At 62.3% G+C, this 55720-nt stretch carries 57 protein-coding genes and 1 pseudogene (1 of these 58 cut by a window edge); 38 read left to right on the forward strand and 20 right to left on the reverse strand.

Features of this window, described 5'->3' with window-relative positions:
• Both groL and groES read right to left on the reverse strand, forming a co-directional pair.
• Positions 1 to 1064, reverse strand: a 1064-nt coding sequence (gene groL, locus GQ59_RS27855) for a chaperonin GroEL (protein WP_037087615.1), incomplete at its 3' end; no start/stop codon positions are given.
• A 59-nt stretch (positions 1065 to 1123) separates the two neighbouring features.
• Positions 1124 to 1420 (reverse strand): co-chaperone GroES, encoded by a 297-nt coding sequence (gene groES, locus GQ59_RS27860; RefSeq protein ID WP_007752582.1) that lies wholly within the window; start codon positions 1418 to 1420, stop codon positions 1124 to 1126.
• Between the two features lie 434 nt (positions 1421 to 1854).
• Between groES and GQ59_RS27865 the strand changes: the two genes are divergently transcribed.
• Both GQ59_RS27865 and GQ59_RS27870 read left to right on the forward strand, forming a co-directional pair.
• Positions 1855 to 2703: a TIGR01459 family HAD-type hydrolase gene (locus tag GQ59_RS27865; RefSeq protein WP_037087617.1), complete on the forward strand. Its 849-nt coding sequence runs from the start codon at positions 1855 to 1857 to the stop codon at positions 2701 to 2703.
• 38 nt (positions 2704 to 2741) lie between these two features.
• Positions 2742 to 3722, forward strand: coding sequence for a bifunctional riboflavin kinase/FAD synthetase (locus GQ59_RS27870; protein WP_037087632.1), 981 nt, complete (start codon positions 2742 to 2744; stop codon positions 3720 to 3722).
• Positions 3723 to 3726: 4 nt separating this feature from the next.
• Here the strand turns inward: GQ59_RS27870 and GQ59_RS27875 are convergent, their stop codons facing one another.
• Both GQ59_RS27875 and GQ59_RS27880 read right to left on the reverse strand, forming a co-directional pair.
• Positions 3727 to 4185 carry a type II toxin-antitoxin system VapC family toxin gene (locus GQ59_RS27875; RefSeq protein WP_037087646.1) on the reverse strand — a complete coding sequence of 153 codons (459 nt, stop codon included), beginning with the start codon at positions 4183 to 4185 and terminating at the stop codon, positions 3727 to 3729.
• On the reverse strand, positions 4182 to 4454 hold the full coding sequence (locus GQ59_RS27880) for a type II toxin-antitoxin system Phd/YefM family antitoxin (RefSeq protein WP_037087660.1): 273 nt from the start codon (positions 4452 to 4454) through the stop codon (positions 4182 to 4184). The genes GQ59_RS27875 and GQ59_RS27880 overlap by 4 nt, the downstream gene beginning before the upstream one ends.
• Before the next feature lie 280 nt (positions 4455 to 4734).
• Here GQ59_RS27880 and ileS point away from each other — a divergent pair, with 280 nt between their 5' ends.
• Both ileS and GQ59_RS27890 read left to right on the forward strand, forming a co-directional pair.
• Positions 4735 to 7650 (forward strand): isoleucine--tRNA ligase, encoded by a 2916-nt coding sequence (ileS, locus tag GQ59_RS27885; RefSeq protein ID WP_037087675.1) that lies wholly within the window; start codon positions 4735 to 4737, stop codon positions 7648 to 7650.
• Positions 7651 to 7784: 134 nt separating this feature from the next.
• Positions 7785 to 8414 carry a hypothetical protein gene (locus GQ59_RS27890; protein WP_037087676.1) on the forward strand — a complete coding sequence of 210 codons (630 nt, stop codon included), beginning with the start codon at positions 7785 to 7787 and terminating at the stop codon, positions 8412 to 8414.
• Between the two features lie 7 nt (positions 8415 to 8421).
• Here GQ59_RS27890 and GQ59_RS27895 read toward each other — a convergent pair whose 3' ends face one another.
• Positions 8422 to 8877, reverse strand: coding sequence for a nucleoside deaminase (locus GQ59_RS27895; RefSeq protein ID WP_037087678.1), 456 nt, complete (start codon positions 8875 to 8877; stop codon positions 8422 to 8424).
• Between the two features lie 147 nt (positions 8878 to 9024).
• On the opposite strand from GQ59_RS27895, the gene GQ59_RS27900 reads away from it, so the two are divergent.
• The 4 genes and pseudogenes from GQ59_RS27900 to GQ59_RS27915 form a co-directional block, all read left to right on the forward strand.
• Positions 9025 to 11196 carry a pseudouridine synthase gene (locus GQ59_RS27900; RefSeq protein WP_051904243.1) on the forward strand — a complete coding sequence of 724 codons (2172 nt, stop codon included), beginning with the start codon at positions 9025 to 9027 and terminating at the stop codon, positions 11194 to 11196.
• A gap of 6 nt (positions 11197 to 11202) precedes the next feature.
• The gene (gene rsmD, locus GQ59_RS27905) at positions 11203 to 11763 is read left to right on the forward strand and encodes a 16S rRNA (guanine(966)-N(2))-methyltransferase RsmD (RefSeq protein WP_037087680.1); all 561 of its coding nucleotides are present in this window, start codon (positions 11203 to 11205) and stop codon (positions 11761 to 11763) included.
• Between the two features lie 10 nt (positions 11764 to 11773).
• Positions 11774 to 12655 carry a patatin-like phospholipase family protein gene (locus tag GQ59_RS27910; protein WP_037087681.1) on the forward strand — a complete coding sequence of 294 codons (882 nt, stop codon included), beginning with the start codon at positions 11774 to 11776 and terminating at the stop codon, positions 12653 to 12655.
• A gap of 98 nt (positions 12656 to 12753) precedes the next feature.
• Positions 12754 to 12936, forward strand: a pseudogene (locus GQ59_RS27915) (TetR/AcrR family transcriptional regulator); the annotation flags it as partial.
• Here the strand turns inward: GQ59_RS27915 and GQ59_RS27920 are convergent.
• The gene (locus tag GQ59_RS27920) at positions 12933 to 14747 is read right to left on the reverse strand and encodes a monovalent cation:proton antiporter-2 (CPA2) family protein (protein ID WP_037087684.1); all 1815 of its coding nucleotides are present in this window, start codon (positions 14745 to 14747) and stop codon (positions 12933 to 12935) included. The pseudogene GQ59_RS27915 and the gene GQ59_RS27920 sit on opposite strands and share 4 nt — an antisense overlap.
• Before the next feature lie 104 nt (positions 14748 to 14851).
• Here GQ59_RS27920 and GQ59_RS27925 point away from each other — a divergent pair, with 104 nt between their 5' ends.
• The 6 genes from GQ59_RS27925 (at position 14852) to lpxK (ending at position 20664) form a co-directional block, all read left to right on the forward strand.
• Entirely contained in the window at positions 14852 to 16198 is a 1347-nt protein-coding gene (locus tag GQ59_RS27925; protein WP_037087733.1) for a TldD/PmbA family protein, read from the forward strand.
• A 5-nt stretch (positions 16199 to 16203) separates the two neighbouring features.
• Positions 16204 to 17007 (forward strand): 3'(2'),5'-bisphosphate nucleotidase CysQ, encoded by an 804-nt coding sequence (locus tag GQ59_RS27930; RefSeq protein ID WP_037087686.1) that lies wholly within the window; start codon positions 16204 to 16206, stop codon positions 17005 to 17007.
• Between the two features lie 63 nt (positions 17008 to 17070).
• On the forward strand, positions 17071 to 17313 hold the full coding sequence (locus GQ59_RS27935) for a DUF4170 domain-containing protein (protein ID WP_037087688.1): 243 nt from the start codon (positions 17071 to 17073) through the stop codon (positions 17311 to 17313).
• 169 nt (positions 17314 to 17482) lie between these two features.
• On the forward strand, positions 17483 to 18802 hold the full coding sequence (gene waaA / locus GQ59_RS27940; protein WP_037087690.1) for a lipid IV(A) 3-deoxy-D-manno-octulosonic acid transferase: 1320 nt from the start codon (positions 17483 to 17485) through the stop codon (positions 18800 to 18802).
• Positions 18799 to 19527, forward strand: coding sequence for an HAD family hydrolase (locus GQ59_RS27945; RefSeq protein ID WP_037087691.1), 729 nt, complete (start codon positions 18799 to 18801; stop codon positions 19525 to 19527). Before waaA ends, GQ59_RS27945 begins: the two co-directional genes overlap by 4 nt.
• 90 nt (positions 19528 to 19617) lie before the next feature.
• Positions 19618 to 20664: a tetraacyldisaccharide 4'-kinase gene (lpxK, locus tag GQ59_RS27950; RefSeq protein ID WP_037087693.1), complete on the forward strand. Its 1047-nt coding sequence runs from the start codon at positions 19618 to 19620 to the stop codon at positions 20662 to 20664.
• Here lpxK and GQ59_RS27955 read toward each other — a convergent pair.
• On the reverse strand, positions 20661 to 20894 hold the full coding sequence (locus GQ59_RS27955) for a DUF2093 domain-containing protein (RefSeq protein ID WP_037087694.1): 234 nt from the start codon (positions 20892 to 20894) through the stop codon (positions 20661 to 20663). The genes lpxK and GQ59_RS27955 overlap by 4 nt on opposite strands.
• A gap of 66 nt (positions 20895 to 20960) precedes the next feature.
• Complete coding sequence (gene mutL / locus GQ59_RS27960; protein WP_037087695.1) at positions 20961 to 22775, reverse strand: DNA mismatch repair endonuclease MutL; 1815 nt, start codon at positions 22773 to 22775, stop codon at positions 20961 to 20963.
• A 362-nt stretch (positions 22776 to 23137) separates the two neighbouring features.
• Between mutL and GQ59_RS27965 the strand changes: the two genes are divergently transcribed.
• On the forward strand, positions 23138 to 24811 hold the full coding sequence (locus GQ59_RS27965; RefSeq protein ID WP_051904244.1) for a response regulator: 1674 nt from the start codon (positions 23138 to 23140) through the stop codon (positions 24809 to 24811).
• 100 nt (positions 24812 to 24911) lie between these two features.
• Entirely contained in the window at positions 24912 to 26267 is a 1356-nt protein-coding gene (locus tag GQ59_RS27970) for a putative bifunctional diguanylate cyclase/phosphodiesterase (RefSeq protein WP_037087696.1), read from the forward strand.
• A gap of 12 nt (positions 26268 to 26279) precedes the next feature.
• Here GQ59_RS27970 and GQ59_RS27975 read toward each other — a convergent pair whose 3' ends face one another.
• From GQ59_RS27975 to GQ59_RS27985, 3 genes are all read right to left on the reverse strand, one after another.
• Positions 26280 to 27176, reverse strand: a complete 897-nt coding sequence (locus GQ59_RS27975; RefSeq protein ID WP_037087697.1) for a thermonuclease family protein — start codon at positions 27174 to 27176, stop codon at positions 26280 to 26282.
• 222 nt (positions 27177 to 27398) lie between these two features.
• Positions 27399 to 28016 carry a PRC-barrel domain-containing protein gene (locus GQ59_RS27980; protein WP_037087698.1) on the reverse strand — a complete coding sequence of 206 codons (618 nt, stop codon included), beginning with the start codon at positions 28014 to 28016 and terminating at the stop codon, positions 27399 to 27401.
• Positions 28017 to 28208: 192 nt separating this feature from the next.
• A complete protein-coding gene (locus tag GQ59_RS27985) occupies positions 28209 to 29090 on the reverse strand; it encodes an SMP-30/gluconolactonase/LRE family protein (protein WP_037087699.1) in 882 nt (293 codons plus the stop codon).
• Between the two features lie 409 nt (positions 29091 to 29499).
• Between GQ59_RS27985 and GQ59_RS27990 the strand changes: the two genes are divergently transcribed.
• From GQ59_RS27990 to GQ59_RS28040, 11 genes are all read left to right on the forward strand, one after another.
• The gene (locus GQ59_RS27990) at positions 29500 to 30231 is read left to right on the forward strand and encodes a helix-turn-helix transcriptional regulator (protein WP_152564484.1); all 732 of its coding nucleotides are present in this window, start codon (positions 29500 to 29502) and stop codon (positions 30229 to 30231) included.
• A 376-nt stretch (positions 30232 to 30607) separates the two neighbouring features.
• Entirely contained in the window at positions 30608 to 31816 is a 1209-nt protein-coding gene (apbC, locus tag GQ59_RS27995; protein ID WP_037087701.1) for an iron-sulfur cluster carrier protein ApbC, read from the forward strand.
• 308 nt (positions 31817 to 32124) lie between these two features.
• Positions 32125 to 33096, forward strand: coding sequence for a magnesium transporter CorA family protein (locus GQ59_RS28000; protein WP_152564481.1), 972 nt, complete (start codon positions 32125 to 32127; stop codon positions 33094 to 33096).
• Positions 33097 to 33110: 14 nt separating this feature from the next.
• On the forward strand, positions 33111 to 35012 hold the full coding sequence (locus GQ59_RS28005; protein ID WP_037087702.1) for a potassium transporter Kup: 1902 nt from the start codon (positions 33111 to 33113) through the stop codon (positions 35010 to 35012).
• Between the two features lie 150 nt (positions 35013 to 35162).
• Positions 35163 to 36335, forward strand: a complete 1173-nt coding sequence (locus tag GQ59_RS28010) for a cell wall hydrolase (RefSeq protein ID WP_152564482.1) — start codon at positions 35163 to 35165, stop codon at positions 36333 to 36335.
• A gap of 267 nt (positions 36336 to 36602) precedes the next feature.
• Complete coding sequence (locus tag GQ59_RS28015) at positions 36603 to 36965, forward strand: AtpZ/AtpI family protein (protein WP_037087704.1); 363 nt, start codon at positions 36603 to 36605, stop codon at positions 36963 to 36965.
• A gap of 61 nt (positions 36966 to 37026) precedes the next feature.
• A complete protein-coding gene (locus GQ59_RS28020; RefSeq protein ID WP_037087705.1) occupies positions 37027 to 37779 on the forward strand; it encodes a F0F1 ATP synthase subunit A in 753 nt (250 codons plus the stop codon).
• Between the two features lie 66 nt (positions 37780 to 37845).
• Complete coding sequence (locus GQ59_RS28025; protein ID WP_037087706.1) at positions 37846 to 38073, forward strand: F0F1 ATP synthase subunit C; 228 nt, start codon at positions 37846 to 37848, stop codon at positions 38071 to 38073.
• An 82-nt stretch (positions 38074 to 38155) separates the two neighbouring features.
• Complete coding sequence (locus GQ59_RS28030; protein WP_084683319.1) at positions 38156 to 38764, forward strand: F0F1 ATP synthase subunit B; 609 nt, start codon at positions 38156 to 38158, stop codon at positions 38762 to 38764.
• A gap of 4 nt (positions 38765 to 38768) precedes the next feature.
• Complete coding sequence (locus GQ59_RS28035) at positions 38769 to 39254, forward strand: F0F1 ATP synthase subunit B (protein WP_037087708.1); 486 nt, start codon at positions 38769 to 38771, stop codon at positions 39252 to 39254.
• 86 nt (positions 39255 to 39340) lie between these two features.
• Positions 39341 to 39979: a glutathione S-transferase family protein gene (locus GQ59_RS28040; protein WP_037087709.1), complete on the forward strand. Its 639-nt coding sequence runs from the start codon at positions 39341 to 39343 to the stop codon at positions 39977 to 39979.
• A 35-nt stretch (positions 39980 to 40014) separates the two neighbouring features.
• On the opposite strand, the gene rnhB is transcribed toward GQ59_RS28040, so the two are convergent.
• Both rnhB and GQ59_RS28050 read right to left on the reverse strand, forming a co-directional pair.
• Complete coding sequence (gene rnhB / locus GQ59_RS28045; RefSeq protein WP_037087710.1) at positions 40015 to 40683, reverse strand: ribonuclease HII; 669 nt, start codon at positions 40681 to 40683, stop codon at positions 40015 to 40017.
• Positions 40684 to 40849: 166 nt separating this feature from the next.
• A complete protein-coding gene (locus GQ59_RS28050) occupies positions 40850 to 42007 on the reverse strand; it encodes a PA0069 family radical SAM protein (protein ID WP_037087711.1) in 1158 nt (385 codons plus the stop codon).
• 133 nt (positions 42008 to 42140) lie between these two features.
• Between GQ59_RS28050 and GQ59_RS28055 the strand changes: the two genes are divergently transcribed.
• Entirely contained in the window at positions 42141 to 42659 is a 519-nt protein-coding gene (locus GQ59_RS28055; protein ID WP_037087712.1) for a glycosyl transferase, read from the forward strand.
• Between the two features lie 3 nt (positions 42660 to 42662).
• Here the strand turns inward: GQ59_RS28055 and moaB are convergent, their stop codons facing one another.
• The 4 genes from moaB to GQ59_RS28075 form a co-directional block, all read right to left on the reverse strand.
• The gene (gene moaB, locus GQ59_RS28060; protein WP_037087713.1) at positions 42663 to 43211 is read right to left on the reverse strand and encodes a molybdenum cofactor biosynthesis protein B; all 549 of its coding nucleotides are present in this window, start codon (positions 43209 to 43211) and stop codon (positions 42663 to 42665) included.
• The gene (locus tag GQ59_RS28065) at positions 43208 to 44137 is read right to left on the reverse strand and encodes a 4-(cytidine 5'-diphospho)-2-C-methyl-D-erythritol kinase (protein WP_037087714.1); all 930 of its coding nucleotides are present in this window, start codon (positions 44135 to 44137) and stop codon (positions 43208 to 43210) included. Before GQ59_RS28065 ends, moaB begins: the two co-directional genes overlap by 4 nt.
• A 5-nt stretch (positions 44138 to 44142) precedes the next feature.
• Positions 44143 to 45978 (reverse strand): tetratricopeptide repeat protein, encoded by a 1836-nt coding sequence (locus tag GQ59_RS28070; protein WP_051904245.1) that lies wholly within the window; start codon positions 45976 to 45978, stop codon positions 44143 to 44145.
• 164 nt (positions 45979 to 46142) lie between these two features.
• Positions 46143 to 47159: a polyprenyl synthetase family protein gene (locus GQ59_RS28075; protein ID WP_037087716.1), complete on the reverse strand. Its 1017-nt coding sequence runs from the start codon at positions 47157 to 47159 to the stop codon at positions 46143 to 46145.
• 107 nt (positions 47160 to 47266) lie between these two features.
• On the opposite strand from GQ59_RS28075, the gene GQ59_RS28080 reads away from it, so the two are divergent.
• Positions 47267 to 47488, forward strand: a complete 222-nt coding sequence (locus GQ59_RS28080) for a putative signal transducing protein (RefSeq protein ID WP_037087717.1) — start codon at positions 47267 to 47269, stop codon at positions 47486 to 47488.
• Between the two features lie 84 nt (positions 47489 to 47572).
• Positions 47573 to 48373: a tRNA1(Val) (adenine(37)-N6)-methyltransferase gene (locus tag GQ59_RS28085; protein WP_037087738.1), complete on the forward strand. Its 801-nt coding sequence runs from the start codon at positions 47573 to 47575 to the stop codon at positions 48371 to 48373.
• Here the strand turns inward: GQ59_RS28085 and GQ59_RS28090 are convergent.
• The gene (locus tag GQ59_RS28090) at positions 48342 to 49682 is read right to left on the reverse strand and encodes an Nramp family divalent metal transporter (protein ID WP_037087718.1); all 1341 of its coding nucleotides are present in this window, start codon (positions 49680 to 49682) and stop codon (positions 48342 to 48344) included. The two genes, GQ59_RS28085 and GQ59_RS28090, sit on opposite strands and share 32 nt — an antisense overlap.
• A 167-nt stretch (positions 49683 to 49849) precedes the next feature.
• On the opposite strand from GQ59_RS28090, the gene GQ59_RS28095 reads away from it, so the two are divergent.
• Genes GQ59_RS28095 through GQ59_RS28110 form a run of 4 tightly spaced genes read left to right on the forward strand, consistent with a single transcriptional unit; the run spans position 49850 to position 51630 of the window.
• Positions 49850 to 50716: a S49 family peptidase gene (locus GQ59_RS28095; RefSeq protein WP_037087719.1), complete on the forward strand. Its 867-nt coding sequence runs from the start codon at positions 49850 to 49852 to the stop codon at positions 50714 to 50716.
• 27 nt (positions 50717 to 50743) lie between these two features.
• Positions 50744 to 50935 carry a hypothetical protein gene (locus GQ59_RS28100; RefSeq protein WP_007772443.1) on the forward strand — a complete coding sequence of 64 codons (192 nt, stop codon included), beginning with the start codon at positions 50744 to 50746 and terminating at the stop codon, positions 50933 to 50935.
• Positions 50936 to 50995: 60 nt separating this feature from the next.
• On the forward strand, positions 50996 to 51226 hold the full coding sequence (locus tag GQ59_RS28105) for an AbrB/MazE/SpoVT family DNA-binding domain-containing protein (protein ID WP_037087720.1): 231 nt from the start codon (positions 50996 to 50998) through the stop codon (positions 51224 to 51226).
• A complete protein-coding gene (locus GQ59_RS28110; protein ID WP_037087721.1) occupies positions 51226 to 51630 on the forward strand; it encodes a PIN domain-containing protein in 405 nt (134 codons plus the stop codon). The genes GQ59_RS28105 and GQ59_RS28110 overlap by 1 nt, the downstream gene beginning before the upstream one ends.
• On the opposite strand, the gene GQ59_RS28115 is transcribed toward GQ59_RS28110, so the two are convergent.
• Complete coding sequence (locus tag GQ59_RS28115; protein ID WP_037087723.1) at positions 51611 to 51904, reverse strand: hypothetical protein; 294 nt, start codon at positions 51902 to 51904, stop codon at positions 51611 to 51613. The genes GQ59_RS28110 and GQ59_RS28115 overlap by 20 nt on opposite strands.
• 143 nt (positions 51905 to 52047) lie before the next feature.
• Here GQ59_RS28115 and GQ59_RS28120 point away from each other — a divergent pair, with 143 nt between their 5' ends.
• Entirely contained in the window at positions 52048 to 53001 is a 954-nt protein-coding gene (locus GQ59_RS28120; protein ID WP_037087739.1) for a glycine--tRNA ligase subunit alpha, read from the forward strand.
• Positions 53002 to 53031: 30 nt separating this feature from the next.
• On the opposite strand, the gene GQ59_RS28125 is transcribed toward GQ59_RS28120, so the two are convergent.
• Positions 53032 to 53229, reverse strand: coding sequence for a hypothetical protein (locus GQ59_RS28125; protein WP_037087724.1), 198 nt, complete (start codon positions 53227 to 53229; stop codon positions 53032 to 53034).
• Positions 53230 to 53429: 200 nt separating this feature from the next.
• On the opposite strand from GQ59_RS28125, the gene GQ59_RS28130 reads away from it, so the two are divergent.
• From GQ59_RS28130 to GQ59_RS28140, 3 genes are all read left to right on the forward strand, one after another.
• Positions 53430 to 53981, forward strand: a complete 552-nt coding sequence (locus tag GQ59_RS28130) for a LemA family protein (protein WP_037087725.1) — start codon at positions 53430 to 53432, stop codon at positions 53979 to 53981.
• Between the two features lie 89 nt (positions 53982 to 54070).
• Complete coding sequence (locus GQ59_RS28135) at positions 54071 to 55345, forward strand: 3-phosphoshikimate 1-carboxyvinyltransferase (RefSeq protein ID WP_152564483.1); 1275 nt, start codon at positions 54071 to 54073, stop codon at positions 55343 to 55345.
• A 42-nt stretch (positions 55346 to 55387) separates the two neighbouring features.
• Positions 55388 to 55720: the 5' portion of a DUF2207 domain-containing protein gene (locus GQ59_RS28140; RefSeq protein ID WP_174459638.1), read on the forward strand. 1599 nt of this gene lie beyond the right edge of the window; the window shows 333 of its 1932 coding nt (coding positions 1-333); its start codon is at positions 55388 to 55390; the stop codon falls past the right edge of the window.

Here is a 55720-nt window from a genome sequence, read left to right on the forward strand (position 1 = left end):
TCTTCGATCTGAGCCTTGATCTGACCAACGCGGCCTTCGATGTCGGCCTTCGAGCCGGCGCCGTCGACGATGGTGGTGTTTTCCTTGGAGATCGAGACCTTCTTGGTGCGGCCGAGCATGTCGAGCGTGACATTTTCGAGCTTGATGCCGAGGTCTTCGGAGATGACGGTGCCGCCCGTGAGGATGGCGATGTCTTCGAGCATGGCCTTGCGGCGGTCGCCGAAGCCCGGAGCCTTGACGGCAGCGATCTTGAGGCCGCCACGCAGCTTGTTGACGACGAGCGTTGCAAGAGCTTCGCCTTCGACGTCTTCAGCGATGATCAGGAGCGGCTTGCCGGTCTGGACGACGGCTTCGAGAACCGGGAGCATCGCCTGCAGGTTCGAGAGCTTCTTCTCGTGGAGGAGAATGAAAGCGTCGTCGAGGTCGGCGACCATCTTTTCCGGGTTGGTGACGAAGTAGGGCGACAGGTAGCCGCGGTCGAACTGCATGCCTTCGACGACTTCGAGCTCGGTTTCGGCGGTCTTGGCTTCTTCAACCGTGATGACGCCTTCGTTGCCGACCTTCTGCATGGCTTCAGCAATGTCGAGACCGACCTGCTTGTCGCCGTTTGCGGAGATCGTGCCGACCTGTGCGACTTCTTCCGACGTGGAGATCTTCTTGGCCTTGGCCTGGAGATCCTTGACGACGTCTGCAACGGCGAGATCGATGCCGCGCTTCAGGTCCATCGGGTTCATGCCGGCTGCAACGGCCTTGTTGCCTTCGCGAACGATGGCCTGGGCAAGAACGGTAGCCGTTGTGGTGCCGTCGCCGGCGATGTCGTTGGTCTTCGAAGCAACTTCGCGGACCATCTGGGCGCCCATGTTCTCGAACTTGTCGTCAAGTTCGATTTCCTTGGCGACCGATACGCCGTCCTTGGTGATGCGCGGAGCGCCGAAGGACTTGTCGATGATGACGTTGCGGCCCTTCGGGCCGAGCGTTACCTTGACTGCGTCAGCGAGAATGTCGACGCCGCGCAGCATCTTTTCGCGCGCGGTACGGCCGAACTTGATTTCTTTGGCTGCCATTTTGATAACTCCTGAAAAGGGGTGTCAGCGATTTCGAATGAAGAGCAACCGGCCTGAAATCAGCCGATGATGCCCATGATGTCGGATTCCTTCATGATCAGAAGGTCTTCGCCGTCGAGCTTGACTTCGGTGCCGGACCACTTGCCGAACAGGACGCGGTCGCCTGCCTTGACGTCGAGCGCGGTGATGTTGCCCTTGTCGTCGCGGGTGCCGGTGCCGACGGCGACGATTTCGCCTTCCTGCGGCTTTTCCTTGGCAGTATCAGGAATGATGATGCCGCCCTTGGTCTTGGCTTCGGATTCGACGCGACGAACAACGACGCGGTCGTGAAGGGGGCGGAAATTGGTGCTTGCCATTGTCTAATCCCTCGATCAAATGACATGGACGGGTGGAAACCCGTATCTCGGTGCTGTTAGCACTCCCGTTTGGAGAGTGCCAGCCGCGTCGAGATAAGGGTGCCCGGCGGATGAGTCAAGAACGGCCGTAAAATTTTCGGGACGGCTCGGAACTCATGGAAAATACGCTTAACGATTACGGATGCTGGGCCACGCCTGCGCCTGGCGGAACTGACGGCCGTTACCGGCCGCATCGGGGTCTTCGGTTTAGGCAGCCTCTCCGGGCAGGTCGGCATGTTGCACCGGACTTTGGTGGAAGAAAGGCGCTGGCGCGTTGGAGGGCAGTATGCGGTTACAAATGCGCCGAGGCGGTCGCGGCTTTTCTCCCGAATATCTCTTGTAATCCTGAACCGGGTTTGTCATGTGACCCGGGACTCGCGAGATGGGAAGGTTACATGGCAAAGCGCATCGGCAATCTGAACGAGGTGATCGGCGACTACGACGTGATCCTTTCCGACGTCTGGGGTGTGGTTCACAACGGTGTCGAGGCTTTCCAGCATTCCTGCAAGGCACTCGCCGCGGCCCGCGACGCCGGCGCCACCGTCGTGCTGATCACCAATTCACCGCGCACGGCACCCGGCGTCATCGAGCAGATGCGCACGCTCGGCGTACCCGACGGCACCTATGACCGGATCGTCACATCCGGCGACGTCACCCAGCACCTGATCGTCGACGGCCCGAAAAAGGTCTTCCTGATCGGTCCCGAACGCGACCTCAACCTGTTCGACGGGCTCGGCGTCGAGGTGGTCTCCGCCGACGAGGCGGAATGCATCGTCTGCACCGGTTTCTTCGACGACGAGAAGGAAGTACCGGAAGATTATACCGACATGCTGGCGGCGTTTGCCAAGCGTGACGTGCCTTTCATTTGCGCCAACCCGGATCTCGTCGTCGAGCGCGGCCACAAGATCATCCCCTGCGCCGGTGCGGTGGCGGCCTATTACGAGGAATTCGGCGGCAAGACCCGCGTCGCCGGCAAACCGCACCGTCCGATCTACGAGGCGACGATCGAAGCCGCCCGCGAAGTGCGCGGCGATTTCCCGATGAACCGCGTGCTGGCGATCGGCGACGGCATGCCGACCGACGTGCGCGGCGCGCTCGCATACGGCCTCGACCTGCTTTATATCAGCGCGGGCATTCATGTCGCGGAATACACCGTCAACGGCCAGACCGACGAGGCAATCCTCAACGCCTGGCTGAAGCGGGAAAATGCCGCGCCGAAATACTGGATGCCACGCCTCGCATAGCCCCCAGGGCCTGAATTGGCCTGAACCGGAACCCGCGCATGACTGTCTTCCACCGCAACGAGAAGAAGGAACCGCTGCCCGAGGAACTGAAGGGCGGCGTCATCGCCATCGGCAATTTCGACGGCGTGCATCGCGGCCATCGCAGCGTCCTGGAGCGTGCGCTGGCACTTGCCGAACAGCGCGGCGTACCCGCCCTGGTGCTGACCTTCGAGCCGCATCCGCGCACCGTTTTCCGTCCGGAAGAACCGGTCTTCCGCCTGACCCCGGCACCGCTCAAGGCTCGCCTGCTGGAAGCCATGGGTTTCCGCTCGGTGATCGAATATCCCTTCACGCGCGAGTTCGCGACCCGCTCGGCGGAAGAATTCATCCAGACCATTCTCGTGGATTGGCTATCAGCCAGCGCCGTCGTCACCGGTTTCGACTTTCATTTCGGCAAGGACCGGAAAGGCGGCCCGGCCTTCCTGATGGCATCGGGCGCCAAGCACGGTTTCAACGTGCAGCTGGTCGATGCCTTCCGTGACGAAAATGCCGAGGTGATCTCGTCCAGCCGTATCCGCGATCTGCTGGCGGAGGGCGATGTCTCCGCCGCGGCCGGCCTGCTCGGTTATCGCTATACGGTCGAGGCGGACGTGATCGGCGGCGAAAAGCTCGGCCGCCAGCTCGGTTTCCCGACCGCCAATATGCAGCTGCCGCCGGAGGCCGAACTCAAGGCCGGCATCTACGCCGTCCGCTTCCGCCGCCCCGACGGCACGCTTTTCGATGGCGTCGCCAGCTACGGCCGCCGCCCGACGGTGACGGAAAACGGTGCGCCCCTGCTCGAGACCTACCTTTTCGACTTTTCCGGCAGCCTTTACGGCGAAACCTGTTCCGTCTCCTTCTTCGGCCACCTGCGCGACGAACTGAAATTCGACGGGCTGGACGCCCTGGTCGCCCAGATCAAACGCGACGAGGAAGAGGCGCGGGGGCTGCTTTCCGGCGTGAGGCCACTTGGCGAAGTGGACGCCAAGATCGCGTTTTGAGGAATTAGCGGCGTCTCAGCGGAAACCGCTCGGGGTCGTCCTGCCAGGGATCGAAGATCGCAGCGCCTGACGCGCGGGTATCCTTCACGTTGCGGGTGGCGAGATAGAGATTGTGCTCGATCGCCGTCGCGGCAAACAGCGTATCGATTACTGGCGGCGCATGGCTGGCCGCCTGCTTCACCCTTCCGGATATAGCGCCCCACCGCCTGACGATCGCGTCGCTGACGGAAAGGGTCCGTCCGGCAAATCTGTCCTCGAGCGCATCACGGGCTGCGGCATAACGATAGCGATTTTCGTCATCCGCCGGCAGGTTCTCGATGCCCTTGTCGTATTCCGCGAGGGTCAGGATGCTGATGAAGAAACGGTCTTCATTTTGTCCGGCGGCCCACCGTTTGACGGAGGGTGCTCCGTTCGGGTTGATCAGGGCAGCGATGACATTGGTATCCAGCAGCCAGCCGATCACAGCTCGATATCCCGGCCGCGATCCGCTTCCCGCTCCGGCTCCAGCGTGTCCAGCCCCAGGCCTTCCATGAATTCCACGAAGGATTTCTTAGGTGTGGCTCTGGTCAGCCTCTCCAGCTCTTCCGTGCTGATCACGACGACGCTGTCGCGACCCCGCACGGTCACCCGCTGGGGGCCTTCGCTATGCGCGCGCCTCACCACTTCGCTGAAGCGTGCCTTGGCATCCTCCAGCTTCCAGCTATTGTCGTGAGCGATGGGCTTGCCCGGCATGAAAACCTCCGACTGGTCAGCTAGTCAGATATAGTCTCCGGGAGTTTGAAAGTCTAGGACGACATCTTGGTTTTGCCCCTTCCTTTCCGCCGCAAAAACCCTTAAGAACCGCCACCATGAAAAAATTCCGGCTGGCCCAGATCATTCGAATTATAGGCCCGGCCTTCCGCGCGCTGTAAGAGCGGCCGGAGGGTCCGGGTTTTTGGCGCTTCATGAGCGCCTTCCGCCAGCGAATTTTCATCGAGATGCGCCCCGTCGCGGCGCCAGGACGATTGCTCCCATGACCGATACCGCCGAAAAGCTCGACTATTCGAAAACCCTCTATCTGCCCGAAACCGATTTCCCGATGCGTGCAGGCCTGCCGCAGAAGGAGCCGGAACTGGTTGCCCGCTGGCAGCAGATGGACCTCTACAAGCAGCTCCGTGCCTCCGCCACGGGCCGCGAAAAATTCGTGCTGCATGACGGCCCGCCCTATGCCAACGGCAACATCCATATCGGCCACGCGCTGAACAAGATCCTGAAGGACGTCATCACACGCTCGTTCCAGATGCGTGGGTATGACTCCAACTATGTTCCGGGCTGGGATTGCCACGGCCTGCCGATCGAATGGAAGATCGAGGAAGCCTATCGCGCCAAGGGCAAGAACAAGGACGAGGTTCCGATCAACGAATTCCGCCGGGAATGCCGGGAATTCGCCGCCGGCTGGATCAAGGTCCAGGGTGAAGAGTTCAAGCGGCTCGGCATCGTCGGCGATTTTGAAAACCCGTATCTGACGATGAATTTTCACGCGGAAAGCCGCATCGCCGGCGAGCTGCTGAAGATCGCCCAGAGCGGTCAGCTTTATCGCGGCTCGAAGCCGATCATGTGGTCGGTCGTGGAGCGCACCGCGCTGGCCGAGGCCGAGGTCGAGTACCACGATTACGAGAGCGATACGATCTGGGTGAAGTTCCCGGTTATGATGGTGGAAGCTGAAAGGGAATCTGGTAAGTCCGATTTGCTAGGGTCCTCAGTGGTCATCTGGACGACAACGCCGTGGACCATCCCCGGCAACCGTGCAATCTCGTATTCGCCAAAGATCTCCTATGGTCTCTACGAGGTTACCGAGGCCGCCAACGATTTCGGCCCGCGTCCGGGCGAGAAGCTGATCTTCGCAGATAAGCTGGCTGAAGAAAGCTTCGTCAAGGCCAAGCTCCAATACAAGCGTCTCCGCGACCTTTCGGCTGACGAAATGGCGGCGATCGTCTGCGCCCATCCCTTCAAGGGCCTCGGTGGCGGCTACGATTTCGCCGTCCCGCTCCTCGCCGGCGATCACGTCACCGATGATGCCGGCACCGGTTTCGTCCACACGGCCCCCGGGCACGGCCGCGAGGACTTTGACGCCTGGACATCCGCCGCCCGCGATCTCGAAGCCCGCGGCATCTCGTCGAAAATCCCCTTCACGGTCGATGACGGCGGCTTCTACACGGCCGACGCCCCCGGTTTCGAGGGTGCCCGCGTCATGGACGACAACGGCAAGAAGGGCGATGCCAACGACCGCGTCATCAAGGCGCTGATCGAGCGCAACGCGCTGTTTGCCCGCGGCCGGATGAAGCATCAGTATCCGCATTCGTGGCGGTCGAAGAAGCCGATCATCTTCCGCAACACGCCGCAATGGTTCGTCTACATGGACAAGGATCTCGCCGACGGCACCACGCTGCGCTCGCGGGCGCTCAAAGCCATCGACGACACCCGTTTCGTGCCATCAGCCGGTCAGAACCGCCTGCGCGCGATGATCGAACAGCGCCCGGACTGGGTGCTTTCCCGTCAGCGCGCCTGGGGCGTGCCGATCTGCGTCTTTGTCGACGAGCAGGGGGAAATCCTCCAGGACGAAGCGGTCAACAAGCGCATCCTCGAAGCCTTCGACCTCGAAGGTGCCGACGCCTGGTTCGCCGAAGGTGCTCGCGAGCGCTTCCTCGGCTCGCGCGCCAACGAAGGCTGGACCCAGGTGATGGACATCCTCGATGTCTGGTTCGACTCCGGTTCGACGCACACCTTCACTTTGGAGGACCGTCCGGACCTGAAATGGCCGGCCGACGTCTATCTCGAAGGCTCCGACCAGCATCGCGGCTGGTTCCATTCCTCGCTGTTGGAATCCGCCGCCACTCGCGGCCGGGCGCCCTATGACACGGTCGTCACCCATGGCTTCACCATGGATGAGAAGGGCCAGAAGATGTCGAAGTCGCTCGGCAATGTCGTGGCGCCGCAGGACGTCATGAAGGATGCCGGCGCCGATATCCTGCGCCTCTGGGTGATGACAACCGACTATTGGGAAGACCAGCGCCTCGGCAAGACGATCATCCAGACCAATGTCGATGCGTATCGCAAGCTGCGCAACACGATCCGCTGGATGCTCGGCACGCTCGCCCATGACGAGGGCGAGAAGATCGCCTATGCCGACCTGCCGGAGCTCGAAAAGCTGATGCTGCATCGCCTGGCCGAGCTCGACAAGCTCGTGCGCGAAGGCTACGACGCCTTCGAGTTCAAGAAGATCGCCCGGGCGCTGATCGATTTCTCCAATATCGAACTGTCGGCCTTCTACTTCGATATCCGCAAGGATGCGCTTTATTGCGACGCCCCGTCGTCGCTGCGCCGTCGTGCGGCTCTCGCCGTCATCCGCAAGATCTTCGAGTGCACGGTGACCTGGCTTGCGCCCATGCTGCCGTTCACCACCGAGGAATCGTGGCTGTCGCGCAATCCGAACGCCGTCTCGATCCATCTCGAGCAGTTCCCGACGGTTCCGACGGAATGGAAAAACGATGCGGTCGCCGAAAAGTGGGCGCAGATCCGCAAGGTGCGTTCGGTTGTCACAGGCGCGCTCGAGATCGAACGCAAGGACAAGCGGATCGGCTCCTCGCTGGAGGCCGCACCGGTCGTCTATGTCAACGATCCGGAGCTGATGAAGGCGCTGGAAGGCCAGGATTTCGAAGAGACCTGCATCACGTCGGGCATCGCGATCGTTGCGGGCGAGGGGCCGGAGAGCGCCTTCCGTCTGCCGGAAGTGCAGGCCGTCGCGGTCGACCCGAAGCTCGCCGAAGGCACCAAATGCGCCCGCTCATGGCGGGTGACGACCGATGTCGGCTCCGATCCTGCCTATCCGGATGTGTCGGCGCGTGACGCTGCCGCATTGCACGAGTTGGCCGCCCTCGGCCGGCTTTGATGGTTGAAAGTCACCGGATGATTGCGCTTTGAGCAATCATCCGGTAAAACCGCCTGAAATTGGCCGGATTTTCCGGCCATCAGGCGTTTAGTTGTGTCTGAGGCGTCAGGACGGGCGCCGCTGGAAGGGTTTTGATGAAAGCGACATATGCGTTTCGTGTCGGCATGGGCGTGGCCGGTGTCCTCGCCTCGACATTGACCCTTTCGGGCTGCATCGGCGGCCCGACATACGGTACCGACAAGACAGCCATGGAACAGCTGACCGACGACCTCGGTCAGTCCGTCTCGCTGGGCGGCAAGAGCGCCGAAGCCAAAGCGAGCCTGAAATACAATCCGCGTCCTTCGCTGGTTGTCGCCAAGGGTCAGGACCAGACGCTGCCGACACCCCAGCAATCGCTGGCGAGTCGCGAAAGCAACCCCAACTGGGTCGAATCTCCGGAAGAAACCCGCAAGCGTCTGCGTGACGAAGCGGCGGCTCACGAGAACGATCCCAACTATCGCTCACCGCTGCTCGCGGGCAGCGGCCAGGCCGGTCAGATGACCGAAACGGAAAAGTGGGAAGCCTTCCGCAAGGCCAAGGAAAACGCCGAGACCGTCAGCGTCACCGGACGCCGTCGTTCGCTCGCCGAGCCGCCGGCGGAGTTCCGTTCGGCGGATGCGGCTGCCCTGTCGGATGTCGGCGAGCCCGAAAGCCAGAAGGAAAAGCGCCGGAAGGCGCAAGCCGCGGAAGCCAAGAAGGGCAGCGACTGGTGGAAGCTCTTCTAAGCCTGGCTTAGTTCTCTCTTTTCGATCTGAAAAAGCGGGTGAGCAGGATCGCGGCCTCGCTTTCGCCGAGGCCGGAATAGACTTCCGGCGCATGATGGCAGGTCGGCTGGGCAAAGAAGCGCACGCCGTTATCCACCGCGCCGCCTTTCGGATCTTCAGCGCCGTAATAGAGCCGCCGGATGCGCGCAAACGAGATCGCCGCCGCGCACATGGTGCAGGGTTCGAGCGTCACGTAGAGGTCGGCACCTGACAGCCGCTCCTGTCCAAGGGCGGCCGAGGCATCCCGGATGACGGCGATTTCGGCATGGGCGGTAACGTCGTTTTCGGCGCGGGTCCGGTTTCCGGACCGGGCGACGATAACGCCGTCGACGACCAGAACCGCACCGATCGGAACCTCGCCGCGGGCGGCCGCGTCTCTGGCTTCCGCAAGGGCTGCGTCCATGAACCCATCGGTATTAGGCATTTCGGCGATTTCCTCTTAACCCGGATCGCGCGAACTGGTAGGAAGCATCCAACTGGACGCCCGGCTGCGGGCACGAATCCATCTCAGTCAACACGAACAAGAATGTCCGGATCGCTCCGTAGACATCACGCTTCAGGCAAACAACAAATGAATTCCAAAGACAAGCCGAAGCGCGGCGAAGGCAAGACTTTCGTTCGCGAAACCAAACCAAGAGCCGCTCCGAAGGCCGGCGCTGGCGGCAAGGCGGGCTTTTCCGCCAAGGAAGGCCTTGCGCCCAGGAAGGGCTCCGCGGCCAAGAGCGGCGCTGAAAAGGCGGCAAAGCCCGTCCGCAAGCTGCCGCCGGCACCCGAAACCATGGAGGCCGAAGGCAAGCCCGAGCGCATCTCCAAGATCCTCGCCCGCGTCGGCGTCGCGTCGCGCCGCGATATCGAGCGGATGATCATGGAAGGCCGGGTCAGCCTGAACGGCAAGGTCCTCGATACCCCGGTCGTCAACGTGACGCTCGCCGACAAGATCGAGGTGGACGGCATGCCGATCCGCGGCATCGAGCGCACCCGCCTCTGGCTCTATCACAAGCCGGCCGGCTTGGTGACCACCAATTCCGATCCGGAAGGCCGCGCGACCGTTTTCGACAACCTGCCCGAAGGCCTGCCGCGGGTGCTCTCCATCGGCCGCCTCGACATCAATACCGAAGGCCTGCTGCTGCTGACCAACGATGGCGGCCTGTCGCGGGTGCTGGAACTGCCGACCACCGGCTGGCTGCGCCGTTACCGCGTGCGTGCCCATGGCGAGATCAAGCAGGAGGAACTGGACAAGCTGAAGGAGGGCATCGCCGTCGAAGGCGTGCTCTACGGCTCGATCGATGCGACGCTCGACCGCACCCAGGGCAGCAATTCCTGGATCACAATGGGCCTTCGCGAAGGCAAGAACCGCGAGATCAAGAACGTGCTCGGCGCGCTTGGCCTCGAGGTCAACCGCCTGATCCGCATTTCCTACGGACCGTTCCAGCTCGGGGACCTGCCGGAAGGCGAGGTGGTGGAAGTGCGGGGCCGCATGCTGCGCGACCAGCTCGGGCCGCGCCTCATCGAGGAATCCAAGGCGAATTTCGATGCGCCGATCTACACCGAGACCGGCGCTGACGATGAAGAGAAACCCGTCCGCGCCGAACGCTCGGCCCGCACCGAGCACTCGGAATGGGCGGCAAGACCGGAGCGGAGCGACCGTCCGCGCGCCGGCAAGCCGGAGGACCGGCGCGAAAAGGCGCTCGGCCGTCTGGATACCAAGCGCGACGACCGCAAGTTCGCCGACAAGCCGCGCGGCGCAAAGCCGTTCGGCGGTCGCGCTGAGGACGAGGACGACCGGCCGAAGAAGCGTCCGCCGATGGGCACCAGCCGCACCGCCAATGTCTGGATGGCGCCTGGCGCCCGCCCGACCACCGAAAACAAGACCCGCAAATTTTCCGCCCGTGCCGAGGCCGAGCAGCTTTTCAAGAAGCCCACGCCTCAGAACGACCGGCCGGTTATCGTCAACCGCGCCCAGGAGGACAGCGACTGGATCCGCGCCGACGGTCCTGACAAGCCGGAGAAGGGCGATTTCGGCAATAAGCGGTCCTCTGGTGATCGCCCGCCCCGCGGTGATCGTCCCTTCGCTGACAAGCCCAAGGGTGAGCGCTCATTCGGCGAACGCAAGCCGCGCGAAGGTGGCGAGCGTCCCCGAACCAAGTCCTTCTCCGGCGAGGCTCGCTCGGAACGTCCGCGTGGCGACCGCCCATTCGGCGACAAACCTCGCGGCGACCGCCCGTTTGCTGACCGCAAGCCACGGGCCGATGGTGATCGTCCTGCGCGCTCCTTCGGCGAAGGCCGTTCCGAGCGCCCGCGCGGCGAGCGTCCTTCCGGTGACCGTCCGCCCCGTGGAGACCGTCCGTTTGGCGACAAGCCGAGGGGCGAACGCTCCTTCGGTGACAAGCCCAGAGGCGAACGTCCATTCGGCGACCGCAAACCGCGCGAGGACGGAGAGCGTCCCGCACGGTCCTTCTCCGCAGGCGAGGGGCGCTCCGAGCGTCCGCGCAGCGACCGGCCGTTTTCGGATCGGCCGCCGCGTGGTGATCGTCCCGCAGGTGATCGGCCTGCCGGCGACAGGCCGCGCGGTGGAAAGCCGTTCGGAGCAAAGCCGGGCGGCGGCAAGAGCTTTGGCGGAAAGCCTTCCGGCGGCCGCGGAAAGCCGGCGGGTGCCGGTGGCAAGCCCGGGGGCAAGCCTGGTGGCCGGCCCGCCTCGGGCGGACGCCCGGCCGGCGGCAAGCCGCGCACGCCGAGAGGGTAACGCGCAGTGCGGATCGTCGGTGGTGAATTTCGCGGTCGGTCTCTGGCCACGCCCAAAACAAGCGACATCCGGCCGACCATCGACCGGACGCGTGAAAGCCTGTTCAACATCATCGGCCACGTCTATCCGCAGGCACTGGATGGCGGCCGGGTGATCGACCTTTTCGCCGGCACCGGCGCTGTCGGGCTGGAGGCGTTGTCGCGCGGCTGCAAGAGTGCGCTCTTCGTCGAGAACGGCGTCGAGGGCAGGGGCCTGTTGTGGGAGAATATCGACAGTCTCGGCCTGCATGGCCGGGCGCGCATCCTGCGCCGTGATGCCACAAAGCTCGGCACGGCCAATAATATCGAGCCGTTCCATTTCCTGTTCGCCGACCCGCCCTATGGCCAGGGGCTCGGCGAGGGCGCCATGCTTTCGGCCCATGCCGGCGGCTGGCTCGCGCCCGGAGCCCTTGCCATTCTGGAGGAGCGGGCCGACATCAATCCTTCCGTGGATGCCGTCTTCAAGTTTTTGGAGAGCCGGACGTTCGGCGATACCCGCATGGATTTTTTCCGCTACCAGCCGGCCTGAGGTCAGAGGAATGAATACGAGGCTTGCAGTTCCCGATCTCGAAGCCGTCAGAGCCAAGGGCGGCCTGACGTTTGCGGTTGCTCTCGGCGGCGGCGGCGCGCGCGGCCTCTCCCATATCCAGGTCATCGAGGCGCTCGACGAACTCGGCATACGGCCCGTGGCGATTTCCGGCTCGTCGATCGGCGCGATCATCGGCGCCGGCATGGCGTCGGGCATGACCGGACGCGAGATCCGCGAATACGCGCTGGAGACGGTCGGCCATCGCGGCACCCTCTTGAACAAGCTCTGGGGTCTCGGCCCCGCGACCATGCGCGACAAGCTCGGTGGTTTCCGCTTCGGGCAGTTCAATCTCGAACTGATCCTCGATGCCTTCCTGCCGCCGCAGGTGCCGGAGGATTTCGCCGATCTCGAAATCCCGATGAAGATCTCGGCTACCGATTATTACGGCCAGGCGGAGGTGATCCTCGAACAGGGCGAACTGCGCACCGCGATCGCCGCCTCTGCCGCCATTCCGGGCCTGTTCATGCCGGTCCGGGTGAACGGCCGGGTGATGATCGACGGCGGCGTCTTCAATCCCGTCCCTTATGAGCAGCTGATGGACGTTGCCGATGTGGTGATCGGAGTCGACGTGGTCGGTGCGCCGGAAGGCGACGGCACCCATGCGCCCAATCGCATCGACAGCCTGTTCGGGGCCAGCCAGCTCACCATGCAGGCCAGCATCGCGCTCAAGCTGAAGCTCAATCCGCCCCAGATCTTCCTTCGGCCGTCGGTCAACCGTTTCCGGGTGCTGGACTTCCTGAAGGCCCGCGACATCCTCGACGAATCCGAGCACGTCAAGGATGAGTTGAAGCGCGCCATCGACGCGCTTCATGCGGCGGCAGCCGAAGCCTGACGGTTCGGCCAGCTATGCGGCCTCGGTTTTCCGGGGAGCGCTGAAAACATTGCGGCCGATCTTGCGTGCGATCTCCGATGGGAAACCGGGCTTATCCAGCGCTTCTACCGTTCGCAGAGGCCGGTCATATAGCCTCGCCCGGGCTCTGGGCCATGCTCGGTGCAGCCGAGGCGCTGTCGAACGCCGCCGCGAGCGGCGATATCACGGCGGCAGGGGCCAAGGCCGAGCTTTTCGAGACGATCGTCGCGATGGTCGCAAGAGGGAGCGCCGGCCGGCCCTAGCCGTTCTCGGCCGTCGCGGGTTCCGCGCTCAGTTCGTCGGCGTCCACCACCATCGACCGCTTCGGCTTGATCAACGGTTCCGGCCGGACCGGGCTGTTGAACAGCATCTCGCGGCCGGCGCCGAGCCCCTGTACGGCCTGGATCTGCAGCCGCTCCTCGTCGCGCTGGCGGATGTCGTCACGGATATCGTCGGCCTCGTTTTCGCTCATGCCGAGCGCTTCCAGCGTCTTTTTGCCGAACAGCAGGCCGGATTCCAGGGTCTCGCGCAGCTCGTATTCGACGTTCCGATCTCGCAGCGACAGCGAATGGATACGGTCGTAGGAGCGGACATAGAGGCGCACGTCCGGAAATTGCGAGCGGATGAGATCGACGATCTGGTCGGTCGTCTCGCGTTTCTGAGTGGTGACGGCGACGATCTTCGCCTTCTCGATGCCCGACGCGATCAGCACGTCCCGACGTGTCCCGTCGCCGAAATAGATACGGAAACCGAAGGAGGCGGCCTGGCGGATGCGGTCGGCGGAATCGTCGATGACGGTGACCTCGCGGCCGCCGGCGAGCAGGATCTGAGCGGCGATCTGGCCGAAACGCGAAAACCCGATCATCAGCACGTCGGCCCCGGCACCGTCGAAATCCTCCTCCAGTTCCTCGCGGCTCTCGCCGTGGAGGAGCCGTTTGGAAAGTGCCGCACCGAACGGCGTGAGCGCCATCGAAAGCGTCACGGCTGCGATCAGCAGCGAGGCGGTGGCCGACGAGAACAGGCCGCTCGCGGTTGCCGTGGTGAACAGCACGAAGCCGAATTCGCCGCCCTGCGGCAGCAGGAACGCGATGCGCACCGCGTCATTGTGCGGCGAACCCCAGAGCCGGGAGAGCCCGTAGACGATCAGCGCCTTGAGTGCCATGAAGATCGGCACCGCGGGCAGTATGAAGAAGATGTTGTCGAGGATGACATGGACTTCCAGCGACAGGCCGACAGCGATGAAGAACAGCGCCAGAAGCAGGCCGCGGAAGGGTTCGATATCCGCTTCCAGCTCGTGCCGGTAGGAAGACTCGGCCAGCATCACGCCGGACAGGAAGGCGCCCATAGCCATCGACAGGCCGGCCGCCTGCATCGCCGCCGCCGATCCCAGCACCACCAGCAGCGCAGCGGCGATCATCACCTCCCGCGCACCGGTGCTGGCAATAATCTGGAACATCGGCGTCAGAAGATAGCGACCGGCAATCACCATGGCGCCGACTGCTCCGACCGCGATTGCAAAATCCAGAAGCGGCGAGGCTTCCGTCTCCGTGGTTCCAGGTGCCAGGATGGTGATCAGTGCCAGCAGCGGCACGATGGCAAGATCCTGGAACAGCAGCACCGAAAACGATCGCTGGCCGTGTCGGCTGTTCATCTCGCCGTCGTCGTTGAGGATCTGCAGGGCAAACGCCGTCGAGGACAATGCAAGGCCGAAACCGACAATCAGGCTGCCGCGCCAGTCCGCCATGTTGGTCAGATACGCCAATCCGGTCAGCACCAGTCCCGAGATCACCACCTGTGCCGGCCCGAGGCCGAAGACGTCGCCGCGCATCTGCCAGAGACGCGCAGGCTTCAGTTCGAGCCCGATGATGAACAGCAGGAAAACGATGCCGAATTCCGCGAAATGCAGCACTTCTTCTGTCTCGACGATCTGCTGCATGATCGGTCCGATGACCACTCCGGCGGCAAGATAACCGAGCACCGTGCCGAGTCCCAGCTTCCTGAACACCGGGGCGGCGATCACCGCGCCGGCAAGCAGGAGAAGCATTTGGGAAAATAGCGAGTCCGGAGCGGTCATGAAGGGTGCTTTCAGTCTAAGGTGGGAAATCAAGAATCGGCGAGCCGCCCTTGATGCTTCTGACAGTGCACAATAAATGGGACGAGAATGAAAGGCTTGCAATCATGACCTCTGAAATCGATTCCGCCGAACTGCTTTCCCGCGCCAGCCAACTGATCGATCTAGCCAAGGCCGCGGGAGCGGATCAGGCGGATGCGGTCGTGGTTCGCTCCCGGTCCCGCTCCGTCAGCGTCCGTCTCGGCAAGGTCGAGGGCACGGAAGCGTCCGAGAGCGACGACTTCTCGCTTCGCGTCTTCGTCGGACGCCAGGTGGCCAGCGTCTCGGCCAATCCCGGCTTCGACATGAAGGTGCTTGCCGAGCGCGCCGTCGCCATGGCCAAGGTCTCTCCCGAGGATCCTTTCGCCTGCCTTGCGGACGAAGCCGACCTCGCCAGATCCTATCCGGACCTCGAGCTCTACGATCCGACCGATGTGCCGACCGATGCATTGCGCGAAGCGGCGCTCGAAATGGAGCAGGCGGCGCTCGACGTCCACGGTGTCACCAATTCCTCCGGTTCCGGCGCATCGTCCGGCATGGGTGGCCTCGTGCTCGTCACCTCCCACGGCTTTTCCGGCAGCTACACGGCGTCCCGTTTCGGCCGCTCCGTCAGCGTCATTGCTGGCGAGGGCACGAAGATGGAGCGCGATTACGATTTCGACAGCCGCCTTTATGCCGCCGACCTCGACGATCCGAAACTGATCGGCCGCCGTGCCGGCGAGCGCGCCGTCAAGCGCGTCAATCCGCGCCAGGTCGATACCGGCAGCAACGTCACCGTCGTCTTCGATCCGCGCATTGCCCGCGGTTTCGTCGGTCATATCGCCGGCGCCATCAACGGCGCGTCTGTCGCCCGCAAGACTAGCTTCCTGCGTGACAAGATGGGCCAGCAGGTGCTGAAGGCCGGGCTCAGCATCACCGATGATCCGCTGATCGTGCGTGGTTCCTCTTCACGGCCCTTCGACGGCGAGGGTGTGTCGGGCGAACGCATGGTGATGATCGAGGACGGCGTCCTGAACCACTGGTTCCTGTCGACCTCGACGGCGCGAGAGCTCGGGCTTGCCACCAACGGCCGCGGCGTGCGCGGCGGCACGGCCGTCTCGCCCGCTTCCACCAACCTGGCGCTGGAACCCGGCGACATCTCGCCCGAGGACCTGATCCGGTCGATCGGCAACGGTTTCTACATCACCGAACTGATCGGCCAGGGCGTCAACATGATCACCGGCGAATACTCGCGCGGGGCGACCGGCTTCTGGATCGAGAATGGCGAACTCGCCTATCCCGTTTCGGAAGTGACCATTGCGTCCAACCTCAAGGACATGTTCATGCGCCTGACGCCGGCCAACGACATAGATCGCAAGTTCGGCGTCGCCTCTCCGACCATCGCCATCGAGGGCATGACGCTGGCGGGACGCTGATCTCGATGACGGTTGCTGAAGCTTGGGCTCAGGATCTCGAACTCATTCTCGACGCGGCACGCCAGGCCGGCGAGATCGCCCATGGCTTTTTCGGCCGCTCGCCGGAAGTCTGGTGGAAGAACGAGGGCAGGTCGCCGGTCAGTGCGGCGGATTTCGCCGCCAACGACCGGCTGCAGACCCTGCTTCTGAAGGCCCGGCCGGATTACGGCTGGCTCTCCGAAGAAACCGACGACGATGTCGCCCGGCTTGGCCGTGAAACGCTCTTCGTCGTCGATCCGATCGACGGCACCCGCGCCTTCATCAACGGCGAGAAGACCTGGTGCGTCTCGGTAGCCGTCGTGCATCGTGGGCAGCCGGTGGCGGGTGTTCTTGTGGCACCGGCGCTCGACGAGGAGTTTTCCGCGGTTAGGGATGGGCCTGCGCTGAAGAATGGCGGGCGGATTTCGGTCACCGCCGCCCGCAGCAACGCAGAACTGGTCATCGCGGCCGACGAAAACCTCGTCAAGAGATTCGAGCCGGATTTTCGCGACGAAGTCCGCCGTGTGCGGCATGTGCCGTCGCTCGCCTACCGGCTCGCCATGATCGCCGACGGCAGCATCGATGGCACCGTCGTCAAGCGTGCCTCTCACGACTGGGATCTGGCGGCTGCCGACCTCATTCTCGAGCGGGCGGGCGGTCGCCTCATCGATCTTGCCGGCAACCGGCTTGTCTACAATCGCGAAAGCGTCAGCCATGAAATGCTGGCCGCCGGCGCCGAACACGCGCTTCACAGCCTTTTACCCAAGCTCGCGAGGCTCGCTCCGGGTTGACCTTTCGCTGGGAATGCAGCAGAGGAAGGGCCGGGGGAGCTGGAACGGACGGAATATCGGACAATGACGGAAACGGGCGAAAAGAAACAACTTCTGCACCTGGTCTTCGGCGGCGAACTGCAGAGCCTGGAAGGCCTCCAATTCAAGGACCTTTCGGCCGTTGATATCGTCGGCATCTATCCCGACTACGCCAGCGCGCTGATCGCTTGGCGGGGCAAGGCGCAGCAGACGGTCGACAACGCTCATATGCGGTATTTCATCGTTCACATGCACCGCCTGCTCGATCCTGATACTAAGTCGGCTTGAGATAAGCCTCGCGTCTTACAATGTGCTCGCAATGCCGGTCCCTCGCCTGGTATCGATCCCGGGGACCCTTTTTTGACGCATTTGTAAAACACAAAAAACTGGGTTACGGATGAGCAATCGGAGGGTCTATCACATTGATGGCGGCCATCATGCATCGGGGGCAAACGCGGTGAGCAAGATTTCTGCGCGCCTGGCTCTTGTTGGTTACCGGGTGGCCGGTATTTCCCTTTATCCCCTGGTCGGCCCCTACCTTGCCTATCGCGCCATGAAGGGCAAGGAAGACAGGACCCGCAAGCTGGAACGGCTCGGTTATGCAAGCCTTGCCCGCCCCCGTGGCCCACTCATTTGGGTACATGCGGCGAGCGTCGGGGAAACCATCGCCATCATGCCGATGATCCGCGAACTGCGGCGCCGTGAGATCCACATCCTTCTGACGACAGGCACCGTCACCTCCGCAAATCTCGTCCGGTCGCGGCTGGCTGACGAGGTGATCCACCAATACGTGCCGCTCGACCTGAAATTTCCGATCAAGCGCTTCATCGCCTATTGGAAGCCGGATGCCTGCATCACGGCGGAATCCGAGATCTGGCCGACCACCATCGCCGAACTCGCCCGTCGCCGCATTCCGCAGATCCGCGTCAATGCCCGCATCTCCGACCGGTCCTTCGATCGCTGGCGCAACCGCAGCTCGATTGCCGAAGCCATCTTCGGCAAGATGGCTCTGGTGGTCGCGCAGTCGGATCTGGATGCCGAACGCTTCCGCGATCTCGGCGCCTGGCCTGTCATCGCATCCGGCAACCTGAAGAGCGATACCGATCCGCCGCCCTGCGACGAGGCAGTGCTGGCGCGTTACCGCAAGGAAATCGGCAGCCGTCGGACCTGGGCGGCCATCTCGACTTTCGACGGCGAGGAGAAGGCGGCGGCAAGCGTCCACAAGGCGCTGAAACCGAAGAACGGCCAGCTGACCATCCTCGTGCCGCGCCATCCCGATCGCGCCGACGCGGTCGAAGAGATGCTGAAGGAAATGGGCCTGACCGTAGCGCGCCGCTCGCGCAACGATGTGGTGACGCCGGAGACGGACGTCTTCCTGGGTGACTCCATCGGCGAAATGGGGCTTTACCTGCGTTTAACTGAAATCGCCTTCGTCGGCAGGTCGCTGACGAACGAGGGCGGACAGAACCCGCTGGAGCCGGCCATGCTCGGTTGCGCCGTGCTTTCCGGCCCGCATGTCCAGAATTTCCGCGACGCCTACCAGCATCTGGTGCGCAAGGGCGGCGCTCGCATCGTCAAGGACGTCGAGATGCTGGCAAAGGCGGTCCATTACCTGATGATCAACGATCTCGCCCGCGTGAAGATGATCGATTCCGGCCATGACGCGATGGACGAGATGCGCGGTGCGCTGTCGAAGACGATCAAGGCGCTGGAGCCCTATGTCAACCCGCTGACGGTGAGCGCCAGGCTGCAGCCGAAAGCCGCCGCCGTTCGATGACCCCGGAAAAGTTCGCACACATTGCCGGCATCCTGTTCGACAAGGACGGCACGTTGTTGCTCTATGACGAAAGCTGGGGGCCGGTGAACCGCGAGGCTGCCCGCATCGCCTCTTCCGGTGACGCCGAACTCGAGCCGCGGCTTCTGGTTTCAGGCGGTATGGACCCGCTATCCGGCCACACCCGCCCGGACAGCCTGCTGGCCGCCGGCAATGCCGCCGAGATCGCCGCGGGCTTTGTTGCCGCCGGTTCGCCTATCGAGGTGGGTGAACTCACCCGGCTGCTCGACGACCTCTTCATCCGCTCGGCTGAGTTTTCCGTGCCCGTCACCGATCTGGCGGCGCTGTTCGGCAAGCTCAAGGCCCGGGGCTTCAAGCTCGGTATCGCTTCCAGCGACAACGAGCAGGCGATCCGCCAGACCGCCATCCGCTTCGGCATCATCGATCATGTCGATTTCATCGCCGGCTACGACAGCGGTCATGGCGTCAAGCCCGAGCCCGGCATGGTACTCGGCTTCTGCCGCGCCACCGGGCTCGATCCCGCCGAGGTCGCCATGGTCGGCGACAACAATCACGACATGCATATGGGTGCGAGCGCAGGCGTCGGCCTGAAGGTTGCGGTGCTGACCGGCACCGGCTCCCGCGAAACGCTGTCGGCATCGGCGGATATCTGCCTTGCCGATATCACCGCGCTCATGGATCTTCTGCCGGAAAAGCTTCACGCCTGAACCAGGCTTTGGTTTCAAAGACTTGCCTTTTTTCCAAAACTGCCATTTTGTTCGCGGGCTGTTTCAGGACGGATCAGCCGGAGTTTGGGTATGGTATCGGAAGCACCGCCATTCTGGTGGACGAAAGCGGATTGGCGTGCCTGGGGCCTTGCCCCCGTTTCGTTTCTTTATGGCCGGATCGCCGGTCGCCGCATGGCCAAAGCCCGGCGCGCCAGCATTCCCGTGCCGGTCATCTGCGTCGGCAATTTCACGGTCGGCGGCGCCGGCAAGACCCCGACCGCCATCACCCTTGCCCGAGCAGCGAAGGAAAAGGGTCTGAAGCCCGGTTTCCTGAGCCGCGGTTACGGCGGGTCGCTTGACGTCACGACCGTGGTCGATCCCGAACACCACCGGGCCGAGGCGGTGGGCGACGAGGCGCTCTTGCTCTGCCGCGAGACGCTGACGGTGATTTCCCGCGCCCGCGTCGAGGGGGCTCATCGACTGGTCGCCGAAGGCGCCGACCTGATCATCATGGACGACGGTTTCCAGAGCGCCCGCCTGGCGCTGGATTTCGCCCTCGTCGTTATCGACACGGTGCGTGGCATCGGCAACGGCCATCTCGTGCCGGGCGGGCCGGTCAGGGCGCCGATATCCGAGCAGATGCGCCAACTCTCGGCGATCCTCAAGGTCGGCAACGGCGAGGCGGCCGACAAGCTGGTGCGCCAGGCAGCCCGCGCCGGCAAGCAGGTCTATGTGGCGGCGCTGGAGCCGCGCGAAAATCGCGACATTGCCGGCAAGGCACTGTTCGCCTTCGCCGGCATCGCCGATCCTGAAAAATTCTATCGGACCGTCAAGCAGATCGGCGGGCTGGTCATGGAAAAACGTGACTTCCCCGACCATCACTATTTCACCGAGGATGAGATCTCGGACCTTCTGGACGATGCCGCCAAGGACAAACTGACGCTCGTCACCACCGCCAAGGATGCGGTGCGGCTGCTGGGTCATCACGGGCGGATGGAGGAACTGGCGACAAAGATACGTGTAGTCGAGGTCGATATGGCGTTCGACGATCCGCAGGCACCGGGCAAGATCATCGATACGGCGATCGCCAATTTCCGCCACCGGCGCATCAGGGAAGGAAATGCCGGGAAGGTTTAGCCGCGGCTCTGGTTCGGCAGCATGCCAGCGCGCTTGTCGGCTTCCAGCGAGGAAGCACAGTCCACATAGGGCTCCTGCCGGACGACACTCCAGTACCGCAATTCGTCGATCGGAATCTGCGCCCCCGTCATGGCGCATATCACGTAGGAGCCGGCGGTCAGGATCTGGTAGTCGCCATCGAGATACCGGATCTTCGCTTCGCGGAACCCGCTTCCCTCGAACCGGTTCATCTGTCGTCTCCTGCGGAAAAACATGGCGCCTGCTCTAACCCGATTGTGCCTGAATTGCCAGCTTTTTCAGCTTCGGCCGAAGAGCCGCTCGATGTCGGAAAGCTTGAGTTCGATATAGGTCGGTCGGCCATGGTTGCAGGTGCCGGAGCCGGGGGTGGCTTCCATTTCCCGCAACAGCGCGTTCATCTCCTCCGGCCTCAGCCGTCGGCCGGAACGCACCGAACCGTGGCAGGCCATGGTGGCGGCGACATATTCGAGCTTGCCGCGCAGGCCACCGGCGGTGTTCCATTCGGCAATCTCGTCGGCCAGATCGCGGACCATCGAGGCCGCATCGACTTCGCCGAGCATGGCAGGGGTCTCGCGCACGGCGACGGCGCCCGGACCGAACCGTTCGATCGCCAGGCCCAGCCGGTCGAGCTCCTCCGCATTCGCCATCAGCCGGTCGCAATCCTCTTCCGGAAGGTCGATGATCTCCGGGATCAGGAGGACCTGGCTCGCCAGCCGCTTGTTGTCGAGCGCCTTGCGCATGGCTTCGAACACCAGCCGTTCATGGGCGGCGTGCTGGTCGACGATGACCAGCCCGTCTTCGGTCTGGGCGACGATATAGTTTTCGTGAACCTGCGCCCGTGCGGCACCCAGGCGGTAGCGCGGCGCGTCTTCGGCAGCGGTCCTCGGAGCGGGTTCCGCGATGACGGTATCAGCACGCGCGGCCGGCATGGTCAGCGCGTCGAAACCGGATTGCACCTGCTCGGCAAAGTCGTTGGCTGGCTGTGGATAGAGCGGCCTGAACGGCGAGGCCGCGGCCGCCCAAGGGGTGCGCGGTGCGGCATGAGCTGGTTGGAAGCCAGGCCGGAAGGCGCGCATCATGCCTGACGTTCCTGTCGTCGCGGCCCGGTCGCCTTCGCGATGCAGCGCCTCGCGGATCGCCCCGACGATCAGCCCGCGCACGAGGCCCGGATCGCGGAACCGCACGTCGGACTTGGCCGGATGCACGTTGACGTCGACCAACGCCGGATCGATCTTGATCGACAGGACGGCCACGGGGTAGCGGCCGGAGGGAACGCTTTCCGCATAGGCACCGCGTAGCGCCGACAGGATCAGCTTGTCCTGCACCGGTCGGCCGTTCACGAAGGCATATTGATGCGCCGAGTTTCCCCGGTGGAAGGTCGGCACGCCGACGAAGCCGGAAAGCCCGACATCCTCGCGCATCGCGTCGATCTCGATCGCATTGTCACGGAAATCGGCACCGAGAATCTGCGCCATGCGGGCGAGGTGGTCCTCGCCGGTCGCCGGGAATTCCAGCGTCGTGCGGTCGGAGCCCGACAGGACGAAACGGATATGCGGGAAGGCGATCGCCATGCGCCTGACCACTTCGGTGATCGCGCCGGCCTCGGCCTTCTCGGTCTTTAAAAATTTCAGCCGCGCCGGCGTCGCAAAGAAGATGTCGCGTACTTCGACCACCGTACCGGTATTGGCGGGGGCCGGCTTCACACCGGACATCTTGCCGCCGACGACTGCCACCTGCGACCCTTCCGAATGACCGTTGCGGCGGCTGGTGATGGTGAGTTTCGCCACCGAACCGATCGAGGGCAGGGCCTCGCCGCGGAAGCCGAGCGTGCGGATGTCGTCGAGCGTCTCGGAAATCTTCGAGGTGCAGTGCCGCCGTACCGCCAGATCGAGATCGGCCGCATCCATGCCGGACCCGTTGTCGGTGATGCGGATCAGGCTTTTGCCGCCGCCGGCAGTAGCGATCTCGATGCGGGTCGCGCCGGCATCGATGGCGTTTTCGATCAGTTCCTTCGCGGCGCTGGCGGGCCTTTCGATGACTTCGCCGGCAGCGATCTGGTTGATCAGGGTCTCGGGCAACTGTTTGACGGACATGAGCCATTTTCCCGGATTCGGCGCCGGAAGGAAAGCCCGGATCGTACCTTTCCCAAACCGATGGAAAGGATATCCAGGGTTGATGCACGACCGTTCATTAATCCGGTTTTAAGATAAAGGCGATAATTTGTCCGGTATTGACCTTGGATGAAACCGGGGAGGCGCCAGCCTCCCGCGAGTGATCGGAATGGCGGCCAGCTGGGCACCGTCATGCGAGCCCTGATTACTCGTTGAGGACTTGGAGCCAGCATGTTCCCGCGCCGACCAGACGAAAACTAGAAGGAATAACGCCGAGAGGCGAATATCGGCATTACGGTCCGGTCTTTATTCCGGTCCGAAAAAGCATACGGGGAGTTCATCCTATGAATGATTTGGCGTCGGCGGACGCAAACATTCAATCTGTCATGCTCGAAGTGATCTCCGAGGGCATTTCGGGAGGCGTCTTTGTCTATGACAAAAATGACCTTATCGTCTTTGCGAGCCAGCAATTGCTGACCCTCCTGCCGGTTCCGAAGAGTTTTCTGACGCCCGGTACGCGTCTTCGGGATTTCCTTGGAGCCATCTACGATGGCGGCGGACGCTTCCTGACCGATGCTTCCGGTCCGCGCCGGATGCTCAGCCGTGAGGATTGGGTTGCCGAACAGATCGCCACTCTGTGGAAGGAGCGGGCCGAATCCCAGGAGCGCCGCGGCACCGACCGTTGGGTGAGCTTCACCAAGCGTCGCCTGTCGTCCGGTTATGGCGTGTGCGTCGTCCGGGACATCTCGGACCACAAGAAGCGCGAGGAACAGTGGCGCGCCGATATGGAACGGGTGCAGATCACCGAAGAGGTGCTCGACAATCTGCCGTTCCCGATTACCGTCAAGGACAGCAGCCTCACCTTCGTCGCCGTCAACAAGATGGCCGCGCGTTTCCTCGATCTGCCGACCGACGCGATTCTCGGTCACAAGGGATCGGATGTTCATCCGCCGCAGGTGGAGGAGCGCCTGGACCGCATCAATCGCGGCGTTCTCGATCTCGGCGAGCCCCAGCAGATGTTCGAACTGGTGACCCGGCCGGATGGCTCGCAGGTCGTCATCATCGCCAACAAATACCGTATCGGTAAGCCGGGCCGTTACTACCTGGTCACCGCCATGGAAGACATTACCGGGCTGGTCGCGATCGATGAAGACGGCGAGCAGATCAAGCCGCGCATGAGCCGGAGCGGCTTGGTCACCACTTCGCTGGCCCGGCAGGAAGGCGACGTACCGGCGAAGCCGGCCGCTGCGTCCGACACGACCCATCTCTCCAACCGCAAGGTTCTTGTCGCCTCCTCCGACCCGAGGACGAGCGCCGAGGCGTTGGAAATTCTCGACGACCTGGGGTTCGACACCTCTTCGGTTTCAGACGGTGAGGAACTGGAACTCTTCCTGCAGCTGGCAAAGGAAGCCAGCATCGCAATCGATCTCGTCGTCGTGGACACGCTGGCGGACAAGGCTTGCCTCGAAATCGTCCAACGACACCGCATTCCGTCCTTGGCGATTAACGGGGTCCGGGTGAAGCGGGAACTGGCCGCTGGCGTGACGCGCCAGTTCAGCCAGCCCCCCGCAAACGAGACCGCGCGCGACGAAGACACCTGGATTGCGGCGCAGGCCGGCGAAAGGGCCGGCATCGACATTCTGGTTGCCGAAGACAACGAGGTGAACCAGATCGTCTTCTCGCAGATCCTCGAAGGTTTGGGTTATCGCTATGCGATCGCTGCCGATGGCGAAGAAGCGGTCCGGCTCTGGCAGGAGCGGTCGCCGCGACTGATCTTAATGGATATCACCCTTCCAAAGCTCAGTGGGTTCGATGCAAGTGTGCGCATCCGGAACCTGGAGACGGTCGACAACTCCATTCCGATCATCGGCGTTCTCCCCCAGGCCTTCGAGCGCGACCGCGACCAATGTTTCGCCTCCGGCATGAACGAGGTGATCCTCAAGCCGATCAGCCCCGAGGCTCTGGAAGCCGTCTTCCAGACATTTCTCGGCATATCCGCAAAACAGTCGTATGCTTAACCGATTAATCATTCCGTTCATGTAAGTTAAGCTCGGGCCATTATTTTTTAATCTTTTTCCCCCATCCTGCGCCGGTCTGTGAAGCGCAACGGGATTATTCATGAAGTCGGCGGGAAACCCATTGCCGCAGGTCAGTCAGAACGAACTGCAGGCAATGGCCTACAGTGACGCCCTGACGGGTCTTGGAAATCGATACCGCCTGCGTGACAAGGTACGCCTGCTGGCTGCCGAGCGGGCCCAGGATCCTGCACCCTTTACCATCTGCATTGCCAATCTTGATGGTTTTAAGCCGATCAACGACCTGTTCGGTGCCGAAGCGGGCGATGAAATCCTCTGCCAGGTCGCCCATCGCCTGAAAGCCTGCATTCCGGACGGCGCGACCGTTACCCGCCACGACGGTGACGAGTTTGCCTTCATCCTTCCTCTGGTCTTCGAGCGCATCGGCGCTGAACGTATCGGCCAGATGATCAAGGACGTCCTGTCAGCCCCCTACGATCTTGGCGACCGCAACGTCCGCCTGTCCGCCTCCTTCGGCTTTGCGATCTATCCCTTCGCCGGCGAGGATTTCGAGGAGCTGCTGAAAAGCGCCGAAACCGCGCTCTACCGCTCGAAACGCCGCGGCCGCGGACAGATCACCGTCTACTCCCGCGAGATCGCCCAGGAGATGAAGCGGGCGACACAGCTGGAACAGGCGCTTCGCAACGCCATCATCGCCGATGCCGTGGACGTCCACTTTCAGCCGATCGTGCGCATCAGCGATGGCGGCGTGGTCGGTTTCGAGGCGCTGGCGCGCTGGATCGATGCCGATCTCGGCTTCGTCTCACCCGCGGTTTTTGTGCCCCTTGCCGAAGAGCGCGGTTTTATTGACGCGCTTTCTGAAACGTTACTGCACAAGGCTGCAGAGGCCGCACTCTCCTGGCCGCGCGAGCTTTTCCTGTCCTTCAACCTCTCTTCGGCGCAGCTGATGGACCCCGGCACCACCGAGACCATCCTCGCGACGCTCGCACGCGTCGGCCTCGATCCCCATCGTCTGGAACTGGAAATTACCGAAACAGCGGTGATGACTTCGGCCGATACGGCGCAGCGCATCATCACCGACCTGCGCCAGCAGGGCGTGCGCATCTCGCTCGACGATTTCGGCACAGGCCAGTCGAGCCTCGGGCGGTTGCGGGACTTCACCTTCGACAAGGTGAAAATCGACCGCGCGTTCGTCTCGCGGATCACCACGGACCGCGCGTCGGAACACATCGTCAAGGCGATCATCGCCATGTGCGACGGGCTGAACCTGGCCGTGGTAGCGGAAGGCATCGAGGAAAAGGCCGATGCGGACAAGCTTAACGAGCTCGGCTGCGCGATGGGACAGGGCTATTATTACGGCAGACCGGCCGATAGCGCCGTCACCATGCGCTACCTCCAGGAACACTACCGCGACTTCATGACCATCGAACGGGCTTGAAGCGCTCCCCTCCTAGAGAGCGGGCTCTATTTCGTTGACCATCGCCCTGAATTCCCCGCCCGGCCGTTCCGGCATCGGATCGAATACAAGGTCCTCCGGCTTGCGCGTCAGACGTATCTGGTCGCCGACCTCCTCGATGAACGTATCGAAATGCGTGTAGTTAAGCTCGACAAGGTCGAGAACGGGTTCCTCGTTGAGCTCCAATGCGGCCTTGAAGCCTCTGATCGTTCCCGCCTCAGCCACATAGTCCGACGCGCGACGAAAGAGTTTCGGCATCAGCACGAGCGTTTCCGTCAAGGATCCGATGTTTTCGATGGTAGATAGGGTATTGGTGCGGTCGACGGCGTATACTCCCCGGTTTGCGGCGCGGGCTTGCTGGACTGTCTGGGTCAGCGCCGTGCGCAATTCGCCGAAAAGCGTTTGGTAATAGGTGGGGAAAGCCAGTCCTTCCGACAGCATGAACCGGTTGACGCTTGCTTCGAGCATGGCGGGTCGAAGGAATACGTCGGAGCCGCTAGGACCGTTGGGGGCACCCGGGAAGAGAAAGGCGATGATGCGTCCGAATTTATCGGTCGCCCGAGCGAGGATATAGCCGTCGGTGCCATCCTTGGCCGAGAGCACGCTTGATTGATTGCTGTCCCAGGTAACGTCGCGTATGTCGAGAAACGCAAGGAGCGCGTTGCGGGCCTCGTTCGCCAGCGCCAGCGGCTGGTGGCGACCGCCATAATGTGTTTCCAGAGCATCGATACCCTCGACGCGCACGCTCGTATGCCCGCGAGCATTCACCTTCGCCGGCACGCCCTGGAGAAGGGCCAGCTCCGACAGGTCGTTCGGTGCAAATCGGATTGTGTCCCCGTCGGGAGAATAGTTCACGCAATGAAATTTACCGGCAATGACGAAGAATGGCATGGTGAAACCCCTCGCTCCCGTAGACGTGCATTATTAATCGCGACACAACCGGATGTAAATCCTTCCTCGTGGCGTTCGACCGAAATTGCAATGGCGGGATGCACGGTCGCCGTTCGGCATCCGAGGAGCTTGCTTTCGACGCAAGAAAGGGCGGCACCTGCGGTACCGCCCCGTTCCGTGGTGACGACGTGTCACCCGTTCCGGACCTGACTGATCGAGCGCTTATTTGCTCGGGGCAGCCGGTGTCGTCGACGGGTTAGTGGCGCCGCCTGCAGGCATCGAGGTGCCGGTGGAGGACGTGGTCGTCCGGTCGGTTTCGGCCTGCTTGTCTGCCAGGGTCTTGAATTCCGGAGCGGCCTGAAGGGCTTCTGCCGTTTCCGTGGTTGTCAGACGGACTTCGTTGTTGTTGTCCGCATCACGCGTCATCGTGATCTTGTCCATCGGCAGGGCGATTTCCTTCTCGCCGATGCCGAGGAAGCCGCCAACGCCGATCACGGCTGCAACGATGCCGCCGTCTTCTTGCAGGATTAGGTCGTTGACGTCGCCGATGCTCTTGTCTTCTGCGTTGTAGACCGACTTGCCGATATAGTCGTTGGCGCTGATCTGGTTTTCAGCCTGCTCGGTCAGGTAGCTGCCGGAAGCGGCGGCCGTGTCGGTGCCGGTCTTCGGAGCCGGCGTTGCGGCGGCGTCAGCCGGTTTTGCAGCCGGATCCATCGGAGCGGCAGGGGTTGCCGGAGCCGGGGAGGCCGGCGGCGTCGGCTGGGTCTGGGCAAATGCCGGTCCAATGGCGGTGGACGCCAAAAGAACAACGGCCGCCATCGTGCTAAGGGTTTTCTTCATATCGAACCTACCTTCCTGTGCTCAAAACTATCTCTGAACACGCGGCCCCTCCGTTATGGAGCTTCCGACCGCGCTGGTTCGAGAGGGAAATGTTATGAGGACGGATTGGTTCCGGTCAGGATTGCTGAATTTTTAGGCGTTTTAGCGGGAACTTTTTCGTATTTTGCTTGTTTGGGGCGGCTTTTGCGCCTTTCATAGGCGGTAGGCTGGCTCAGGATCGCATTGGATGGAAACGGCGATTTCGAACAGCGAGCCGGCAAGGGGGTCGGCAACGCGAGCGGCCTCGTCCAATCCCTCCCGCGCCGATGTCACGGCCAACCGGTCCTTGCCGATGAAGGCGGGGCAGGTGGTCTGTTTTGCCGGCACCAGGTGACGTGACAGATGACGGCCGTCAGCCGAGTAATGATCGATGGCACCCTCGCCCCAGCGGGCGTTCCAGATCGTTCCGTCGCTGGCGCAGATCGACCCGTCTATGCCGCCCGGCCTGCCGTTCTCGTCGACCAGCAGCTCCGCTTCGCCGTTCGGCAAGCCTGTAGCCGGGTCGAGGGATACCCGCATCAGCCGGTTAACGCGGGTGTCCACATAATAACCGATCGCCCCGTCGGGCGAGAAGCAGATCGAGTTTGGGATGCTGATGCGGTCGAAAAGCTTGGTCACCTCGCCTTGACGTACATGATAGATAGCGCCGGCGCCGTCCTCGGCTTTTCGTCCCATCGTTCCGATCCAAAGGCTGCCGGAGGGATGGACCCTTCCGTCGTTCGAACGGTTGCCGGGCTTTTCCGGCTCCAGTTCGAGATAGGGTGATAGCGCGCCGGTCGCGCGATCACGGACGAACATCCCCTTGTCGCTGGCGATCATCTGTCGGGCGGCGTCGATCGAGGCAAGGGCGCTGCCCATCACCGGCAACGCATGAACGATCTCCCGCCCGGTCGGCAGATGCAATTCGTGTAATCCCTTGCCGAGAATGTCGAACCACCAGAGCGTCTCCGTTTCCGATTCGAAGGAGGGGCCTTCTCCGAGCGCGCACGGGGAGGAGGAAAGGACACGGCCTTCGAAAGCGTGTGTGGTCGCCATCTGAAATCTCCAATTGCATATCAAGGTAATCGATTAGTATCATCGACAGGAGAGAGTCGGCAAACTCCCCGCATAGGCGATTTGATCCCCAACAATTATCTCCTGACAAACGGCTGGAGGCATGCAAAGGTTTGCAAATCCGATTAGATATCATCATTGTCGAAAGTTGATAATGATCGTCACTATTCGGAATTGATAAAAGCCACTAATTTAGCATTTAATTAAAATCTGAAATAGCAGCCTCAACCATGCAGGCACGTTCGGCGAGAGCTATCCGGGCAAGTCCGGAGAACCTTTTCCGTTCTACGTTTGGGAGGCAGGCAATGCGAATACAAAGGACCGGATTGGGCGGATGTATGGGAAATACCAGGAATCGCTCGACGCCACCCGGCGGACAGAGAAGTAGATGATGGCCAATACCGAGAAAGCAGAAGAAGCTCGTGTCTTTGGCGGAAGTGTCGGAGAAATCGCTGATCTCAAGACACAGTTCGACGTGTTCCGGTTCATGAAGCGGGTCGCCGAGCATTATGGCTGCCGCACGTTCATGGTGCTCAACCTGCCCCACGCCACGTCGCTCGAACTGTCCAACAACACGGTCATTACCAACTGGCCCGCGGAACTGATGTCTCTTTTCGACCGCGAAGGCATGATGCAGACCAGCCCCGTACTTCGGCGGCTGCGCGTCTCAACGATCCCGTTCACCTTCGATCTCGATACGGTGCCGCCCGAGCGGCAAGGACCGGCCGTCCGCGCCATGTTCGGGAGGTTCGGTCTCGTCCGCGGCGCTTACTTCCCGGTCCATGACATGTCCGGCAGCCGCGGCGCCGTTTCTTTCTCAGGCGATGGTCTGCCGTTCACGCACCAGCAGATGATGGAGCTGATGTATATCTCCATCCACGTCTTCGAGCGCCTGGCGGAGATCCGCAACCTCGATGTGCGCACCACGGACGTGCTGACCGACCGCGAGATCGACTGCCTCAACTGGACGGCCGCCGGCAAGACCAGCGCGGAAATCGCGGAAATCCTCGGCCTCTCCGAACATACGGTCAATCACTACCTGAACCGTGCGGCCAAGAAGCTGGATACGGTCAACCGCACCCAGGCGGTCGCCAAGGCGCTTAGAATCGGTTTGATCAAGTAGCCAAATTGAATGCTGCGGCGCACAAAATTTCACCACTGCTCAAGCATTGACCGTTCACGAATGCCGCTTCCATCAAGGGATGTTGCGCCGCAGCAGGGCCTTCGGCCGGAAGTGATTGAAAAAGCTCATCAATAGGAAGTATCTTCCCGTCTGGCATGTTTCGTGCTTCTGTAGGGGCAGGTCCAGAGGGGACTGCAAGCGCCCCAAGAGGCGTGACAAGAAAAGCTGCCGTTCGATCAGTGCGCCACATGGCTGCCGATCGAACGGCGGTTTATCTTGCTTGCCCCTGGCAATGCCGAACTCCTATATATCTGCAAACCCGGCATCCCCTTTTGAGGGATCGGTATCGCATCAGGCATTCGGGAGTTTTGAAATCATGGCCGACATGACGAAAGAGGAAGTTCTGGCGGTTCTCGCCAAGGTGCGCGGGCCGGACCTCGAAGGCGATATCGTCTCCCGCGGCATGGTCTCGGACGTCTTCATCTCCGACAACAAGGTCTATTTCTCGATCACCGTCCCGGCAGCGCGGGCGAACGAACTGGAGCCGTTGCGCGTGGCAGCGGAACGCACCGTCAAGGCCATGCCGGGCGTCAAGGGCGCGCTGGTAACGCTGACGGCGGACCGCAAGGCCGGTTCCGCTCCGCCGCCGCGCCCGCAGCCTGCCGCTCCGGCTGCCCATTCGCATTCGCACGGGCACGACCATGGTCATGGGCATGGGCATAGCCATCCGCCCCAAGGTCAGCTACCGGGACAGCAGCCGACCCAGCCCCAGCAGCGGGAAAAGCCTGGTGTGCCGGGTGTCGGCGCCATTATCGCGGTGGCATCCGGCAAGGGCGGCGTCGGCAAGTCGACGACCGCGGTCAATCTCGCGCTCGGGCTCCAGGCGAACGGCCTGCGGGTCGGTATTCTCGATGCCGATATCTACGGGCCGTCGGTGCCGCGGCTCCTGAAGATCACCGGACGCCCGCAGCAGATCGAAAACCGCATCATCAAGCCGATGGAGAACTACGGCCTGAAGGCGATGTCGATGGGTTTCCTCGTCGATGAGGAAACGGCGATGATCTGGCGCGGTCCGATGGTCCAGTCCGCGCTGCTGCAGATGCTGCGCGAAGTCGCCTGGGGCGACCTCGACGTGCTCGTTGTCGACATGCCGCCAGGTACCGGCGACGTGCAGCTCACCATGGCCCAGCAGGTGCCGCTGGCCGGCGCCGTGATCGTTTCGACACCGCAGGACCTGGCGCTCCTCGACGCGCGCAAGGGGATCGCCATGTTCCGCAAGGTCGAAGTGCCGCTGCTCGGCATCGTCGAGAACATGAGCTATTTCCTCGCTCCCGATACCGGCAAGCGTTACGACATCTTCGGCCATGGCGGCGCGAGAAGCGAGGCGGAACGGATCGGCGTGCCATTCCTCGGTGAGGTTCCACTGACGATCGACATCCGCGAAAGGTCCGACGCCGGCACCCCGGTCGTCGCCTCCGATCCCGAGGGAGCCTCGGCGAAGATCTACCGTGAGATTGCCGCCAGGGTCTGGGCCGAACTCGGTGGCCTTACTCCGCGACCGGCGCCCGCAATCGTTTTCGAATAGAAATCCGCATATGTGTTCCTCGACATTTTGGAATACCTCCCTCGCGCCAACGGACAGTCGCTTTGACGGCCGTTTCCGGCCAAGGCTTTGATGTAGGACGCAAATCCTCTTGTTGCCGAAGCCCCCTTGAACATATTCGGCCCGGGAGTCATGTTGCAGCGCCCACGACGAGGTTTATACGGCTCTTGATTTTGACTATGGCTGTCTCTATAGGCCCGTCCCGCTGGTGGCCGGCTGGCGGTCCCTAACCAGGGGCCGGCAAGCCCGCTTCTCGTTCAGGGCCGACGACTTTCGGCCGGAGACCACGATTGATCAATGCCTATAGCGCCACTGGCTCGATGAAGACGCTTGCGCCGGTCGAGGCGATGCGTCAGCTTGCCGACGACATCGTCTGGCTCGATCTGGTCGAACCGACTCCGCAGGAGGACGCCTATGTCGAGGGTCTCCTCGGAATCCAGGTTCCGACCCGCGACGACCTGAAGGACATCGAGCCTTCGAGCCGGCTTTATGTGGAAAAGGACTCTGTGTTCATGACCGCGTCGCTCGTCTGGCGCGCCGATGGCAAGGATCCTCAGCTCACCGACGTCGCCTTCATCCTCTCCGGAAGCCGGTTGATCACCGTGCGCTATGCCGAGCCGAAAAGCTTTCAGCTTTTCATCGCCAGCTTGAGCCGTCTGACGGAACCGGGGCGCGATGGCGCCACTTTGCTGGCAAAACTTCTGGAAACCATCGCCGATCGAACGGCGGAAATTCTCGAACAGACCGTCAATCATGTCGATGCGCTGTCGACGGAGATCTTCCGCGACCGCGGCAAGCGCCGCCCGCCGCAGTTCCTGGAACGCAAGCTGGCGGATATCGCCGCATACCACCGGCTGATCAGCAAGGTGCGCGACAGCCTGGGTTCGCTCGCCCGGCTGTTGACCTTTCTCATGAACGTGCCATTGATCAGCCAGGACAAGAGCGATGACAGCCTCTGCCGCACCGTGGCGCGGGATGTCGATTCGCTTTCGGAACATGCCTCTTACATCGCCGGCAACATCGCCTTTCTGCTGGATGCCTCGCTCGGGCTGATCAATGTCGAGCAGAACTCCATCATCAAGATATTCTCCATCGCATCGGTCGTATTCCTGCCTCCGACACTCGTTGCCTCGATCTACGGCATGAACTTTCGGTTCATGCCGGAACTCGAGTGGCATATCGGATATCCTCTCGCGATCCTGGCGATGGTTCTGTCCGCCATCATCCCCTTTTTCTTCTTTCGCTGGAAAGGCTGGCTTTAAGCCGGACATCCCCCATGGGTCACCCCGCTGAACATCACGACGCCGAGAAAACGAAGGTCCAAGGCCTTTTTGCGCTCGCACTCGGCTCCGTCGGCGTCGTCTACGGCGACATCGGCACGAGCCCTCTTTATGCATTCCGCGAGGCTCTGAAGCCGATCGCCCACGATGGCGTCACGGAACTCGAGATCATCGGCCTCATCTCGCTGATGATCTGGACGCTGACGATCATCGTCACGTTCAAATACGTGCTGTTCCTGCTGCGCGCCGACAACGACGGCGAAGGCGGCACGCTCTCGCTCCTTGCGCTTCTGACCAAATCCGCCAACGGCCACCGGGCAATGTTGATGCTGCTCGGCCTCATCGGCGCAGCACTTTTCCTTGGCGATGCGATGATCACTCCGGCGCTGTCGGTCCTGTCCGCGGTCGAGGGCCTGAAGCTGGTGGCGCCGTCGATGAGCAGCGCCGTGGTGCCGATCTCGGTCGGCATCCTGATTGGCCTTTTCGCCATCCAGTCGAAGGGAACGGGCCTTGTCTCGCGCTTCTTCGGGCCGATCACCGCCGTCTGGTTCATCGTCATGGGCGCCGGAGGCGTCGCCCATATATCGGACGACTACAGCATCCTGTCGTCCTTTAATCCGGTCTATGCGGTCGAATTCATGCTGAACGAAAGTTTCGTCGGCATTGTCGTCCTCGGCGCCGTTTTCCTGACGGTTACCGGAGCCGAAGCGCTTTATGCGGACCTTGGCCATTTTGGCCGACGGCCGATCCAGTGGGCCTGGTTCACGCTCGTCTTCCCGGCGTTGACGTTGAACTATCTGGGGCAGGGCGCTCTGGTGCTGAAGCATCCGGAAGCGATGTCCGATCCGTTCTACCTGATGTTCCCGCAATGGGCGCTGCTGCCGGTCGTCATTCTCGCGACCGCGGCCACCATCATCGCCAGCCAGGCGGTGATCACCGGTGCTTTCTCGCTGGTCCGCCAGGGAATCCATCTCGGTTACCTGCCGCGCATGCAGATCCAGTTCACCTCGGAGACCAATACCGGGCAGATCTTCCTGCCGTCGGTCAACACCCTGCTTCTGGTCGGAGTCATCGCATTGGTTCTGGGCTTCGAAAGCTCGGAATCGCTCGCCACCGCCTATGGTATCTCGGTGACCGGCGCCATGGTCGTCACCACGCTGATGGCGTTCGAGTTCGTGCGGGTGAAGTGGAAATGGCCGCAGACTTTCGCGATCTGCATTCTGGCCCCGCTGCTTGCCCTGGAACTGGTCTTCCTCGGCGCCAACCTCCTGAAGGTCCATGACGGCGGCTGGGTCCCGGTTATGATGGCGATCATCTTCACCATCGTCATGTGGACCTGGAAGCGCGGCACCGCGATCCTGTTCGAAAAGACCCGCCGCATCGACGTGCCGCTCGAAACCTTCATTCCGATGGTCGAGAAGAAGAGCGATCATTCCCCGGTATCCGTGCCCGGCGTCGCGATCTTCCTGACCAGCGATCCGGAAACCGCGCCCGCAGCGCTGTTGCACAACATCAAGCACAACCACGTCCTTCACGAAAAGAACGTGATCCTGACCATCATCACGGTCAACAAGCCGCGCGTGTCGCTCGAGGAGCGGTTCAAGATCGAGAAGGTCTCGGAGCGTTTCACGCTGATCGAACTGCGCTTCGGCTTCATGCAGTCGCACAATGTCTCGCAGGCGCTCGCCTATCTGCGCAAGACGGGCTTCAAGTTCGACATCATGTCGACCTCCTTCTATCTGGGCCGGCGCAAGCTGGTGCCGGATGCCGCGTCCGGCATGCCCATGTGGCAGGATCGGCTGTTCATCGCCATGGCCAACACCGCGACCGACCCGTCCGACTATTTCCACCTGCCGGCCAACCGCGTCGTCGAACTCGGCTCGCATGTCATCATCTGACATGCGGCATCGGGATGCCCTTCGCTGACATTGATGTGAATGTGCTAATTCAAGCCGGCTGCCGGGCGTTTCGGCAGCCGGCGTTAACCGCTCATCAAGGTTAATGATTGATCTTCATCGGGTTCTTGTTGCCCTGTGGAGTTTACGGTTTTGCGTTCGAACAGTGTTTTGCGTCGCAAGTCCTCATCCGGACTGAATGGATGGACTTCCCCGGCCGTCTTCGGCCTTGCCTGCTGGCTGATCTTTCCGTCCGCCCCGGCTCATGGCGATCTCGCCGATCTTCTGACCGGCTTCGACGGCGCCGAACAATGGCGCATGGTGCTGACCGATTCGCCGGCGGGCTCGATCCATCAGGCGTCGCTCGCTTTTCCCGGTCTCAAGAACGCAGTCTCCGGCAATGCCGGTCTCGAACTCCCGGACGGCCGCAAGATCGCGCTCGTCGACGAGAAGAAATCCTCCGATCCGCGGCCCGATGAAGACCGCGTCAACCGCGCCGCCAAGAAGGGCCGTATCGTCACGGTCGAGCCCATGCAGCCGCCAAAGGCCTTTTCCGCAGGCTCCGTGCTGCAGCGTTCGAGCGCGCTGACCCAGCCGCTCGACGCCCGGGACGGATTGGCTAGGTTTGCCAAGGCCGGCAAGAGCGAGAAGCCCGTCGAACTCGCCGCCTTCTATTTCCGCAAGAAGGACGAGCCGAAGCCGGAAGGCGATCTGATGCCGATGATCGCTAGTCTCATCAACAACAATCAGGCCGATGTGCTGGCCACCGCCTATGCGCCGGCGGCGCAGGATTTCGCCAAGGAATCGCCCTTCGATGCGATCCTCAAGGAAAAGCCGAGCGCCGGCCGCTTCATTCCGCCGATCGGTCTCGACGATCACGCCTGGGCTGCGACACCGCTGCCGCCTGCCTCTTTTTCGGCGCGCGAGCAGCAGTGCCTCGCCTCCGGCATCTATTTCGAGGCGCGCGGCGAATCCGCCCGCGGCCAGGCGGCAGTCGCCCAGGTCATCCTGAACCGCGTTCGCAATCCGGCCTATCCGGATACCATCTGCGACGTCGTCTACCAGAATGAGGATTGGCGCAACCGCTGCCAGTTTTCCTTTGCCTGCGATAATATCAAGGACCGTATCCGCTCCGAATATCATTGGAAGATGGCCCGCGAAGTGGCCATGGCCGTGACCGCCGGCAAGATTTGGCTTCCGGAAGTCGGTTCCGCCACCCATTATCATGCCGTCTATGTTCGTCCCGACTGGGCGCGCACGATGAAGAAGGTCGGCCGCATCGGCCTTCACGTCTTCTATCGCACCTATGGCGGCGGCTGGAGCTGAGCCGGCTCCTGTCACTTCAACAGGCGGCGATTCCCGCGACAGTTTTACCCGACTCCGGTTGTACCTCTTTTAACCGATTGAATTTGCTCGGTTAATTTACCTCAATCGAAGAACCTTGGACGCCTTGACTATGGGGGCGGGCAAAACTATGTTGCGCGCGACTTGAAAACGGGCCGGACGGCGCGAAATCCCCCGCTAACTGCACTTTTTTGCGGTTGGAAAGCATAAAACCGGTTGTGCCGGGAGCAGAAATAGGGGAGGACGCACATGACGGATCACCGCGACGATGGTCTGGAAGAGCGCCGGCGGCGTCTTTCCGCAAAACTTGCGGAAAGGAAAGCCGAAGACGACGCAGAGGCGAGGCGGGACGCGCAATCTGAAGAAAGCCGAAAGGGCATGGCCCTCGGCTTCAAGATTTCCTCCGAGTTCATCTCCGCGATCGCAGTCGGTGCGATTCTGGGCTATGCGCTCGATTATTATGTCGGCACGTCGCCGTGGGGGATGATCGTTCTTCTCCTCCTCGGCTTCTGTGCCGGTATCTTGAACGTGCTTCGCTCGGTGGGAAAGGTGGCTCAGCCGCCTGCCCTGCAGAAGCGCAGCGACGGGGACGGAAAGGAAGGCGGCCTTTAAGAAGGGCGCTTCCGGCGAAGTGAAGGGAGCCGCTCAACGCGGCGAATGAAAGAGGTAGACGGTGGCAAACGATCCGATCCATCAGTTCCAGATCAGCAAGATCGTTCCGATCGAAATCGGCGGCATCGACTTCTCCTTTACCAATGCATCCCTGTTCATGGTTGCGACCGTGGCTTGCGCCGCAGGTTTCCTCTATTTCTCCACCTCGCAGCGCTCGGTCGTTCCGGGGCGCGCGCAGTCGGTTGCGGAAATGTCCTATGAATTCATCGCCAACATGCTGCGCGAAGGCGCCGGCAGCCATGGCATGAAGTTCTTCCCGCTGGTCTTTTCGCTGTTCATGTTCGTGCTGACCGCAAACCTGCTCGGCATGTTCCCCTATTTCTTCACCGTCACCAGCCAGATCATCGTCACCTTCGCGCTGGCGCTTCTCGTGGTCGGCACGGTCATCGTCTACGGTTTCTACAAGCACGGCCTGCATTTCCTCAAGCTCTTCGTACCGAGCGGCGTCCCGGGGGCACTTCTGCCACTGGTCGTGGCGATCGAAGTGATCTCGTTCCTCTCGCGTCCGATTTCGCTCTCCGTTCGTCTGTTCGCCAACATGCTGGCCGGCCACATCACGCTGAAAGTGTTCGCGGGCTTCGTCGGCTCGCTTGGAGCGCTCGGCGCACTCGGCATCGGTGGTGCCATACTGCCCCTCATCATGACCGTCGCCCTGACCGGTCTCGAATTCCTCGTCGCCTTCCTCCAGGCCTACGTCTTTGCGGTGCTCACTTGCATGTACCTCAACGACGCGGTCCATCCCGGCGGGCACTAAGGATAAAGACATTGGCGTCATAGGCGTCAGTCTACAGCCGCAACAACCATTTCGAAGGAGTTTCTCATGGAAGCGGAAGCAGCAAAGTTCATCGGTGCAGGCCTGGCTTGCTTTGGTATGGCCGGTACGGCTCTTGGCCTCGGCAACATCTTCGGCAGCTACTTGTCGGGCGCACTGCGCAACCCGTCTGCCGCTGACAGCCAGTTCGGCCGTCTGGTATTCGGCTTCGCCGTTACGGAAGCTCTGGGCATCTTCTCGCTGCTCGTCGCTCTCCTTCTCCTGTTCGTGGTCTGATATCCAGGCCAGGAATTCGATCGCGGCCGCCTGAACAGGGCGGCCGTGGTCTTTCGCATTTGGAATTCACCTGGAGGTGATGATGTTCGTGACCTCGGCATATGCGCAGACCGCGCCGGCCGCTCCAAATACGCCTGCCGCGCCCGCTGGCGAAGTGCATACCGAAACCGGCGTTGCCCACGGCGGCGAACACAAGGGTGCGTTCCCGCCCCTGGATTCCACCTATTTCGCTTCGCAGCTTCTGTGGCTGATCATCAGCTTCGGCCTTTTCTACCTGCTGATGAAGAAGGTCATCGTTCCGCGCGTGGGCGGCATTCTCGAACACCGCCACGACCGGATCGCCCAGGACCTCGACGAGGCCGCCCGCCTGAAGGCGGAAGCGGACGCCGCCGTCGAGACCTATGAAAAGGAACTGGCAGCCGCCCGTTCCAAGGGCCACAAGATCGCCGAAACCGCTCGCGAGGCCGCCAAGACCAAGGCTGTCGCCGACCGCGCCGCGATCGAGGCCGAACTGACCGAGAAGCTGGCCGCTGCCGAGGTCCGCATCGGCGAAATCAAGGCAAAGGCTTTCGCAGAAGTCGGCCAGATCGCCGAAGAGACCGCCACCGCGATCGTCGACCAGCTGATCGGCGCCAAGGCAAGCGGCGACGACATCAAGGCTGCAGTTGCAGCCGCGAAGACGGAGGCCTGATCCAATGACATTGGATGCAACATTTTTCGCACTCGTCGCACTCGTCATCTTCCTGGCCCTGATCGTTTACCTGAAAGTGCCGGGCATGATGGCGAAGTCGCTCGACGAGCGCGCCGCCAACATCAGCAAGGAACTCGACGAAGCCAAGCGTCTGCGCGAGGAAGCGCAGACCCTGCTCGCCGAATACCAGCGCAAGCGCAAGGAAGCCGAAGCGGAAGCCGCCCAGATCGTGGCCGTCGCCGAGCGTGAAGCTGCGGCCCTGACCGAGGAAGCTCGCCAGAAGACCGACGAATTCGTCACCCGCCGCAACGCGCTCTCCGAGCAGAAGATCAAACAGGCGGAAGCCGAAGCGATCGGCGCCGTGCGCGCCGCCGCCGTCGATCTCGCTATCGCCGCCGCCCAGAGCGTCATCGCCCGCAAGGCCGATGCCTCCACCCAGGACACGCTCTTCAAGGACGCCGTCGGCAAGGTGCAGTCGAGACTGAACTGATTTCAGTCACATGAGACTTTTGAAAAGGCCGGGGCAATACCCCGGCTTTTTTGTTTCGGGAATACAGGATTCCTGGGGAGAACTTCATGCGCAAGCCACGATTGTTCGGCGCGGACTACAGCGTTTATGTGCGGACGGCCCGCCTTGTCCTCCTGGAGAAGGGCGTGGACCACGAACTGGTGCCGATCGATGTCTTTGCGGCAGGTGGTCCGCCACCGTCGTACCTCGAACGCCAGCCCTTCGGGCGTATCCCCGCGTTCGAAGATGATGACTTTAAGCTCTACGAAACGGGAGCGATTACGCGCTATGTCGATGAGGCATTTGGTGGTCCCGCGTTGCAGCCAGCCGCCCCTCGCATTCGGGCGCGCATGAACCAGATGATCGGCATTGCGGACAGCTATGTCTACCCGACACTCGTGTGGGGCATTTATGTCGAGCAGGTTTCCAAACCCGCCAGTGGCAGGCAGACGGATGTTGTCCGCATGGATGCTGCGCTCGAAAGGGCGCCGACCTGCCTGAAGGCCCTTGCCGAACTGTCGCAGAACTCTGCGTGGCTCTGCGGTGATGGGATCAGCCTGGCGGACCTTCATTTGGCGCCGATGATCGACTATTTTATGAAATCGCCCGTCGCAAACGACCTGCTGGGCAAGCATTCCGGCCTGATGTCCTGGTGGGAACGGGTATCGGGGCGGCCGAGCATGCTCAAGACGATGCCGACGGGCTGAGCAGCTTCGCTGGACGGGGCGTGGATTTCTACCGGTCAGCTCTCCGGCAGCTCATCCTTGCGCAGCGGCCGGAAACTCATCCGATGCAGGGAACAGGGGCCATGCGCCTCGATGCCGGCGCGGTGCTGGGCCGTCCCATAACCGACGTGATTGGCAAAGCCGTACCCTGGGAAGACGAAGTGCGCGCGGGTCATCATCCGGTCGCGGGTGACTTTTGCGATGATCGAGGCGGCGGCGATCGATACGGAGCGGGCATCCCCCTTGATGACCGCCTTGCCGGGGCAGCAGAGCCCCTGCGGCACGTCGCGGCCGTCGGCAAGCACATAGGCCGGCGTGACGGCAAGTCCCGCCACTGCGCGGCGCATGGCGTCGAGGCTGGCGCGCAGGATGTTGCGCTCGTCGATATGGCGTGGTCCGGACGCGGCGATCGACACTTCGGCCGTCGCCATGATCGCCTCGAACAAAGCCTCGCGCTGGTTAAGGGTCAGCTGCTTGGAATCGTTGAGGCCGTCCGGGATATTGTCGGGGTCGAGGATGACGGCGGCGGCAACGACCGGGCCTGCCAGAGGCCCGCGTCCTGCCTCGTCGGTACCCGCGACCGGCCAGTGGCCGGCCTGGCGTGCCACGAGCTCCAGACTGAAATCCGGAACCAGCGGAACGTCTTCGAAAAGCATCGGAGAATCGGGCGACGTGCGAGGTAACATGGCGGCAACCTCGCACGTCGTCCCGACCTCCTGCAACCCCCGGCGGGCGATTGCGGCGTCGCTATCCACCGAGGGGCGGCGGTGGAACCGGGGTGTTTTCCGACGCGGGGACAGGGCGGGTCGCGTCGAAAATTGGAATTCGCAATCGAACCGGAAGCCGGTCCGGTCAGAGCAGCGAAAGCTGGATGCCGCCGCCGTCGGGACGAAGGAAGATGTCGTCGCGCAGCGGCAGGCCGCGCCGGACCATGCCGAGCCGCTTGGTGGCCATCTCGAAACGGCGGCCGATCTGCCAGGCATAGGGACCGGCGCCCTTCATCCGCTTGCCCCACTCGGCGTCGTAGTCCTTGCCGCCGCGCATCGAGCGGACGAGCGACATCACGTGCCGGTAGCGGTCCGGATAGTTCTGCAGCAGCCAGTCGCGGAAGAGGGGGCTCACTTCCAGCGGCAGGCGCAGGAGCACGTAGCTTGCTTCAGTCGCCCCTGCCGCATGGCCGGCGTCGAGGATCCGCTCGATCTCATGGTCGTTCAGCGCCGGAATGACCGGAGCCATCATGACCGCGGTCGGAACGCCGGCATCAGTCAGCGCCTTGATGGCAGAGAGGCGCTTGGGAGGGGTCGAGGCGCGCGGCTCCATGGTGCGGGCAAGCTTGCGGTCGAGGGTGGTGACCGAAATGCCTACCTTCGCGAGCCCTTTCGAAGCCATGTCGGCAAGGATGTCGATGTCGCGGGTGATCAGCGCCGACTTGGTGACGATCGCGACAGGATGGTTGGCTTTCTGCAGCACTTCGAGAATCTGACGCATGATCCGCCATTCCCGCTCGATCGGCTGATAGGGGTCGGTATTGGTGCCGATCGCAATCGCTCGCACCTTGTAATCCGGGCGGCTCAGCTCCCGCTCGAGCAGTTTCGGCACGTCCGGCTTGGCAAACAGTTTCGATTCGAAGTCGAGGCCCGGCGAAAGCCCCATGAAACTGTGCGTCGGCCGGGCGAAGCAATAGATGCAGCCATGTTCGCAGCCGCGATAGGGATTGATCGAGCGGTCGAAGGAAAGGTCGGGGGATTCGTTGCGGGTGATCGCGGTGCGCGGCTTTTCCACCTGCACCTCGGTCCTGAACGGTTCGAGTTCCTCCAGCGTCTGCCAGCCGTCGTCGAATGCTTCGCGGCGCTCCTCCTCGAAACGGCCGCTCGGATTGAGCCCCGCACCGCGCCCGCGGCGCCGGTCGACCTCGATCCGAAGACCGGAGGATTTGACCAACGCATCGGCAATATCGGCCGTATGGGCAGGCGCGAAAGCGTCCTGCCGCAATAGATGCAGCTCGTTCATGGGTTAGCTCCTGAAGGGGAAATTCCCCGTTCCTGATGACTAAATTCCTAGCGCCGAAATGAGAACATTGCAAGAACAAAATTGAAGGCCCGCATTTCTGGCGTTCCTTGTTGCAATGCGTTACATGTCAGGAATGCTGACTGTCATCATGGAATGCCGCGATCAGGAATCCGAGCTCGCGCAGACGCTCTCGGTGCTCGTTTCCGCTGCGGTGGAGGGACTTGTGAGCGATGTCGTGGTGCTCGACCACGGCTCGCGGGACGGTTCCTCCCGCGTCGCCGATGCGGCCGGCTGCCGTTTTTACGGCCATTGGGACATCAAGGATATCTTGCGCGGCGCCCGTGGAGAATGGTTGCTGCTGGTCGAACCCGGCGCCCGGCTGCAGGCCGGCTGGATCGACGAGGTGATGGAATACATCGCGCTGAACAAGCAGCCGGCCCGCTTTGCCCCGGCGCGCAACTATAGGCGACCGTTCTTCAAGCGCATCGGCCGCGCCGTGCCGCCGCTGGAATACGGCATGCTGCTGCCGAAGCGGCAGGCGATTGCGCTCGCAAAATCGGGGATGGACCTGGAAACGCTGGCGCGAGGCCAAAAGGTGTCGAAGCTCGCCAGCGAGATTATTCCGGCCTGGGTGGCGGCGGCCGTCAGGTAGCAGCTATTTGCCGCCGCGCTTCAGGTGTTCGTCGAGCCGCGGCATGATCTCGATGAAATTGCAGGGCATGTGGCGGTAGTCGAGCTGTGCCTTCAGAATGCCGTCCCACGCGTCCTTGCAGGCGCCGGGCGAACCCGGCAGCACGAAGATGAAGGTGGCATTCGCAACCCCACCGGTCGCCCGCGACTGGATCGTCGAAGTGCCGATCTTGTCATAGGAAATCCGGTGGAAGACTTCGGAAAAGCCGTCCATGCGTTTTTCGAACAGCGGCTCCAGCGCCTCGGGCGTCACGTCCCGGCCGGTAAAGCCCGTGCCGCCGGTAGTAATCACCACGTCGATATCCGGATCGAGCGTCCATTCCCGCACCTGACCGGCAATGCGGTCCTTGTCGTCGGGCACGATCGTGCGCGCCTTCAGGTCATGGCCTGCTTCCGCGATCCGCGCCACCAGCGTGTCGCCGGACTTGTCGTCTGCAAGCGTACGGGTGTCGGAGACGGTCAGCACGGCGATGCCGACGGGGATGAAGGAACGGGTTTCGTCGATCCGGTTCATTGGATTTTCTCTGTCACCTGTCCAACGGTTCTCACAGCCTGAAAATACCATTCCGGCTTCTGGCCGTTAAGGCTTTCCATCGCCCTTTCCGCCGCTTCGAAGGAAGGAAATATCCCGAAGCAGGTAGCGCCGGAACCGGACATCCGCGTCAGCACCGTCCCCTCCGCGCCGATCAGGCTGGAGATCTGGTCGATCTCGCGCACCAGCGAGCGCGCCGGCGGTTCGAGATCGTTGCGCAGCGTTTTCAGGAAACCGATCCAGTCGTTGTCGAACGGGCCGATCGCCGCGTTTTCCTTTTGCGTCAGGCGCAGGAAGATATCCGGCGTCGAGACACCGACGAGCGGATTGCCGAGCACCAGCGACAGCGATGGCAGACCTGGAAGCGCGGTCAGTTCCTCGCCGATCCCCCTAGCCATCAGCGCCTCGCTCTTGAGACACATCGGAACGTCGGCGCCAAGCGAAAGCCCGAGCGCTGCCAGTTGCCCGTCCGGCAGGCTGGCATTCCAGAAGCGCATCAGGCCGCGCAGGGCTGCTGCCGCATCCGCCGAACCGCCGCCGATACCGGCTGCGACCGGCAGGTTCTTTTCGAGATGGATGGCAACCGGCGGCGCCGGAACGCCTTTATCCTCCAGCGCCGTGCGCAGGAGATCGCGCGCTTTCAGCACGAGATTGCCCGTCTTGCCTTCCGCCGAGGTCGGCAATAGCGAGGCGAATCGGCCGGAAACGGAAAGATCGTCGGTGTCTGCCTCGCTGAAGTACAGCCGATCGCCCGTGTCCGCGAAAGTCACGATGCTTTCGAGCAGATGATAACCGTCAGCCCGCTGGCCGGTCACGTGCAGGGCGAGATTGATCTTGGCGGGCGCCAGTTCGAAAAGGCCCGCCTTGTCGGCGAGCCTGCTGTCGGATGACGGATTGTCCAGAAACATGCGCGTCAGGATTTCTTGTCGGGATTGGCCGGCGCCGGCGGGGCGGGTGCCACGGGTTCCGTCGGACTGCGGTCGGCGGTCGTCGCGTTCGGATCGAGGGGCGCCAGGCCCTTCTCGATCTTCTCCTTGATCTGCTCGCGGTTGATATCTTCACCTTCCGAGATCAGCGCCCGGTTCCACTGGTAGACGGCCTCGAGCTTGCGCCCGACGCGCCAGTAGGAATCGCCGAGATGGTCGTTGATCGTCGAATCGCCGGCACGCAGCTGGACGGCACGCTCCAGCTCGGTCACGGCATCGTCGAACTTACCCATCCGGAAATAGGCCCAGCCGAGCGAGTCGACGATATATCCGTCATCCGGCCGTGCATCGACGGCCCGCTTGATCATGTCCAGACCTTCGTCGAGGTTCTTGCTCATGTCGACCAGCGAATAGCCGAGATAGTTGAGGACCTGCGGCTGCTCCGGATTGAGCTCGAGCGCCTTGCGGAAGTTCGGCTCCGCCTTTGCCCAGTTCTTAAGCCGCTCGTAGGCGATGCCGCGCTGGAAGAAGATGGTCCAGTCGCCGGGCTTAGGCACAGGCCCGATGACCTCGGCGGCCTTGTCGTAGGTTTCCGCCATGCTCTTGTAGTCCTTGGCGTCGGAAAGGACGCTGCCATAGGCGATGTAGCTGCGGATGTCGGAGGGATCGGAATCGATCAGCGACTTCAGGTGCTGCTTGGCCTCCTCCACCTTGCCGGTATCGGAAAGCGTCACTCCGAGCTGCAGCTCGGAAATTCGGCGCATCGGCGAATCGGCCGGAACGCTGGCATAGAACTTGATGGCGCGCTCCGGCTGCTTGAGCTTTTCGGCGATGCCGCCGAGCAGGATCAGCGTATCGGCGCTCTTGGGATCGAGCGCGTGGGAAATCTGCAGGTAGAGCGAGACCATGTCCTCGGCGCCCTGGCGGTTCAGCGCCCCGCCGATCGAAAACAGGACGCCGGCAGCGCCTTCTGCGGCATTGCTGACCTGCTGTTCAGGCTTCTGGCCCTTCTCGATGCTCTGGCGCAGGGCCTTGAGGGGCGCATAGTTGGAGACCATGCCGTCACCGACGGAGATCGCGTCCAGCGCTTTCTGCTTGTTGCCGGCAGCCGCTTCGAGACGTGCCAGCGCCATGACCGCGCGCATGAACGTGTCCGGCGCGGTGGCGACGGCTTCCTTGTTGGTAACGGCGGTATTGAGGTGCTGCCGCGCCGTGCCGATATCGCCCGTCACCAGCGCCATGGCGCCGAGATGGTAATCGGTGAACACCTTGTACCAGGCAGGTCCCTTGAGGTTGTTGAGGCTGGCCATCGCCTGCTTGCCCTTGCCGGCGCCGACATCAGCCCAGGCGGAGAGAAGCTGGTGGGTCAGCCGGTCGAGATCGTTCGGGCCTTCATAGGCTAGGACCTTCTTGGCTGTGTCGAACTTCTTGGCCCGCAAGGCATCGAGGCCGCGGACGATCTTGGTGATCCGCTCGACGGCGTTGTCTTCCTTCAGCGCATTGGCTTCGGCGAGACCCTGGTCGAAATCGCCGTTGAGCAACAGCGAGATCATCAGCCGTTCGCGGATTTCCAGATTGGCGGGATCGAAAGCCAGCGCCTTGCGATAGAGCGCGATTGCAGTGTCGTAGTCATGATCGACGTCGGCGGTCCGCGCTGCCAGGAAGGCGCCGGAAAACGTCTTCACGTTGCCAGGGCTGAACGTCACCGTGTCTTTCACCGCTGGCTTCGCTTCCGCCGTCGCCGCATTGGCCACCGTTCCGAACAGGAGAGCGGTTGCAATCGCCACGCTGGAGAGCAGAAGAAGGCTGGATTTCTGCCGCATAGACATGCCTTTCGTAAGAGCATGGCGATTCGGTGAAATACCGCCGCCGATTCCGCCCTATTGATTCATGATAGAATGGCTTTTTTGAAGCACGTCCGCAAGGAAATCCCCAGCGCCGCGTAGCCGCGGCGCTGGTCACACCTTCGTCAACGGACGGCTTTCCCTCAGTTCACGCGCTGGATCGAGAAGTCGATGACTTCGAGAAGAGCGGCCTTGAGCGGAGAGGCGGGGAGCGGTGCCAGCGCGTCGCGGGCGATCGTGCCGTAATGCAGCGCCCGGCCGATCGTGTCGTTCAGGGCGCCGTATTTGTTGATCAAGCGGAGCGCCTTTTCGAGGTTCTCGTCGCTGCTTTCGCCCTTCTCGATCGCCTGACGCCAGAAGGCGCGCTCGGCTTCGGTGCCGCGGCGATAGGAGAGGATAACGGGCAGCGTGATCTTGCCCTCGCGGAAATCGTCGCCGACGTTCTTGCCGAGATCGGCAGCCTTGCCGCCGTAGTCGAGCGCGTCGTCCACGAGCTGGAACGCAAGCCCGAGGTTCATGCCATAGGATTTCAGCGCGCCCCGGCCGGCCTTGTCGGCATTGGCGATGATCGGCCCGACTTCGGCGGCGGCGGCGAAGAGAGCAGCCGTCTTGGCGCGGATGACCGAAAGATAGTCGTCCTCGGTCGTCTCCATGTTCTTGGCGACGGAAAGCTGCAGTACCTCGCCTTCGGCGATGACGGAGGCTGCGGCCGACAGCACGTCGAGCGCTTCGAGCGAGCCGACATCCACCATCATCCGGAATGCCTGGCCGAGCAGGAAGTCACCGACCAGAACGCTTGCCTGGTTTCCCCAGATCATCCGTGCGGTGGAACGCCCGCGGCGCAGATCGCTTTCGTCCACCACGTCGTCGTGGAGAAGCGTTGCCGTGTGCATGAACTCCACGCTCGTCGCAAGCTTCACATGGGCTTCGCCCTGGTATCCGAACAGGGCCGCAGACGCGAGCGTCAGCATCGGCCGCAGCCGTTTGCCGCCGGACGAGATCAGGTGGTTGGCGACTTCCGGGATCATCTGTACGTCGGAGCCGGCCTTGGACAGGATCAGCTGGTTGACCCGATCCATGTCCGCCTTGGTCAGATCCACCAGCGGTTTGACGGATGCCAGTTTGTTTTTGCCTTCTTCAAGCGGTATGACGACGCCCAATGATCAGGCCTCCCTATCGAAATCTTTCAAACGACAATAGAAAGAGGCTGATAGTGCGGCAAGCGCAAATCGCGTCCGGCCGAATATAATGGGGTAACAAAGACATCATGCTGGAGATCATCCGCACCAACGACATCGTGATCCTGTCGCTGGCACAGAGCCTGATGAAGGATGCGGGCATCTACTGCATGGTTGCCGACCAGTCGATGAGCGTGCTCGAAGGTTCGCTCGGCCTGTTGCAGCGTCGGCTGATGGTCGATGGCGAGCGCGCCGACGAGGCCCGGCGGATCCTGAAGGACGCGGGGCTGGAAGCGGAGCTGCGGCCTTGAAGGTTGGGTGGGACGATCGTTTATGCCGCAGGATGTAAGCCAACGGATGTGTGAACCGGCCGACATCGAATGGTGCCGCAAAGCATGACTTCCCCCACCCACACCATCGACGCCTTCCACCGCGGCCGCTTTCACGTCATGCAGCCGAAGGGCGGCGGCCATCGCTCAGGCGTCGATGCCATGCTGCTCGCCTCATTGGTCGCCTCCGACAAGCCGGTGAGCATCGCCGATCTCGGCTCGGGCGCCGGTGCCGCGGGTCTTGCGGTCGCCTCGCGGCTGGAGCAGGCAAAAGTCCTGCTGATCGAAAAATCGCCGCTGATGGCGGACTATGCCCGCAAAACGCTGGAGCTTCCCGAAAACGCCTTCATGGCCGGTCGCGTCGAGGTGCTGGAGGCGGACGTGACGCTGACCGGCAAGCCCCGGCTCGCCGCCGGCCTCGTCGACGAAATCCACGACCACGTGATCATGAACCCGCCCTTCAACGATGCCAGCGACCGCAAGACGCCGGATGCCCTCAAGGCCGAGGCGCATGCGATGACGGAAGACCTGTTCGAAGCCTGGATCCGCACCGCCGGCGCAATCATGAAGCCGGGCGGGCAGCTGTCGCTGATCGCCCGGCCGCAATCGATCGCCGAGATCATCGAGGCCTGCGGCAGGCGTTTCGGCGGGCTGGAAATCACCGCCCTTCATCCCCGGCCTGACGAAAGCGCGACGCGCATTCTCGTCACCGCCGTCAAGGGATCGCGCGCCCGGCTGACATTCCGGGCGCCGCTTTTCGTACATGGCGCGGATGGCCATGCCTTCTCGGCTTTCGTGGACGACCTCAACAATGGCCGGGTCGCCTATGCCCGCCTCAGCCCGAAACGAAATCCACGAGCAGCTTGACGTTGAGGCCGGCAATGACGACGGCGATCAGCCAGGCGATGCCGGAGAGCCAGATCGGCGCCACGAGTTCGCCCATCTTCGCCTTGCTGGCGGTGAACATGACGAGCGGGAAGACCGCGAAGGAGAGCTGTAGGCTAAGCACGACCTGGGTGAGGATCAAGAGTTCCGCCGTGCCGGCGTCGCCGTACCAGATGGTGACGAACGCGGCCGGGATGATGGCGATCCCCCGGGTGATCAGGCGGCGGATCCACGGCTGCAGCTTCATCTTGAGGAAGCCTTCCATGACGATCTGACCGGCGAGCGTTGCCGTCACCGTCGAATTTAGGCCGCAGCAGAGCAGCGCGATTCCAAACAGCGTCGGCGCAATGGCAAGGCCGAGGAGCGGTGCCAGCAGCGAATGTGCTTCGCCGAGTTCGGCTACCTCGGTCCGCCCGGTACTGTTGAAGGCGGCTGCCGCAAGGATCAGGATCGAGGCATTGATCAACAGTGCGAAGCAGAGTGCGACGGTGGAGTCGATCGTCGCATAGGTCAGTGCTTCCTTCTTCTCGGGCAGAGTATGGCCATAGTTGCGGGTCTGCACGATGCCGGAATGCAGATAGAGGTTATGCGGCATGACGGTCGCGCCGAGAATGCCGAGCGCCAGATAGAGCATCTCCGGATTGGTGACGATCTCGGTGGTTGGGAAGAAGCCGCGGATGACGCCGCCCCACTGCGGATCGGCAAGGAATATCTGAATCGCAAAGCACACGGCGATGACGCCGAGCAGGGTGATGATGAAGGCTTCCACCCAGCGGAAGCCCATCTTCTGCAGGTAGAGGATGATAAAGACGTCGAGTGCCGTGATCAGCACGCCGAGCTCCAGCGGAATGCCGAAGATCAGGTTGAGGCCGATGGCGGTGCCGATCACCTCGGCAATGTCGGTGGCGATGATGGCGATTTCGGCAAGCGCCCAGAGCGGGATGGAAACCCATTTCGGAAACGCGTCGCGGCACGCCTGCGCCAGATCTCGGCCCGATGCGATGGCAAGGCGCGCACAGAGCGACTGCAGCACGATCGCCATCAGGTTGGACAGCAGCGCGACCGCGAGCAGCGCATACCCGAACTTTGACCCGCCGGCGAGCGAGGTCGCCCAGTTGCCGGGATCCATGTAGCCCACCGCGACCAGGTAACCCGGCCCGGCAAAGGCGGCGAGCCGCCGCCAACGGGATCCGGATTGCGAGATGTTGATGCTTCGATGGACGTCGGAGAGCGATGCCTCTCCCCGCTTGTTCCGCCAGCCGCTGTCCTGCTTCGAACCCAAAACGTCCATCTTCACTCTATCTCCGTTCGGGAGCGGATAATGCCTTGCTGGAATGATAATGCAAGTCATTCGCAACTGGAAAAATCAAAATCCTGCTTTAAGTGGCGCAGCCATTGCGTTTGAAAATCCGTCACATACATGCTCAGGCAGAGCCGAACGCGACAGAAGGAAAAGAAATGGCCGGGTTTTTGCAGAGGTTGATGCCGAAAAGGTTCCGTAAGAAAGGGCTGACGATACCCGTCGTCCGGCTTCACGGAGCGATCATGGCCGGCGGCAGCCAGTTCAAGCAGAGCCTCAACCTGGCCGGCGTGGCGCCGATGCTCGAAAAGGCTTTCTCGAAGAAGGACGCACCGGTCGTCGCGATCTCGCTCAATTCGCCGGGCGGCTCGCCTGTCCAGTCGCGCCTGATCTTCCAGCGCATCCGTTCGCTCGCGGAAGAAAAGGACAAGAAGGTGCTGGTCTTCGTCGAGGATGTCGCGGCCTCGGGCGGTTACATGATCGCGCTCGCCGGCGACGAGATCTTTGCCGATCCGACCTCGATCGTCGGCTCGATCGGCGTTGTGTCCGGAGGGTTCGGCTTTCCGGAACTGCTGCGCAAGATCGGTGTCGAGCGTCGCGTCTATACCGCCGGCGAGAACAAGGTGATTCTCGATCCCTTCCAGCCGGAAAAGGAAGGCGACATCGAATACCTGAAGGCCCTGCAGCTCGAAATCCACGAGGTGTTCATCGAGATGGTCAAGATGCGCCGCGGCGAGCGGCTGGCCGACGATGCGACGATCTTTTCAGGCCTGTTCTGGAGCGGGCTGCGCGGGCTCGATCTCGGCCTGATCGACAGTCTCGGCGACATGCGCGAGGTCCTCAAGCGCCGTTACGGCAAGGATACCAGGCTGGAACTGATCGGCAGCGCCCGCACCCTGTTCGGCCGCCGCGTGCCCGGCGTCGTCTTCGGGGAGGGCAGGGCCGGAGAAATCGCCGCAGGCGCGGTCACGGGACTTGCCGCGAGCCTGGAAGAAAAGGCAATGTGGAGCCGCTACGGCCTGTGACGAGCTTTTGATAATAAAGAGGGGGAAATGGCGCAGCTTTTATTTCTGATCATCGTCATCGGCGGCGGCTGGATGCTTTACAAGAAGTTCATCAAGGACGCCGAAAGACTGTCATCGCGCACCCGCCGCGAGGAAAAGGAGCGCCAGACCGGCGCGATCGGCACCCTGGAAAGGGACCCCACGACGGGGGAATACCGAGTGAAGCGGGATGAGGAGTAATACTTACCAAAGGGGCAGATTGATGATATACTTTTGCAAAGTATATCATTGGAGTGTGTGATGCAGGTCGCCAAATGGGGAAACAGTCTTGCAATCCGGATTCCAGCGTCAGTCGTTGACGCCTTAGGTCTGAAGGAAGGCGACGATATTACCGTGCGCATCGCGGACGGCACCGTATTTGAAATCGAGCGCGACGATACCCGGGAGAAGGCGCTTGAAAAGATCAAATCCTTCAAATGGGAATTACCCCCTGACTGGAAGTTCGATCGCGACGAAGCGAATTCCCGCTGATGCCGACGGTCGCGAATTTTCTCGACACGAACATTCTCGTCTACGCCTTCACCAAGGACACGCGGGCAGCGACAGCCCAACAGTTAGTGGGCTCTCCATTCGTTCTCAGTACTCAGGGGCTGAACGAGTTCGCAAACGTGGCGCGGAAAAAGCTTAGGCATCCGCTGGAACTGATTGAGGAAGCGATCGAGGCTATTTCCAAATTGGCTTGGATGATCGTTCCCATGGATCAGCAGATGACCATGACTGCTTTGAAACTTGTCGGGCGATACAATTTCGCATTCTATGATGCGTTGATGGTGGCCGCGGCATTAAAAGCCGATTGCACGCGCTACTACTCGGAAGACCTTCAAGACGGCTTGGTCGTCGAGGGGAAGCTCACCGTTATAAACCCGTTCCGTTGAACTCATGCTTTTCCGCGAGTCGCTCGCGAACGCGGTTAGCCATTTCGTCCCTATCCCAGGGCAACCACTGATCCCGCGGCTCAGCGCGGCGGCGGATTTCGTCCTTCATGCCGATCAGCGGATCGTCATGGGCGGAACTTTCCTCCTCGCGCAGCAGGCTGTCGATGCCGGCCTCGAGCACTTTCTCGACCGAGGGAAACTGGCCGTCCTCCACGAGCTTTTCGGCAAGCCGCAGGGAGCGCTCGGACAAGGTGAAGCTGTTCTTGACGTTCATGGTCTTTCTCCGGAAGAACGGACGAACCTTAGCATGGATCGTGCCCGGCGCGCATAGCCGCATGCTGCAAACGCATAAATCCTTGACCCGTGCCCCTGATGCGTGGCACTCGTCCGCATCCTCGAACCGACACAGATATGGCCATGACCGAGCTGCCCGACCACATGTCCCCGACCCGCTCCTTCCAGGGGCTGATCCTCGCGCTCCAGAATTACTGGGCCGACAACGGTTGTGCGATCCTCCAGCCCTACGACATGGAAGTCGGTGCCGGTACCTTCCATCCGGCCACCACGCTGCGCGCGCTCGGCCCCAAGCCGTGGAAGGCCGCCTATGTGCAGCCGTCGCGCCGTCCGTCCGACGGCCGTTACGGCGAGAACCCCAACCGCCTTCAGCATTATTACCAGTTCCAGGTTATCCTGAAGCCGAACCCGCCGAACCTGCAGGAACTCTACCTCGGTTCGCTTGCGGCAATCGGCCTCGATCCGCTGCTGCACGACGTGCGCTTCGTCGAGGACGACTGGGAAAGCCCGACGCTCGGCGCCTGGGGCCTCGGCTGGGAATGCTGGTGCGACGGCATGGAAGTCTCGCAGTTCACCTATTTCCAGCAGGTCTGCGGCATCGAATGCTCGCCGGTCGCCGGCGAGCTGACCTACGGTCTTGAACGTCTCGCCACCTATCTGCAGGGCGTGGACAGCATTTACGAACTCAATTTCAACGGCCGCGAGGGCGAGGAAAAGATCTCCTATGGCGACGTCTTCCTGCAGGCCGAGCAGGAATATTCCCGCCATAACTTCGAATTTGCCGACACCGCCATGCTGCACCGGCACTTCATCGATGCGGAAAAGGAATGCCAGTCGCTGCTCGCGGCCGGCGCGCCGGGTGCGAACGCCAACCAGATGCTGCACAAATGTGTCTTCCCGGCCTATGACCAGTGCATCAAGGCGTCCCACGTCTTCAACCTGCTGGATGCCCGCGGGGTGATCTCGGTCACCGAACGCCAGAGTTATATCCTGCGTGTGCGCACGCTTGCAAAGGCCTGCGGCGAAGCCTTCCTGATGACCGATGCCGGTGGTGTGAATTTCGGCAAGGCTGCTTGATTTCGGACCTGGTCGCGTGCGGCGAACCGTTCAGGCGGTTCCCGTCCATTGCGTGCCCAACTGCCAGACGGGTTTGAGGGTCGGATAGGCTCCGGTCGGAAGCTGCCCCGCATAGATCTGCAGAAACCGGCGCGTGCCGGCCGGCTGCGGCGGCTTCATCATTACTCCGTACTGAAAAAACAGCACGGCAAACGCCAGCACATTGGCGGTTCGCACCAAGGACGCCATGGCAATTCCATCCAGATTGTTTTGGGGTGGGGCCGAATCTTCGGAATCGCCCCTATTCTGCAAGAGAATCTAAGGTATCCACGCGGTCGGAACTTTGCTGTAAATCAAAACAGTCACCGCGAAAAATAATCGATGACTTCAACCACTTTTTTATACCAGGCCTCTACTGTCCCATCGCAACGGCAAGTCGGGAGACTCAGATGTACATTTTGATCGGCATAATTGTTCTCGTCGCACTCTACGTCGTCATGATCTACAACGGCCTCGTCAAAGCCCGCCAGATGGCGGAGGAGGCCTGGTCCGGCATCGACGTGCAGCTGAAGCGCCGCGCCGATCTGATCCCGAACCTCATCGAGACGGTGAAGGGATACGCCGCCCACGAAAAGAGCACGTTCGAGGAAGTCGTCAAGCTGCGCAACCAGGCGCAGGCTGTGCCGGCGGGCGATGTCGCCGGTCGCGCCCAGGCGGAAGGTCTGCTCGGCCAGGCCCTCGGAAAGATCATCGCGCTTGCCGAAGCCTATCCGGACCTCAAGGCGAACCAGAATTTTTCCGAACTGCAGGAATCGCTCGAAACCATCGAAAGCGAGATCCAGATGTCGCGCCGTTATTACAACGGTGCTGCCCGTGACCTGAACGTCAAGGTCGAAAGCTTCCCCAACAACCTGGTCGCCGGCCAGTTCGGTTTCTCGAAGCGCGAGTATTTCGAGATCGAGAACGCGGCCGACCGTGCCGTCCCCACCGTCAAGTTCTGAAATCCGCCATTGGACCTTCGTGCCGCAACGGTTTAAGAGCGCGGTCGGCCGCCGTATTGCGGCATTCCATTTGGCGTTAAGAGACGAATATCATGGGCAGAGCCAAACTCACCATCCTGCCGCCGGGCAAGCCGCTTTCCGGACGCGCCATGCCGCCGGGCTCGAAATCGATCACCAACCGCGCGCTGCTTCTGGCGGGCCTTGCCGAGGGCACCAGCCGGCTGACCGGCGCGCTGCGGAGCGACGATACGCGCTACATGGCCGACGCATTGCGGGCCATGGGTGTTTCGGTCGACGAGCCGGACGAGACGACCTTTGTCGTGACAGGCGGCGGTAAGCTTCTGCCGCCGTCCGCCCCGCTCTTCCTCGGCAATGCCGGCACCGCGACCCGCTTTCTGACCGCAGCCGTCGCTTCGGTGGATGGTACCGTCGTCGTCGATGGTGACGAACACATGCGCAAGCGGCCGATCGGCCCGCTCGTGACTGCCCTGAAGTCGCTCGGCATCGATGCCGAGGCGCCGACCGGCTGCCCGCCGGTGACGGTGCGCGGCAACGGCCATTTCGCCTCCGGCCGTGTCGAGATCGATGCCGGACTCTCCAGCCAATACGTCTCTGCGCTGCTGATGGCGGGGCCGCTTGTCAGCCAAGGCGCCAACGCCCCCTTGACGGTTGCGCTGGCCGGCGCGGAAATCGGCGCCCGCGGTTATGTCGACCTGACGCTCGCCGCCATGCAGGCATTCGGCGCCAGGGTCGGGCAGATCGACGCCGCGACCTGGAAGGTCGAGCCGACCGGCTACAAGGCCGCGGATTTCGTCATCGAGCCGGATGCCTCGGCTGCCACCTATCTCTGGGCGGCGGAAGTGCTGACCGGCGGTGCCATCGATCTCGGCGTGGCGGCCACAGCCTTTACCCAGCCGGATGCCAAGGCCTACGAAGTGATCGCCCAATTCCCGCATCTTCCGGCCGAAATCGACGGGTCGCAGATGCAGGACGCGATCCCGACGCTCGCCGTGCTCGCCGCCTTCAACGAAACGCCGGTGCGCTTTACCGGCATCGCCAACCTGCGGGTCAAGGAATGCGACCGGGTGAGGGCGCTTTCGCTGGGCCTTAATGCCATCCGCGAGGGCCTTGCGACGGAAGAGGGCGACGACCTGATCGTCGCGTCCGATCCCTCGCTCGCCGGCCAGATCCTGCCGGCCGAGATCAACACCTTTGCCGATCACCGCATCGCCATGAGCTTTGCGCTGGCGGGGCTGATGATCGGCGGCATCACCATTCTCGATCCCGATTGCGTCGCCAAGACCTTCCCCAGCTATTGGGACGTGCTGGCCTCGCTCGGGGTCGAATACACGGACATAGTTTAAACGAAAAACCTGGATCGGCCGGTGCCGAAGGGGAGGAATGTCGTGATGCGGTGGTTCTCCGGCTTTGGTCTGGCTCTGCTTCTCTGCTTGTCGGCGGCGCTGCCCGCCGCGGCGGAGGAATATATCCGCTCCTATCATTCCGACATCCAGGTCGCCGACAATGGCGACCTGACGGTGACCGAAACGATCATCGCCAATGCGGAAGGCGACAGGATCAAGCGCGGCCTGTTCCGCGACTTCCCGCTGACGATGCAGGATGCCAACGGCCGCACGGTGCGGGTCGGTTTCGAGGTCGTTTCCGTCACCCGCGACGGCCAGGCCGAACCCTTCCACACGGAAAGCGTCACCGGCGGCATCCGCATCTATTCCGGCGAC

Source organism: Neorhizobium vignae, from assembly GCF_000732195.1.
GTDB classification, from domain to species: Bacteria; Pseudomonadota; Alphaproteobacteria; order Rhizobiales; family Rhizobiaceae; genus Neorhizobium; species Neorhizobium vignae.

Bases quoted from the DNA above. Each gene is read 5' to 3' on its own strand.
- groES (WP_007752582.1), bottom strand. From the start codon at position 1,420: ATGGCAAGCACCAATTTCCGCCCCCTTCACGACCGCGTCGTTGTTCGT.
- GQ59_RS27865 (WP_037087617.1), top strand. From the start codon at position 1,855: ATGGCAAAGCGCATCGGCAATCTGAACGAGGTGATCGGCGACTACGAC.
- GQ59_RS27870 (WP_037087632.1), top strand. From the start codon at position 2,742: ATGACTGTCTTCCACCGCAACGAGAAGAAGGAACCGCTGCCCGAGGAA.
- GQ59_RS27880 (WP_037087660.1), bottom strand. From the start codon at position 4,454: ATGCCGGGCAAGCCCATCGCTCACGACAATAGCTGGAAGCTGGAGGAT.
- ileS (WP_037087675.1), top strand. From the start codon at position 4,735: ATGACCGATACCGCCGAAAAGCTCGACTATTCGAAAACCCTCTATCTG.
- GQ59_RS27890 (WP_037087676.1), top strand. From the start codon at position 7,785: ATGAAAGCGACATATGCGTTTCGTGTCGGCATGGGCGTGGCCGGTGTC.
- GQ59_RS27895 (WP_037087678.1), bottom strand. From the start codon at position 8,877: ATGCCTAATACCGATGGGTTCATGGACGCAGCCCTTGCGGAAGCCAGA.
- GQ59_RS27900 (WP_051904243.1), top strand. From the start codon at position 9,025: ATGAATTCCAAAGACAAGCCGAAGCGCGGCGAAGGCAAGACTTTCGTT.
- GQ59_RS27910 (WP_037087681.1), top strand. From the start codon at position 11,774: ATGAATACGAGGCTTGCAGTTCCCGATCTCGAAGCCGTCAGAGCCAAG.
- GQ59_RS27920 (WP_037087684.1), bottom strand. From the start codon at position 14,747: ATGACCGCTCCGGACTCGCTATTTTCCCAAATGCTTCTCCTGCTTGCC.
- GQ59_RS27925 (WP_037087733.1), top strand. From the start codon at position 14,852: ATGACCTCTGAAATCGATTCCGCCGAACTGCTTTCCCGCGCCAGCCAA.
- GQ59_RS27930 (WP_037087686.1), top strand. From the start codon at position 16,204: ATGACGGTTGCTGAAGCTTGGGCTCAGGATCTCGAACTCATTCTCGAC.
- GQ59_RS27935 (WP_037087688.1), top strand. From the start codon at position 17,071: ATGACGGAAACGGGCGAAAAGAAACAACTTCTGCACCTGGTCTTCGGC.
- GQ59_RS27945 (WP_037087691.1), top strand. From the start codon at position 18,799: ATGACCCCGGAAAAGTTCGCACACATTGCCGGCATCCTGTTCGACAAG.
- lpxK (WP_037087693.1), top strand. From the start codon at position 19,618: ATGGTATCGGAAGCACCGCCATTCTGGTGGACGAAAGCGGATTGGCGT.
- GQ59_RS27955 (WP_037087694.1), bottom strand. From the start codon at position 20,894: ATGAACCGGTTCGAGGGAAGCGGGTTCCGCGAAGCGAAGATCCGGTAT.
- mutL (WP_037087695.1), bottom strand. From the start codon at position 22,775: ATGTCCGTCAAACAGTTGCCCGAGACCCTGATCAACCAGATCGCTGCC.
- GQ59_RS27965 (WP_051904244.1), top strand. From the start codon at position 23,138: ATGAATGATTTGGCGTCGGCGGACGCAAACATTCAATCTGTCATGCTC.
- GQ59_RS27970 (WP_037087696.1), top strand. From the start codon at position 24,912: ATGAAGTCGGCGGGAAACCCATTGCCGCAGGTCAGTCAGAACGAACTG.
- GQ59_RS27975 (WP_037087697.1), bottom strand. From the start codon at position 27,176: ATGCCATTCTTCGTCATTGCCGGTAAATTTCATTGCGTGAACTATTCT.
- GQ59_RS27980 (WP_037087698.1), bottom strand. From the start codon at position 28,016: ATGAAGAAAACCCTTAGCACGATGGCGGCCGTTGTTCTTTTGGCGTCC.
- GQ59_RS27985 (WP_037087699.1), bottom strand. From the start codon at position 29,090: ATGGCGACCACACACGCTTTCGAAGGCCGTGTCCTTTCCTCCTCCCCG.
- GQ59_RS27990 (WP_152564484.1), top strand. From the start codon at position 29,500: ATGGCCAATACCGAGAAAGCAGAAGAAGCTCGTGTCTTTGGCGGAAGT.
- apbC (WP_037087701.1), top strand. From the start codon at position 30,608: ATGGCCGACATGACGAAAGAGGAAGTTCTGGCGGTTCTCGCCAAGGTG.
- GQ59_RS28005 (WP_037087702.1), top strand. From the start codon at position 33,111: ATGGGTCACCCCGCTGAACATCACGACGCCGAGAAAACGAAGGTCCAA.
- GQ59_RS28015 (WP_037087704.1), top strand. From the start codon at position 36,603: ATGACGGATCACCGCGACGATGGTCTGGAAGAGCGCCGGCGGCGTCTT.
- GQ59_RS28025 (WP_037087706.1), top strand. From the start codon at position 37,846: ATGGAAGCGGAAGCAGCAAAGTTCATCGGTGCAGGCCTGGCTTGCTTT.
- GQ59_RS28030 (WP_084683319.1), top strand. From the start codon at position 38,156: ATGTTCGTGACCTCGGCATATGCGCAGACCGCGCCGGCCGCTCCAAAT.
- GQ59_RS28035 (WP_037087708.1), top strand. From the start codon at position 38,769: ATGACATTGGATGCAACATTTTTCGCACTCGTCGCACTCGTCATCTTC.
- GQ59_RS28040 (WP_037087709.1), top strand. From the start codon at position 39,341: ATGCGCAAGCCACGATTGTTCGGCGCGGACTACAGCGTTTATGTGCGG.
- rnhB (WP_037087710.1), bottom strand. From the start codon at position 40,683: ATGTTACCTCGCACGTCGCCCGATTCTCCGATGCTTTTCGAAGACGTT.
- GQ59_RS28050 (WP_037087711.1), bottom strand. From the start codon at position 42,007: ATGAACGAGCTGCATCTATTGCGGCAGGACGCTTTCGCGCCTGCCCAT.
- GQ59_RS28055 (WP_037087712.1), top strand. From the start codon at position 42,141: ATGCTGACTGTCATCATGGAATGCCGCGATCAGGAATCCGAGCTCGCG.
- moaB (WP_037087713.1), bottom strand. From the start codon at position 43,211: ATGAACCGGATCGACGAAACCCGTTCCTTCATCCCCGTCGGCATCGCC.
- GQ59_RS28065 (WP_037087714.1), bottom strand. From the start codon at position 44,137: ATGTTTCTGGACAATCCGTCATCCGACAGCAGGCTCGCCGACAAGGCG.
- GQ59_RS28070 (WP_051904245.1), bottom strand. From the start codon at position 45,978: ATGCGGCAGAAATCCAGCCTTCTTCTGCTCTCCAGCGTGGCGATTGCA.
- GQ59_RS28080 (WP_037087717.1), top strand. From the start codon at position 47,267: ATGCTGGAGATCATCCGCACCAACGACATCGTGATCCTGTCGCTGGCA.
- GQ59_RS28085 (WP_037087738.1), top strand. From the start codon at position 47,573: ATGACTTCCCCCACCCACACCATCGACGCCTTCCACCGCGGCCGCTTT.
- GQ59_RS28090 (WP_037087718.1), bottom strand. From the start codon at position 49,682: ATGGACGTTTTGGGTTCGAAGCAGGACAGCGGCTGGCGGAACAAGCGG.
- GQ59_RS28095 (WP_037087719.1), top strand. From the start codon at position 49,850: ATGGCCGGGTTTTTGCAGAGGTTGATGCCGAAAAGGTTCCGTAAGAAA.
- GQ59_RS28100 (WP_007772443.1), top strand. From the start codon at position 50,744: ATGGCGCAGCTTTTATTTCTGATCATCGTCATCGGCGGCGGCTGGATG.
- GQ59_RS28105 (WP_037087720.1), top strand. From the start codon at position 50,996: ATGCAGGTCGCCAAATGGGGAAACAGTCTTGCAATCCGGATTCCAGCG.
- GQ59_RS28110 (WP_037087721.1), top strand. From the start codon at position 51,226: ATGCCGACGGTCGCGAATTTTCTCGACACGAACATTCTCGTCTACGCC.
- GQ59_RS28115 (WP_037087723.1), bottom strand. From the start codon at position 51,904: ATGAACGTCAAGAACAGCTTCACCTTGTCCGAGCGCTCCCTGCGGCTT.
- GQ59_RS28120 (WP_037087739.1), top strand. From the start codon at position 52,048: ATGACCGAGCTGCCCGACCACATGTCCCCGACCCGCTCCTTCCAGGGG.
- GQ59_RS28125 (WP_037087724.1), bottom strand. From the start codon at position 53,229: ATGGCGTCCTTGGTGCGAACCGCCAATGTGCTGGCGTTTGCCGTGCTG.
- GQ59_RS28130 (WP_037087725.1), top strand. From the start codon at position 53,430: ATGTACATTTTGATCGGCATAATTGTTCTCGTCGCACTCTACGTCGTC.